Source organism: Brevibacterium sp. R8603A2 (genome assembly GCF_023072605.1).
GTDB classification, from domain to species: Bacteria; Actinomycetota; Actinomycetes; order Actinomycetales; family Brevibacteriaceae; genus Brevibacterium; species Brevibacterium pityocampae.
The window spans coordinates 108,444-165,678 of sequence record NZ_JALLGN010000005.1 but is presented as its reverse complement, the minus strand read 5'-3'; the positions used below and the strand labels follow the sequence as shown (position 1 = coordinate 165,678).

The window sequence follows — 57,235 nt, the reverse complement described above, 5'->3', positions numbered from 1 at the left end:
CGTCGGCGCCTCCCGGGGCCCGGGAGGCAGCTGCGGCTCGTGTCGTGAGAACGCCCGCGGCGGCGATGATATTCCGCCGGCAGTTCCGTCCGCGCGCGGGCGAGCGACTATGCTCGGGTGGCAGGAGTACTGCCCACTACGGAAGGAAACACCGTGTCCCTGGTCCGGTTCATCGCCCGCCCCATGCTCGCCTCCGCGTACATCGGCAACGGCATCGCCCGGGTGCGCAATCCGCACGCCGCCGCGAAGTCCGTCGCCCCCCTCCTCTCCCTGGTGAAGAAGCAGGTCGACCTCCCGGTCGAGGCGGAGACCGTCGCCCGGATCACCGGCGCCGCCCAGGTCGCCGCGGGCTCGCTGCTCGCGATCGGCCGGTTCCCGCGCCTGTCGTCCACTGTGCTCGTCGGCACCTATCTCATCGACGTCGTGGGCCAGCAGCTCAGCAGCGAGAGCGCCTCGAAGGATTCTCTCCTCGCCAAGACTTCGCTGCTCGGCGGGGCGCTCCTCGCCAGCGTGGACACCGCGGGCAAGCCCGGCCTCGCATGGCGCGCCCAGCATGCCGCGGAGGATCTGTGGCGCAATGTCGAGCGCACCTCGGCGAAGGCGCTCGACACGGTGAGCCTGCCGAACAGGTGACGCACAGCCCTGAGCGGACGTGGCTCGCACCGTGCAGCGATGCACCGGTGCGGGCCACTGTCGCCGTCCCCGGATCCAAGTCCCTCACCAACCGCTTCCTCGTCCTCGCCGCGCTCGCCACCGAGCCCTCCCGGATCGCCGCCCCGCTCATCAGCCGCGACACCGAGCTCATGATCGCCGCCCTCACCGCGCTCGGCGCCCGCATCGTCCCCGACGCCGACGGCGCGCTGCGCATCGAGCCGCTCCCGGGTCCCGCGGCCGTGGCCGACACGGACCCGGTCACCGTCGACTGCGGGCTCGCCGGCACCGTCATGCGCTTCGTGCCCCCGCTCGCCGCCGCGACCGGGCGCCGGGTCCGGTTCGACGGCGACCCGCAGGCCTATGTGCGCCCGATGTCGACGATGCTCGACGCGCTGCGCCGCCTGGGGGCCGAGGTCACCACCGACTCCGGGACGGATGCGCTGCCCTTCACGGTCGAGGCCGCCGGTGGAGTCCGCGGCGGGCACCTCGACCTCGACGCCTCCGCGACGAGCCAGTTCGTCTCCGGCCTGCTGCTCGCCGCCGGCGCCTTCGACCTCGGCCTCGAGCTCACCCACACCGGTGAGCGGCTCCCGTCCCGGCCGCACATCGACATGACGCTCGAGACCCTCGCCGACGCCGGCGTGCACGTGAGCGAGCCGGAGCCGCACCGCTGGGTCGTCGAACCCGGCCGTCCGCACGGCCTGCAGGTCGCGGTCGAACCGGATCTGTCGAACGCCGCGACCTTCCTCGGCGCCGCCCTCGTCACCCGGGGCACCGTGACGATCCCCCACTGGCCGGCGCACACCACCCAGGCCGGGGACGCGATGCGCGGCATCGCCGAGGAGTTCGGCGCCACCTCCACGCTGAGCCGCACCGGGCTCGAGGTCACCGGCCCGGCGCGGCTGCGCGGCGTCGACCTCGACCTCGGCGACGTCGGCGAGCTCACCCCCGTCGTCGCCGCGATCGCGGCCTGCGCCGAGGGCACCTCGACGCTGCGGAACATCGGCCACCTCCGCGGCCACGAGACCGATCGGCTCAGCGCTCTGGCGACCGAGCTGACGAAGACCGGGGCCCGCGTCACCGAGGGCCCCGACTCGCTCATCATCCACTCCCCGGCCGCGCGGGGTGCCCGCTGGGCCACCTACCACGACCACCGGATGGTCATGGCCGCCGCGGTCCTCGGGCTGCGGGTCGAGGGGATCGAGGTCGAGGACGTCGCGACGGTGGGCAAGACGATGCCGGAGTTCACCGCGCTGTGGACCGCCATGCTCGGGTGACCGATGCCGCGCCGCTACCGGGACTTCACCGAGGACGACTACCGACCGCGCCCCAACCGGCGCGGTTCGCGGCCGCGCACCAAGGAGCGGCCCGACCACAGCGACGCGCCGGTGGGCATGGTCGTCGCGGTCGACCGCGGGCGCTACCGCGCCGTCGCGGAGCACGATGAGGCCGGGGCCCCCGCCGAGGGGCCGATCATCACGTGCGTGCGCGCCTCGCGGCTGCGCCGGCAGGCGATCGTGCCCGGCGACCGGGTGCGGATGGCCGGGGACACCTCGGGCGAGGACGGCTCCCTCGCCCGCATCGTCGAGGTCCTGCCCCGGCGCACGGTGCTGCGCCGCAGCGCCGACGACACCGACCCGACCGAGCGCGTCATCGTCGCCAACGCCGACCAGCTCGTGGTCGTCACCGCCACGGCGGACCCGGAACCCTCGTGGGGGCTCATCGATCGGACGCTCACGGCGGCCTTCGACGCCGGGATCACCCCGCTGCTCGCCGTGACCAAGCTCGACCTCGCGCCCCTCGACGCGATCCGGGAGCGCTTCGAGGCCACCGGTGTGGAGATCGTCCCGTGCGGCTTCGACGACGGCGGCCGACCGCGCATCACCGCGCTCGCCGGCGTGCTCGCCGACCGGCTCAGCGTGCTCGTCGGGCACTCCGGGGTGGGCAAGTCGACGCTGATGAACGCGCTCGTGCCCGACGCCGGTCGGGCGACCGGTGCCGTCAACGAGGTCACGGGCCGCGGCCGGCACACCTCGTCCTCGGCCGTCTGCCTGCCCCTGCGCGGCGGCGGCTGGCTCATCGACACCCCGGGAGTGCGCAGCTTCGGCCTCGCCCACGTCGATGCGCACAACGTGCTCGCCGCGTTCGGCGAGCTCGTCCCCGCCACCGCCGACTGCCCCAAGGGGTGCGCGCACCTCGCCGATTCCGCCGGCTGTGCACTCGACGCCTGGGTCGCCGAGGGACGGGCCGGGGAATCCGGACCGGCACGGCTCGCCTCGCTGCGGCGGCTGCTCGGCAACCTTGCCGGCTGACCTTCCCACTCCTCGAACCCCGCACTCCCCCGGCGGGCGAGCTCGCTATTGTGGCCCCATGGACGATCTTCAGCTCGCACTCCTGCTCGCGGACCGGGCGGACGCGCTCACCCTCCCCCGCTTCCGCGCCCACGACCTCACGGTGACCACGAAGCCGGACCTCACCCCCGTGACCGACGTCGATCGCGCGGTCGAGGCGATGATCGCCGAGATCCTCGCCGAGCACCGGCCCGCCGACGCGATGCTCGGCGAGGAGTACGGCGGTCGCGGCGAGGCCGCCCGGCGCTGGATCGTCGACCCGATCGACGGGACGAAGAACTTCGTCCGCGGCGTGCCCGTCTACGCCACCCTCATCAGCCTCTACGACGGTGAGACGCCGCTCGTCGGCGTCGTCAGCGCCCCGGCGCTCGGCCGGCGCTGGTACGCCGCGGCCGGGGCCGGCGCGCACCTCGTCGTCGACGGCGGTGCCCCGGAGCGGATCTCCGTGTCCGCCGTGGATGCGCTCGCCGATGCCTCGCTGTCCTTCGCCTCGCTCACCGGCTGGCGGGAGCGCGGCACCCGGGAGCGGTTCCTGCAGCTGTGCGACACGGTGTGGCGGACCCGCGGCTACGGAGACTTCTGGTCCTACATGCTCGTCGCCGAGGGCGCGGTCGACATCGCCTGCGAGCCGGAGCTCGAGCTCTACGACATGGCCGCGCTCGTCCCCGTGGTGCTCGAGGCCGGCGGCAGGTTCACCGACCTCGGCGGGTCGGACGGTCCCTTCGGCGGGAACGCGGTCGTGACGAACGGCCGGCTCCACGACGCGGTGCTGGAGTACATGTGATGCCGGAGCTCATGCGCGCACCCCTGTGGCACCGGATGGTCGACGCCGCCGGCCTCGTCCGGCCCGACGGCACGGTGGGAGAGACGATCTTCGGGCAGATGACGCAGCTCGCCGCCGCCCACGGGGCAGTCAATCTGGGCCAGGGCGCGCCCGGCACCGACGCCCCGGAGCCGCTCGTCGCCGCTGCTGCTGACGCCATGCGCGCGGGGATGAATCAGTACGCGCCCGGCCAGGGATTCCCCGCGCTCATCGGCGCGGTCGCCGAGCAGCGTCGCCGCGAGTACGGCCAGCAGGTGAGCACCGACGAGGTGCTCGTCACCGTCGGCGCGACGGAGGCGCTCACCGCTGCGATCCTCGCGCTCGTGCCGCCCGGAGGCGAGGTCATCGTGTTCGAGCCGTTCTACGATGCGTACCCGGCGGCGATCACCGCTGCCGGGGCGACGATGGTCACGGTGCCGGTGCTGCCGGTCGACGGCGGCTTCGCCCCGGACGGACGCGCGGACGGGCCGGTCGACGGCGGCTTCGCCCCGGACTGGGAGGCCTTCGAGGCGGCGGTGTCGGAGTCGACGGCGGCGATCATCGTCAACACCCCGCACAACCCGACGGGTGCGCTGTTCGACCTCGAACAGCTCCGGCGGATCTTCGCCGGCGCCCAGCGTGCGGATGCCTGGGTCATCACCGACGAGGTGTACGAGTACCTCGTGTTCGACGGAGCCGAGCATCATGCGCTCGCCGCGCACGTCGACGAGCCCGAGCGGGTGGTATCGGTGTCCTCGGCGGGAAAGTCCTTCAACATCACCGGCTGGAAGGTCGGCTGGGTCGTGGCCGCTCCGGAGGTCCGCGCGGCCATCCAGGGCGTCAAGCAGTTCCTCACCTTCACCGCCGGCTCCCCCCTGCAGGTCGCCGTCGCCGAGGCGCTGCGCACCGGTTCGCCGTTCCCCTCCGAGAACCGCGACTCGCTCGCCGCGCGCCGCGGCGTGCTGCTCGCCGCACTGCGCCAGGTGCCGGGCATCGATGTCCGGACGCCGCGGGCGGGATACTTCGTGCTCGTCGACTTCACCCCGCTCACCGACGAGGATGCGTTCGCCCTCAACGAGCGGATCACCCGGGAGTACGGCTTCACCGGGATCCCGGTCGCCGCCCTGTGCCGGGCCGGCTCGCCGACGGCGGAGCACTACCGCGCGACGATCCGCTACTCGTTCTGCAAGAGCCCCGCCGAGGTCGAGGCCGCCACCGCGGGCATCGCCCGCCTCGCCCGGGCGATCGAGGACGGGACCTTCACCGCGCGCCCGGCGAAGTAGTCCCCGGGCTCCGCCGTCTACGGCCGGCGGCCCGACTCCGAGCACACAGCGAGGCGCCCGCACCGGTTTCCGGTGCGGGCGCCTCGTCGGTGCTCCCGGGTCCGGCGGGCGCGCGGTGCGCCCGCCGGAGCGGCGGATCAGGCCTGCTTGGCGGCCTCGATCTCGATGGTGATGACGATCTTGTCGCTGACGAGGAGCTCGCCGCCGCCCATCGCGGCGTGGAACTTCATGCCGTAGTCCTTGCGGTTGACGGTGGTGGTGGCGGAGAAGCCGGCCAACGAGGAGTCGCCGTCGACGGCGACGCCGTTGAACTCGGCCTTGAAGGTCACGGGCAGGGTCACACCGCGCATGGTGAGGTCGCCGACGAGGTCGAACTCGGCGCCGTCGAAGTTCTCGATCGCGGTCGACACGAAGGTCGCCTGCGGGTGCTCCTCGGCGAGGAAGAAGTCGCCGGACTGGAGGTGGCCGTCGCGCTGCTCGTTGCCGGTGGTGATCGAGGAGACGTTCGCCGAGGCCTCGACCCGGCTGTTCTCGAACTCGTCGGCGACGGTGATAGTGCCGGTGAAGTCGGTGAACTCGCCGCGCACCTTCGACACGCCGGCGTGACGGGCGACGAACCCGAAGTCGGAGTGGAGGGCGTCGAAGTTCCAGGTGCCGGGGGTGAGGTTGGTGGGCAGAGCAGTCATGGTGATCCCCTTTTTGGTTAAGTTTTTAACTACAAGTGCAAATCTAGTTGACACTTCAACTAGATGCAACCACGATCCCCGGGCAGGATGTATGAGCCTCGTCACGTCGAAGCACTGTGCAGTCATAGGTCGGCACGATCAGGTGCCTCAGGAGATGCCGGATGCGTGAGCCCGGACCGGCGGGCGATCGACTCCCGATGAGTCCCGAACAGGCAGATCGGGCGGAGAGCAGCGCGAGAGACACGAGAAGCGCGAGAGATGCCACCGGCCCGGCGCAAGGGCGGCGTGAATGCAGAATCCCCCGGTTCCGTCTCCGGAACCGGGGGATTCTCCCACTTGGTGGCGGGGGGAGGATTTGAACCTCCGACCTCCGGGTTATGAGCCCGGCGAGCTACCGAACTGCTCCACCCCGCGATGCGTTCTCAACTATACGTGAACGCCAGGTGACCACCAAATCGCCGGGAGGTGATCTGCCTCACCGCGTGGAGCGGCCCGGAACCAGCTCGCGCGATCAGCCCTCACCCTCGGCGGGCGCCTCGGTCGGGGCCTCCCCCTCGGCGGGCGCCTCGGCGTCGGCCGGGCCCTGCTCGGCCTCGAGCGCGCGCTCGAGCGCCTGGCGGAGACGCTCCTGCGCTTCGCCGTAGGCGGCGAAGTCGCCGTCCTGGAGAGCCCGGTCGGCATCCTCCATGGCCTGCTTCGCCTCGTCGAGGGCCTCCTGCACCGACTCGTCGGGGGCGGATGCTCCGGCCCCCTCCTCACCGGCACCGGTGCCCGCCTCGTCCTCGGTGGCCTGACCGGCCTTGTCGGCATCGCCGGCCTGCACACCGGAGTCGCCGCCGAACACCTGGTCGAGCGCCTCGTCAAGCGTCGGCGCGAAGCCGATCTCCTCGCCGAAGGCCACGAGCACACGCTGGAGCACCGGGTACGAGGTCTCACCCGCGGAGCGGACGTAGACCGGCTGCACATAGAGCAGACCGCCGGCCACCGGCAGCGTGAGCAGGTTGCCGTTCTGCACCTCGGACTCGCCCTGCCGCAGCAGGTTGAGGCTCGTCTGGATCTCCGGCTCGGTGTTGAAGTTGTTCTGCGCCTGGCCGGGGCCGGGGAACGTCGTGTTGCGCGGCAGCTGGAGGAGCCTGAGCTTGCCGTACTCCTCGCTCGGCGCGCCCTCCTCCGAGCCCGCATCCGCGGACGCGGCGAGGAAGCCGGTGAGGTTGTTGCGCGTCTGCCCGTTCGACTGCCGCGGGATGAACGACGAGGTCAGCGAGAACGACGGCGCCTCCTGGGTGGGCATCCGCAGCGTGAGGTAGTACGGCGGCTGCACGAGGTTGCGCTCGGCGTTGACCGTCGGGTCGAGCGGCTGGGTCCAGAAGTCCTGCCCGGTGTAGAACGAGTTCGAGTCCTCCACGTGGTACTGGGTGAGCAGGGAGCGCTGGACCTTGAAGAGATCTTCGGGGTAGCGCACGTGGCTCATGAGATCCGCGCTCATGTTCTCCACCGGCTGCACGAGGTCGGGGAAGATCTTCATCCACGTCTGCAGGACGGGGTCCTTCTCGTCCCAGGCGTAGAGGTCGACGGACCCGTCGAAGGCGTCGACGGTGACCTTGACGGAGTTGCGGATGTAGTTGACCTGCTGCGGTGGCAGCGCCTGGGTGGCGCCGGAGCGCTCGGTGTTCGAGTCCTGCGTCGCCTCCTGGAGGACCTGCGGCGTGGAGTACGGGTACTCCGGCGAGGTCGTGTAGGCGTCGACGATCCACTTGATCTTCCCGTCGATGACAGCCGGGTAGGGATCGCCGTCGACCTCGAGGAACGGCGCGACGCGCTGCACCCGCTCGCGCGGGTTCCGCTCGTAGAGGATCTGCGATTCGGGGTTGAGCGCATCGGACAGGACGATCTGCTCGTCCTGGAACTTGATCGCGTAGAGCAGGCGGTGGAAGAACGAGCCGACCGCCGGGCCGCCCTCGCCGGAGAAGGTGTTGTAGACCTGGGCCGAGCCGTCCTCGCCGTCGGCCGGGTAGTCGATCTCGCGCGGGTCCGAGTCCTCCGGCGCACCGACGATCGAATAGCGCGAGGAGCGCTCGCCGAAGTAGATGCGCGGCTCGTACTCGCCGAGCTCACCGGTGGGCGGGATGTTCGCCTCGAGGAACGCCGGCTGTCCGTCGTTGCCCTGCTGGTTGCCGTAGGCGGCGACGACGCCGAAGCCGTGGGTGTAGACGACGGCCTGGTTGAGCCACGAGGAATCCGCCTGGGAACCGGGATTGAGCTCGCGCAGCGCGATCACGGTGTCCTGCATCTGCCCGTCGATCTCGTACCGATCGACGTCGAGCTGCTCGGGGAAGCCGTAGAAGGGACGCTGCTGCTGGAGCTGGCGGAAGGTGTCGGAGACGAGGTTCGGGTCGAGCAGGCGCACCGAGGCGGCGGTCTCCGCGTCGGCCCGCAGCGCACCGGATTCCCCTTCGACCGTGGGGCTGTAGGGGATGACCTCGACGTCGTCGATGCCGTAGGCGCTGCGAGTGGCATCGATGTTGCGCTGGATGTATTCGTTCTCGAGGCTCTGCTCCGAGGGCTGCACCTGGAACTGCTGAACACCGGCGGGCAGACCGATGATCGAGATCCCGCCGAGCACGACGAGCATGATCACCGCGACCACGGACAGCTTCCACACGTTCGCGAAGGCGTTCGCGGCGAACAGCACCGCGACGGCCACGGTCGCGAGCGACACGATGAGCATCGCCGGGAGCGTGATGTTGTCCCCGGTGTAGGTGGCACCGGTGACGATCCCCGAGGTGTTGGTGAGGTTCTCGTAGCGCAGGACGAACAGCCGGCCGGCCTGCACGAGGAGGAGCAGCGCGGCGGTGATCGCGAGCTGCACGCGCGCGGTCCTGGTCAGGTGGAGACCGCGCTCCTCGCCGGGACGGATGCCGCCGAACAGGTAGTGGGAGACGACCGAGGCGATGAAGGCGAGCAGCGTCACCATGCCGAGGAAGTCGAGCGCCACCCGGATCACCGGGAGGACGAAGACGTAGAAGGACACGTCGTGGCCGAACTGCGGATCGGGAGTGCCGAAGGGAGTGGCGTTGAGGACCATGAGGGCCTGGGTCCAGGCCGCCGAGAGCGCGACGCCGCCGAGCAGGCCGAGCACGGCCGGCAGCGCGATCGTCATCATCCGGCGCAGCGGCTCGACGGCCTCGCGGTACCGGTCGAGGTTCTCCTGGCGCGGGGTGACGGGCGCGTAGACCGGACGGTTCCGGTGGGCGATCCGCAGGCAGTACCACACCGGCACCGCCATGACGAGGAAGCCGATGACGAAGAGGACGACCTTGGTGATCCACTCGGTGGCGTAGACGGAGAGCACGCCGAGCTGGTCGAACCACAGCACCTCGGTGTAGACCTGCGCGAAGATCACGAAGAGCACGAGCAGCACCGCGACCGCGATGAGGGTGAGCATGAGCGGTGAGGGCTTCTTCGGCTTCATGCCGGTCGAGCGGCCTCCTGGTGGGGCAGCGAAGGTCACGCGTGTCCTTTCCTAGCAGCGTCGGACATCAGTTGGCCGCGGCGTCCTGGCAGGACGGCAGGTTCCCGGTACGGTCCGCGGCGATGTCCTGCACCGCGGAATGAGCTTCTGAGAGGGTGCCGACGGCGACGACGGTGAGTGCGTCGGCACCCCGGGCGCCGAGCACCTCGGCGCAGTTGTCGGTCGGGGACAGGAAGAACTCGGCGCCCGACTCCGCGGCGGCGGACACCTTCTGGCGGGCGCCTCCGATCGGGGCCACGGTGCCGTCGGGGCTGATCGCCCCGGTGCCGGCGATCGCCCGGTCCCCGGTGAGGTTGCCCGGGGTGAGCTCGTCGATGATCGCGAGGGCGAAGATCGTCCCCGCCGACGGTCCGCCGATCCCCTCGACGTTGAAGGTGACGTCGAACGGGAAGTCGAAGGCCTGCGTCATCGTCACGCCGATCATCTTCTGGCCGTGCGCCTCCACGGGGGCGACCTCGACGTCGAGCGGCTCCCCGGCGCGCTCCAGGCCGAGGACGACCGTGCCCTCGGAGGCCCGCACGGCGTCGGCCACGGTCTGCGCGGCGGCCTCGTCGCCGCCGATCTCCGCGCCGTCGACGGCGGTGATGATGTCCCCCGGCTGCACCTGGCCGTCGGCCGCCGAACCGGGGACGACCTCGGCGACGGTGATGACGGAGCGGTAGTCGATGCCGAGCTCGCCGAGCGCGGCGGCCGTGGCGGTGTCCTGGGAGGAGGCCATCTCGGCGGCGTTCTGCCCGGTGACGTCCTCCCGGGTGGTGGTCAGCGGATAGTACGCCTCGGTCGGCACCACGGTGTCCTCGGCGCTGACGACGGAGCGGAGCACCTGGGAGGCGTTGAGGCTGCGGCCGGGCCCGCCGGCGACGGCGACGGTGAGGAGGTCGAGCGTGCCCTCGGCCTCGTAGGTCTCGGTGCCGGTGATCGTGATGAGCTCGTCGCCCTCGACGGGTTCGAGGGTGTTGACGACAGGCCCGGGCATCTGGATGAGATAGGGCACCGGGACGAGGGCCGCGACGAGCACGAGGAGATACGTGACGATCCCCGAGACGATGGTGCCGTCGGACCGCTTCCGGCGCGACCGTGCGGGCGCTTCGGGGCCGGTGACGGCAGGCTCGCTCACGCAGGGGTTCCTTTCGGTCTCGGCTCTAGTGAAGTGTAGGCCACGGCGATCGCGGTGACCCAATCGTGACCGGGTGCCGGCGCCCCTCGCCGCCCGGGCGGCGATTCAGCCACGGGCGGACACCGGCGATTCGCGCCCCCGGTTCGGAAGGTTTGACCAGCTTCGCTCGTTAGGCTTCTCAGCAGGCCCGTGGATCGCACGGGATCGCTCACCGCGCACAGCACAGCACCAGCGCCCCGCCCGTGCATGGCACGCGGCACGAGCGCACCGCGAGCAGCACCGACCAGCACATCAGTGGAGCCGAGGCTCCGCGGACGACCGAGGGAATGGCATGACCGACAAGAACCGCGAAGGCGACCAGCCCGACGACAACAACGACCCGCTCGGCAACATCTTCGGGATGCTCTTCGGTCCCGGCGGCCAGATGGGCGGTGCCTTCGGGCAGTCAGGTTCGGGTGGGCAGTCCGGTTCGGCCGGACAGGCGGGCCCCGGCGGCCTCCCGTTCGATCCGGCGATGCTCGGCGGCATCATGCAGCAGCTCCAGGGCATGCTCTCCGGCGGTTCGCAGACCGGGGGCATGCGCGCGGCCGAGCAGCACATCCCGCAGCCCGACCCGGAGGTCACCGACGAGGTCACCCGTGCCTCCCACGACGCGTTCCGCCTCGCGGAGCTCTGGCTCGAGGACGTCACGACCTCCGCCGTCGGCGTTCCGGAGGCGATCGCGCTGACCCGCCGCGAGTGGGTCGAGCAGACCTTCGAGGGCTGGCAGCGGTTGGTGCGGCCGATCCAGTCGAACATGTCCTCCGCGCTCACCGCGAGCATCGCCGAGCAGGCGCCCGAGGAGCTCAAGCCGATGCTCGCCGGCGCCGGGCAGATGTTCACCTCGATGAGCGAGTCGATGTTCGGCATGCAGCTGGGCGAGGCGCTCGGCGCGCTGTCGGGCTCCGTGCTCAGCGGCACCGAGTACGGTCTGCCGCTCATCAAGGGCAGCCGGCCCGCTCTCGTCGAGGCGAACATCACCGGTGCGGCCTCCGAGATCGGCGTCGAGGCCACCGAGCTGCGCATCCACCTCGCCGTGCGCGAGCTCGCACTCCTCTGGCTGTTCAAGCGCTCCCCCTGGCTCGCCGGCCACGTGGAGACCGCGCTGAGCAAGTACGCCTCCGGGATCGAGCTCGACCTCGATCGGATCCAGGGCATGGCCGGCTCGATCGATCCCAGCCGCATGCAGGAGATGAGCGAGGAGATCCGCCGCGGCCTGTTCGACCCGAAACCCACCGAGGCGCAGCAGCAGGCGCTCACCAGCCTGCAGAACCTCCTGTCGGTGATCGCCGGCTGGGCCGATGTCGTGGCCTACCGGGCGTGCGCACAGCTCGGCTCGCGCGACACCATCCGCGAGGCGCTCCGCGAGCGCCAGGCCACCGAGGGCGCTGCGGACCGGACCTTCGCCCAGCTCGTCGGCATGGACCTGCGCCCGGCCCGGCTCCGCGATGCCGCGGCGCTGTTCTCCTACCTCGAGCAGACCGAGGGGCCCGAGGCGCGCGACGCGGTATTCAACCACCCCGACCTGCTGCCGACGACGCAGGACCTCGACGACCCGCTGGGCTACCGCGAGCGTCGCAGCCAGGAATGGTCGACGGACTCCTCGATGGACGAGGCGCTCGCCCGACTGCTCGCCGACGAGGGTGCCGGTTCGTCAGGTGACGACGACACCGGTTCGCCGACCACCGGCCCCGCCGACGCAGCTGCCGCCCCGAGCACGGATGCATCCACCCCGGACGATGTCGATGCTTCCGCGGCCGGGGACGGCCCCGCCGACGGCGGCGACCCCGGCGACGGGGACGACGATCGTCCCACCGGCTCCACCCCTCCGCCCCCGTGACGCCCACCGGCGGCAGCGCCCCGGGGACCCGTACGCAGCTCGCGGCACGCGAGCTGCGCTCGTGGCCCGCGCCTGTCGACCGGATCGATGAGCAGGCTGCGGCCCGGGCCTTCCTCGCCTCGGCCGGGGCCGCCGCCCTCGACCGCGACGGCGGCCCCGAGCACTTCACCGCGAGCTGCGTCGTGTTCGACCTCGATGCCCGGCGCGTGCTCCTCCACCACCATCGCAAGGCCGATGCCTGGGGGCAGTTCGGCGGACACATCGAGGCCGCGGACCCCTCCCTGCGGGCCGCGGCCCTGCGGGAGTGCCTCGAGGAGTCCGGCCTGGCGCACGTCGACTGGTTCTCCCCCACCCCGATCGACCTCCATGTGCACGGCCTGCCCGCGGCCTTCGGCGCGTGCCGGGTGCACCGCGATGTCGTCTACGGCGCGTCGGTGGACGCAGCGGCGCCGGTGAGCGCCTCCGAGGAGTCGCTCGCCGTGGCATGGTTCGACCTCGAGGAGCTGCCGGAGAACATCCTGCCCGACCTGCCCGGCCGCCTGCCGGGACTGTTCGAGGCGGCACACTCCGCCCGCACCGTCGATGCGGGACGCTCCTGATCCGCTCCCTCGTGCACTGACCGATCCTGCTCACGGGTCCAGGTGCCGGTGCCGCGACTCGATCCCGGCGACCCACCTCGGTCCGGGCCCTGCGCCGTCGACCCGGCGGCGCTCCTCGGCCGCGGCGGCGCACCACGAACCCGGCAGCGCGACTCAGTCCCGGTGACGCGCAGAGGCCTCCGCCGCAGTCTCCCCGTAGGAGAAGCCGGTGAGGAAGACCTCGGCCCGGTCGGTGTCCGGGTAGCGGCGGGTGAGTGCGGTGAACGCCGCCGAGTGGTCCGGCACACGCAGGTGCGCGAGCTCGTGGACGAGCACCGATTCGAGGACCCAGCGCGGCACCTCGCGCAGCCGGTCGGAGACCCGGATCTCCCGGGTCGCCGAGGTCGCCGAGGCGAAGCGATGGCGCTGGTTCGTCACCCAGCGCACCGAGGCGGGCGCGATCCCGTCGTCGAAGCAGCGGTCGTTGAGCTCGGCTGCGAGGCGTTCGAGCTCGGCGTCGCCGCGGGGCGCGGTGCGGGCGCGCTTCTCCAGTCGCGCGATGAGCGAACCGATGTCACCGGCATGGCGGTCGACGTCGTACCGGGCGGGCACCGCGACGACGTACGAGCCGTGATCGCGGCTCACCGAGATCGTCTTGCGCCGGCGCGCCGACCGCCGGACCGTGATCGTGCCGTCCGCGAGTGCGGCGATGACCTCTCGTGCCTCCATACCACCACCCTAGAGTGCGCCGCTGACACGGGCCCGCCACGTGCACCGGGGCACCCCGGTCGGGTGCGGGGCCCCGGGCGCCGAACTTCCGGCGGAAATTTTCGCCCCCGCCCCTGTCCCCGCTCACCCAGCCCGCGACACGCCGCGCCCACCGGGGCGGATCGGGCACCCTCGGAATCTCGCGCGTTCCCGCATCCACACCGTCATCCACAGGCGCGGGCACACTCGTCAACAGCTGGCGCCGGCTTGTGCACAGGCGCAGGAGCACCCGGTGTTGACGGCACCGCGGGGGCCGCATAGTTTGAGGTGTCAGACCCCCGGAAAACCCGGGTTTCATGGGCAAGGGGAAGGCTCGTGAGATCCCGAGCGCGGCTGGGGGTCGACCACCCGGGCAGGGCCGGTCAGCTCCTGCGGATCATCGGATGCGCAGCGGCTCCGACCCTGCCCGGCCCCGGCCCGGGGCTCTCCCGCAGAGGTTATCCACAGGCGCGTCCGGGGGACTGTTCGCGCGCACCGCCAGTCGGTAGCCTCCGGGTCAGGAGGTGCATCAGCGGTGTATCAGCTCTTTCACTCGGTGCCGGTGGTCTGGCGCAGCGACCGGTGCGTACAGTTCGGGATCGACGAACCGATCCTCATCGACGGCCTCACCCCACAGGACACGGAGCTCATCTCCGTCCTCCGGATGGGGATCGGGATCGACGACTTCTTCGACCGGGCGGAGCATCTGGGAGTGTCCTCGGCCCGCGCCTCCTCCCTGCTCGCTCTCCTCGACGAGGCCGGGGTCCTCGTGCCGCTCGGCCCGGACGCGGGGCCGCGTCGCCCCACCGTCCACGTCGATCCCCTCGCCGCGAACCTCGGCGTCTCCCCCACGCAGATCGCCGCCACGCTCGCCGCCACCCCGGTGCTCGCGGCCGGCCCCTACGCCGAGGAGCTCCTCCCGGTGCTCGCGGCCGCCGGCTTCGACGCCCATCGGATCGGCCGGGCGGAGGAGTCCACCGGGTACCGCTCCCCGCTCGTCGTCCTCACCGGGGTCTGGGTGGAGGACGCGGTGTCGGCGGGATACCTCGTGGAGAACGGGATCGACCACCAGCAGGTCGTCGTCGGGCAGGCGCAGGCGACGATCTCCCACGTCATCGTGCCCGGCTCCACACCGTGCACCCGCTGCCGGGTCAATCTCCGCACCGAGGAGGACGCCGACTGGCTCCTCGCCTGGCGGACGCTGTGGAAGCAGTCTCCCCGGCCGGCGCGCACCGATCCGGTGCTCAGCTCCCTGGCGGTCGCCCACACCGCGCTCGTGCTGCGCAACCATCTGCTCGGCTGCACCCCGGTCCCCGTCGACGCCGTCGTCACCCTGCCGAGCGGCGCGGTGACGGAGATCGGCGTCGACTTCCACGGCGAGTGCGACTGCCGGATCCCGATCGCCGGACGGTTCCACGTCCCCGCCTGATCCCGCGCTCCCCCGGGCCTCACACCGAACCGGTGTGCGCCTCGACGAGCGCGATGATGTCCGCGCCGAACTGCTCGTACTTCACCGGGCCGATCCCCGGGATCCGGTCCATCTGCGCCGCCGTGCGCGGCCGCACCTCGGCAATCGCGTTGACGGTCGCGGTGGTGAGGATCATGTAGGCGGGCATCCGGAGCCGTTCCGACTGCTCCCGGCGCCAGTCGAGCAGCGCCACGAGCAGGTTCGCATCGACCTCGCCGGGGCAGTCGCCGCAGCGCTGCAGCTTCTGCTCCACCGCGGTCACGAGCGTCCTCCCGCAGCGCGTGCACCGCACCGGGGCCGTCCGCGCCCGCGGGTTCCGGGTTCCCGCACGCTGTCCGGCGGGCCGGGTGGAGGCCCCGTGCGCACCCTGCATCTCCCCGATGAAGCGCGAGGGCGAGCGCCGGGACCGGCGGCCCTCCTGACGTGCGAGCGACCAGCTCAGCGACAGCTCGGTGCGGGCCCGGGTGAGCGCGACGTAGAACAGCCGCCGCTCCTCGGCCACCGCCGCCGGCGTCGTCGCATAGCTGATCGGCACGAGCCCCTCGGACAGCCCGACGAGGTGCACGCTCTCCCACTCGAGACCCTTGGCCGCGTGCACCGAGGCGAGCGTGACGCCGTTGACGGGAGGCGCGAACTGGTGCTCCTGACGGTCGGCGAGGTCGCTGAGGAAATCCTGCAGGGGCACGGGCAGCTCCGACTTCTCCTGCATCGATGCGGCGAGCTCGACGAGGGCATTGAGCGACTCCCAGCGCTCCCGGCTCGCCCCGGCCCCGCTCGGGGGGCGCGGAGCCCAGCCGATCGCATCGAGCACCTCGCCGACGAGCTCGGGCAGCGGCCGCGGAGCCAGCCGGGCGGCCGAGGCGCGCAGCAGCGCGATCCCCTCCTTGACCTCGCGGCGGGCGAAGAACCGCTCTCCCCCGCGCAGCACGTATCCGACTCCCCGGGCTCCGAGCGCGTCCTCGAACGCGCGGCTCTGCCCGTTCGTGCGGAACAGCACCGCGATGTCCGAGGCCCGCCGGCCCCGGGAGATCTCCTCGGCGATCCGGGCGGCGACCGCCTCGGCCTCCGCCTGGTCGTCGGCGTACTCGGTGAACACCGGAGCCGGGCCGCTGCGCCCGGTGCTGCGGAGCACGAGCGGGGTGCGCCCGGTGTGGGACAGGACCGCGTTGGCCGCCTGCACGATCTGCTCGGTCGACCGGTAGTTGCGCACGAGCGAGATGCTCTGCGCTCCGGGCAGGCGCGAGGGCAGCCGCAGCAGGAAGGAGTCGGTGGCGCCGGCGAAGGTGTAGATCGTCTGCGCGGGGTCGCCGACGACGCACAGGGACTCGCGTCGCCCGAGCCAGCGCATGAGGAGGTCGTACTGGAGCGGGGAGACGTCCTGGAACTCGTCGACGACGAAGTGGCGGTACTGCTCGTGGACCTGCGCGGCGATGTCCTCCCGGGTGGCGAGGAGGCCGGTGAGCGTGAGCAGGATGTCCTCGAAGTCGAGGAGGCGCCGACGGGACTTGATCTCGCTGTAGGCGCGCATGATCTGCTCCATGCCGGCCGGGGTGATGCCCGGGGGCAGCTCGCGGTGCGCGGCCTGCGCCAGATAGTCGTCGACCGCGAGCATCGACACCGCGGCGTACTCGATCTCGGCGGCGACGTCGCGCACCACCTCCCGCTCGACCTCGAATCCCGCTTCGGCCATCGCGCGGGAGAGGATCCCCGCCTTCTGGCCCAGGAGCTCGGGGAAGGGTCCCTCGGCGAACACGTCCCAGAAGTACCGCAGCTGGCGCAGCGCGGCGGAGTGGAAGGTGCGGGCCTGCACCCCGGGCACTCCGAGTGCACGCAGCCGCGCCCGCATCTCGCCGGCGGCCTTCGAGGTGAAGGTCAGCGCGAGGACGTGGCGGACGGAGAAGGCGCCGGTGGCCGCTCCGTACGCGATCCGATGCGTCATCGCGCGGGTCTTGCCCGTTCCGGCCCCGGCGAGGACGACGAGCGGGCCGCTCACGTGCTCGGCGACCCGCCGCTGCTCCGGGTCGAGGTGCTCGAGCAGTGCGGCGGCGGCCGCCGGCTGCGCTGCGGTCATGCTCCCCCAGCGAGCCAGGCGGAGAGGATCTGCCCGGCGATCGAGACGTCGCCGGGCACCCACACGGTGCCGGCCGCGGTCTCCGCGGTGAGCTCCTCGCGGGTGAACCAGCGCACGCGGGTGATCTCGTCGCCGTCGGCACGGGTGTCGCGCGAGACGGCCTCCGCGGTGAAGCCGAGCATGAGTGAGGAGGGGAACGGCCACGGCTGCGAGCCGACATAGACCGGGCGCACGCAGTCCACCCCGGCCTCTTCCCAGACCTCGCGGATGACCGCCGCTTCGAGCGTCTCCCCGGGCTCGACGAACCCGGCGAGGAGGGAATAGCGGTCGGCCGGCCATTGGGCGTTGTTGCCCAGCAGGAGGCGCTCGGTGCCGTCCTCGTCGGTGTGCACGACGGCCATGATGACGGCGGGATCGGTGCGTGGGAAGTGCTCGCTGCCGGTCTCCGGGTCACGGCGCACCCAGCCTCCCACGGCCGGCCGGGTGGGGGACCCGTTGCGGGGCGAATGGGTGTGCGTGCGGTGCCAGTTGCCGACTGCGACGAGGCTGCAGGCGAGCCCGATGTCGAGGTCGTCGAGCTCGGTGGCGACATGGCGGAGGTCGAGCCAGGTGGGCTCCGTGACGTGGATGCCGGTGGTCGGTCCGTCGAGGAGGTCCTCGGCATCGCGTTCGCGCTCCGCGGCGAGCCGGGCGTCGACGGCCGAGCGGCCGGCGTCGTCGAGGTCGACGCCGATCCTGTCGGCGCCATCGGGGTCGATCCCGAGGTAGATCTGGGTGCCACCCTCCGGGACCTGGTCCGCGGTGACGGTGACGAGGTGCCCGGAGGCGATGAGCAGGTAGCCGCGATGGGCGAGGACGCCGCGCGTCCCGGGCCGGGCCCAGACCGCGGAGAGGTCGCCGTCCGTGCCGCGCGACAGGTGGTTGCGGCGCACGCTGCTGCGTGCCAGGCTGGCGGGCTCGAGGAGCGGCAGGGGTCTCATGGTGTCCACGATAGCGAACCGGACGGACACGGCCCGTCCTTCGGGTTTCCGGGTGCGGATCCGTGCGCCTCATCGCCAGGGCCGCCCTGCGGCGGTAGTTTGGAGGGGTGGAGACTCTCGACCTCAAGATCGCTGCCGCCACCGCCGGGATCCTCGACGGGTTCGAACCGCAGTCGTGGCTCGCGCTCGACGACCCGCGCGGCCACCGCGTGCTCGTGTCCGACGGCGAGCGCTCCGTCGTCGCCGTCCTCGTGCCGAGCGCAGGCGCGGAGGGAGCCGATGCGGAGGAGTACGCCGCCGCACTGCTCCGCGGGCTGCTGCCGGGCACCTCGGTGACCTTCCCGCAGATCCTGGGGCGGCTCGCGGTGCCCGCTGAGCAGTTCGACTCCCGCGGGGAGGAGATCCGGGTGTGCGCACCCCTGCCGGGCACGCCGGCCTCCACCGTCGCCTTCGCCGACTCCCCCGCCCTCGTGACGGCGCTCGCGGAGTTCCTCGCCGAGCTCCACAATGCCGACCCCGGGGACATCGCGGACTCCGGCCTCGCCGTGCTCGACAGCGCCGAGGAGCGGCAGCGGCTGCTCGATGCGCTCGACGCCGGAGCCGCCACCGGCCAGGTGCCCTCCGTCCTGCTCTCGCGCTGGGAGACCGCCCTGGAGAATGTCGCGACCTGGCGCTTCTTCCCGTGTGCCGTCCACGGCGGCCTGTCGGAGGACGCACTGCGCACCGAGGGTGGCCGGATCGCCGCGGTCACCGACCTGGGGCGGCTGCACATCGGCGACCCGGCCACCGACCTCGCAGCCGTCACCGCACTCCTCCACCCGGACGCGGTCGAGGAGTTCTTCGCCGTCTACCGCGGTCACCGCGCAGGCCCTGACCCGGGCCTGCGCACACGGGTGGAGCTCCGCTCAGAGCTCACCGCCCTCGACTGGCTCCTCGAGGCCCGCTGGGGCGGCGACGACGGCGAGATCGCCGATGCCGTCGCGCTCCTCGCCTCGCTCGCCGAGCTCACCGAAGCACCGGCCGAGGGGCATACCGGTCCCTACGGCGGCCCGGAGCCCGGGGACGCGCCGAGCGCTGTGCACGCGGAGCCCGCTGGTGTTCAGCCCGCGGCTGAGGAGTCCGCCGGCGAAACCACGGAACCGGACGCCGCTGCCGAGCCGGAGACGTACGCCGAGCCCGCGGCACAGTCCGAACCGAAGTCCGAGCCCCGGTCCGGCACCGACACGGACGCCGGGTCCGATCCGACAGCCGGCACCTCACCCCCGGCCTCGCGACGGACCGAGGTGCGCGCCGACGACGGCTTCCGTCCCGCCGCCCCGGTGACGCACGACATCGACGAGGAGTCGGCCTCGGCGGTCCCGACGCAGCGGATCACCGGCCCCGAGGACCGCTGACCCCATCACCCTCCCGGCCCTGCTGGCCTTCCTCGCTCTGCTGCGCGAGGTCGTCGGCGCCGGATTCGAGGGCGGCGACGAGCTCCGCGGCCCCGAGCAGGCGTGGAGCGCGCACCACCCGGTCGCTGCCGAGGAAGTAGAAGGCCGCGTCGATCGGGAGTCCGGCGTACTCCGGCATCCGGGACAGCGCGAGGGCGTAGACGGACAGCTGGACCGCCATGGTCCCGAGCTGCTCCTCCCCGGGCGCCCGCGCCGTCTTCCAGTCGACCACCCGCAGACCCTCAGGGGTGCGGAACACCGCATCGATCTTGCCGGGCACGTGGATGGCGGGGCCGTCGGCCCGCTCGAGCACGAGCTCGAAGGGGAGCTCGATCTCCGCGGGCTCGAGGCGGGCGAACTCCGAGGCCACGAATACCTCGGTGAGCTCGGCCAGCCGCCGCCGGGCCGCGCCGGACAGCGCGGCGACCGCCGGGTCGACGTCGACATCGCCGAGCGCGGCCTGCCCGTAGTAGTTCTCCACCCAGGTGTGGAAGGCCGTGCCCAGGCCGGTGGCCTCGTTCGGGGCGTAGGGCATCGGGCGGCGCGTGCTCGCGGCGAACCCGGCGGGATCGTCGAGGAACGCGACGATCCCCGTCGTCGACAGGCGCGCGGGGACGGCGAAGTCTGCGCCGCCTGCGGTCCGGGCCTCGTCGAGCGCGATCACCCGAGCGGCGAGCGCCCTGACCTCCGGGTCCGCAGCGGATTCCGCGAGGGACTGCAGGTCGGGGTGCTCCGCCCGGCGCGCGTCCAGCAGGTCGAGGTGGGCGCGCTGCTTCTCGAGGCGCGCGGTGTCGACGACCGGCCACGGGATGCCGGTGGTCGCGGCGGTCGCGCGCTCGCCGGGATCCTCGGCCTCCGGCAGCTCGCTCTCGTCGTGGCCGAGCACCTCCATCGCCTCGTGGAGGAACGGGGAGAACTCATTGGGTTTCGTGCGGGTCGTGTGCAGAGCACCGCCGAGCCACAGGCGGGCCTTGGCCCGGGTCACTGCGACGTAGGCGAGCCTGCGCTCCTCGATGAGGTGGTGCTCCTCGAGCCGCGGTCGGACGTTCGTCGCGAGCCACTCCTTGAATTCCGCGGGTGAGGAGCCACCGTGGGCCAGCAGATCGAGTGGCGGCAGCTTCGCCTGGTCGCCGCGCAGGGGGTAGGGCAGTGCCCCGGGGGCGAGCCACCCCTTCGTCTCCCGGAGCCCGGTCGGCAGGTCGCCCACCACGCAGTCGGGGATCGCGACCGCGTCGAACTCGAGGCCTTTGGAGGAGTGGATCGTCATCACCGTGACCGCCGTCGGGTCCGGCTCGCTCTCCGGGTTCGCGAGCGCGTCCTTCGACTCGAGCACCGTGACCCAGTCGAGGAAGGTGCGCACGGTGCCCTCCGGGTGCTGGGCGGAGTAGTCGAGGGCGAGGGAGACGAAGGCGTCGAGCGAGGCGCGGTGCACCTGAGCCGCGGCGGCGGGCAGCGCGTCGACCTCGGTGTCGATGTCGAGCTCGCGGATGACCTCGCGGACGAGCCCGGGGATCGTCGTCGTCGACCGCCGCAGGGTGCGCAGGGCTGCGGCGAGCCGGGTGATCCTGCGCAGTGCCGCCGGAGACAGCCCGGTGGCCCGGGCATCAGCCTGCGCGCCGGTGGTGAGGAGGTCGTCGATGCCCTCGACGAGGGTGATGTCCTCGATCTCCGGCGCCGGTTCCGCGTCGCCGGCACCTCCCGGGCCCGGAGCTCCGACGGCCTCGGGCCCGGCGGGCGACAGCCGCTCCCGGAGGCGGCGGCTGCGGTGTCGGGTGAAGCGGTCGAGGGCGGCGATGTCGGATACACCGAGCCCGCAGACCGTACCGCTGAGGAGCCGCATGAGGTGGTCGCCGGCACCGGGGTCGACGAGCGCCTGGAGGGCGCTGTGCGCGTCTGCGACGAAGGGGTCGTCGAGCATACCGGTGGATCCGGCGATGTGGACGTCGAGCCCGGCGGCGGTGAGCGCGTGGGCGACGGGGGGGAACTGGCTGCGCTTGCGGCACAGCACCGCCCGCGTCCGGGTAGGCGTCTCCTTCCCGATCTCCACCATCCACCGCGCGAGCCCGGCCCATTGGTCGGTGCCGTACTTCGGATCAGGATCACCGCGGGTGGCGGAGATGTCGACGCGACCGGGTCCGGCTTCGGGGCGGGCGGTGAGCGCGTCGTCCGGATCCGCGTCCGGCAGCGCGGCGGCGAGCCGGTTCGCCACGGCGAGGACCGCGACGTCATTGCGCCAGCTCGTGCTCAGCGTGAGCGAACGGGCGGGTGTGCCGTCCGGGGAGCGGAAGTGGAGCGGGAACTCCCCGATGTTGCGCGCGCTCGCCCCGCGCCAGCCGTAGATCGACTGCCGGGGGTCGCCCACCGCCATCACGGGCAGGCCGGCGAACACGGTGCGGAGCAGCTCGAACTGGGAGTCCGAGGTGTCCTGGTACTCGTCGAGCATGACGACGCTCCAGCGCGCGCGCTCGATGCCGCGCACGGCCGGCACCTCGGTCATGATCCGGTGGGCGAAGGCCACCTGGTCGGAGAACTCCATGGCCGAGCCGGCGCGCTTGAGATCGAGATAGCGGCGGGCGAGGACCGCGACCCGGCGCTTGTGGGCGAGCGGGAGGACGGTGTCCGGGCCGAGGCCGCCCCCGGCGAGCAGATCGATGAGCTCGAGGCGCGCGGGATCCGCTGTGCGCGCCCGGCTGCGCGGACCGGCGGGGACCTCGCCGAGCCCGGCGCGGGCGGCGAGCGCAGTCGCCTCGTCGATGAGCTGTGCCTTGTCCTCCTTGGGGATCCTCTTCCGGCGGATGGCGTCGAGATGCGCGGTGAAGGCCTCCCCGGTGAGGAACGCATCGAGGCAGTCGTCGAGGTGGTCGATCACTGCTTCCGGGGTCTGCAGGTGCTCGTTGATCTGGGAGGAGAGGCCCAGGATCTGGTCGATGACCGTCGAGCGGGCGACGTTCGGGGGGATCTCCCGGTCCGTCGCGGCGTCGACGACGGTGCCGGCGAGCTCCATCGCGTCGGCGATGTCGAGCAGTCGGGACTCCGGTTCGACGCCGATCCGCACCCCGTGGTCGGACACGATCCCGGCGGCGAAGGAGTTGTACGTCGTCACGGTGGGGACGTCGAGCCCGGGCAGGTCCGTGGTGCCGCGCCGGTCGCCTTCCGCGTCCCGGAAACGGTGGAGCAGCCGGCGGACCCTCTCGTTGAGCTCCCCCACGGCCTTCCGTGTGAAGGTGAGGCCGAGGATCGACTCCGCGTCGACGATCCCGTTGGCCACGAGGTAGACGACGCGCTGGGCGATGACGGTGGTCTTGCCCGAGCCCGCTCCGGCGATGACGACGGCGGTGTCGAGCGGGCCCTCGATGATCCGCTGCTGCTCCTCGGTGGGCGGTTCGACGCCGATGATCTCGGCGAGTCGGAGGGCGGTGTAGCGCGGTGCGGTGGGGCTCATGCGTCCTCGGCTCCTGCAACTGGTGCGCCGGCGAAGGCCGGGCACGATGATCTCACCGGACAGCTGCGGCAGATGTCCGGACTCGGGGTGGCGACGAAGCGCGCCGAGCGCATGCCCTCGGCGATGCCTCCGACGAGGGTTTCCGCCCAGGCGGGGTCCGCGGCGTCGTCGAGCGCCGGCTGCTCCCGGGTGGTCGGCTTGGTATTGCGCAGGTAGACGAGCTCCGCCCCGGCGGGCTCGCCGTCGACGCGGGTGCCGTCGGCGCGCTCGGCGCCCCCGGCCCGCAGTGCGAACTGGTAGACCCCGAGCTGCGGGTGCGTGGTGCCGTCGGCGCGGGACACGATGGTCTTCCCGGTTTTGAAGTCGACCGGGCGCACACCGTCCGGGGCACCCGCACGCCCGGGGATGATCTCGAGCCGGTCGATCCGGCCGGTGATCCGCCAGGGCGCACCCGGGGCGCCCTGCGGGGCCGCTGCGTCGACGCCCACCTCCACGGCGACCTCGAGACCCGGGCGCTGCTCGAACGACTCGCGCAGGTACCGGTCGAGGTTCTCCACCATGCGCCGCCCAGTCGCGTACTCGCGGTCGCGCTCCCATGCGGCGTCGAACGCGATCTCGGCGAACCCCTCGTCGAAGTCCGCGATCATGTCCGCGAAGCCGCCACGGGGGTGGGTTTCGGCGATCGCATGGATGAGGGTGCCGAGGCTCTGCGCCCGCGAGCTCGCGGTTCGGCCGCCGTGCCGGGTGAGGAACCAGCGCAGGGCGCAGGAGGTGAAGTCCTCCGCGGTGGAGGGGGAGATCCTGGGTTCGTCGTCCGGCCCGAGCAGCGGGGTCGACGTCGTCACCTCCTGCCAGGCCGTCCAGTTCTCCGGGGCGGCCTCCGCCACGCCGTGCGCGGCGAGCGCGTGGAGGAGGTCCGCCCACTCCTCGGTGTCCGCGCCGGAATCCGCCGCTGCCACGAAGCGGCTGCGGGCGCGGGCGGCGGCCTGGCGCGCGCTCACCGGGAGGAGGTCCGATACGGCACTGCCGTCCCCGCCCACGTCCGCACCGGCATCCGGGCCGTCATCGAGAGGAGCGGCGGGAGCGGTGAGCTCCTCCACCGCGGGGTGGGCCGCCACGGTATCGAAGAACGCGCTCGGCGAGGTGTCGCCGTCCTCGAGAGCCATGACGACGAGTTCGTCGGCGGCGCGGGTGATCGCGCTGAGGAACAGCCGGCCCTCGTCGACGATCGTCGCACGGCGCCGGCGGGCGTACTCCGCGCCCGGGTCCGGGTCGGGCTCTCCTCCGGTGAGGCCGAGCAGGAGGGCCTCGGTGGCGAACATCGAGCCGCGCACACGGGGGTCGGGCCACTGCCCCTCGTCGACGTCGACGACGACGACCCGGGAGAAGCTCCGGTGGGCCAGTGCCGCCGGTGAGTCGACTGCCACAGCAGCCTGCGTGCGGCGGGCGGCGAGCGAATCCTGCGCGAACTCCTGGTCGGCGACGAGGGCGGCGAAGGACCGCGCCCGCAGCGACTCCCGGTCCGCGAGGTCGTCCCCCAGCTTCTCCGCCAGGGAGATCAGGCGCAGGACCGCGTCGAGGCGGTCGTTGATCGGGTCGCCGGGGCTGCTGAGCGCCCGCGCCCGCCACGCCCGGGCAACCCCGGTGGCCTGCCAGAGCCGCCACACCGCGGTGTGCGCGTCTGCGTCGGCGGAGTCTGCGGCGGTGTCGAGGACCGTCGCGAGGGTCCGCAGCGGGTCGGGCAGCTGCGCCGGCGGCAGCTCCTGCAGGGCGCGCACGAGCACGGAGCGGTGCGGTGCAGAACGTTCCCCGCCGTCGTCCGGAGCGCCACCCGCACGCCGTGACAGGAGGACGGCGGCCTCCCGCTCGAGTCCGCGCAGCGCGACCGGATCGACGCCGAGATACGGACCGGTGAGGAGTTCGCGCACGAGCCCGTCGAGGGCGTCCGGGTCCCCGAGATCGACGGTGAGGGCCCGGAGCAGCGGGGCGGTGGCCGGGTCGGTGCGCAGCGGGAGCTCGACGGCACCGACCGGGATCCCGAGGTGCCCGAGCTCCTGCCGGAGTGCGGCCGCGGTGCCAGAGGTGCGTCCGATGACGGCGATGTCGGACCAATCCGTCCCGACGTCGTGGAACCACGTGCGCAGCAGTGCGGCCACGGTGCGTGACTGCTCCGCCGCGGAGCGGGAGAGCGCCACCCGCACGCGGGAGCCCCCGTCCGGTGCGTCAGCCGCCGCGCGCGGGACGTGGCCGCGCGCGAGGTCCGTGGAGATCCGCCGCGCGAAGTCCTGGGACACCGCGGCGATCGCCCCGGCGCCGCGCACGTGCCCGGCCGCGGCCTCGAGGACGATCGGCCGATGGCCCGCGGGTCCGGCGATCGCCGGGGCGCCGTGGGCGGTCACCGCGGCGACGACGGAACCCGAACCGCCCCGGAAGCCCTGGGTGCCGGTGTCCGGGGAGGCGGCGACGGCGATCCGAGTGCCGAGGTCGCGCAGCCCGCTGAGGACCGCGACGGCGGCGTCGGGGAGGTCCTGCGCCGCGTCGACGAGCACATAGCGCGGGACGATCTCACCGGAGAAGCTCCACCGCCGACCGGCGACGGTGCCGGCGTCGCGCTCCTCCCGCAGCACCGCCGCGGCCTCGGCGAGGACGGCGGCGGTGTCGACACCGCCGAACACCGGCACCGCGAGCTGGTCCTCGTAGTCCTGCAGGACCTGGGCGACGGCGGTCCACTCGGGGCGACGGGCCGCCTGTGCCGCGGCGAGCACGTCCGCGGGCGCGAAGCCGCGCTCCATCACCCGGTTGAGCACTTCGCGGAGCTCGTCGCGGAAGCCCGCGGCGCGGCGCACCTCGGCGGTCATGTGGGCGGGCCACGCCGGCGGTGCCGCCCGGCCCTCCTCGTATCCCTCGAGGAGCGTGGCGAGCAGCGCATCCTGGTCCGGCCCGGACACGAACTTCGTGCCGGCGCCGTCACGCACCGCGGCGTGGGCGGACACGATCCCGAAAGCGAGCGAGTGGATGCTCCGGGCGGCCGGGGCCGTGCGCACCCGCTCCGGGTCGAGTGCGATCCGGTCGCGCAGATCCGTGGCGTGGTCCCGAGTGGGGGTCAGCACGAGCGTGTCGTCCGGCCCCGTCCCCGGCAGCGCCGCGAGCCGGGCGTGGACGGCGAGGAGCAGCGCGGTCTTTCCGGTCCCGGGAGCGCCGACGACGCTGACCGCCTGCCCGGCGGCCAGCGCGGCGGCGAGCGCCGCGGGGTCCGCGCCGCTCCCGGCAGCCGCTCCCGGCGCGCTCGGCAATGCTTCCGGCCTTGCGTCGGCCGGTGCGCCGGCCTGCGCTTCCGAGGGTGTGCCCGACGGTGATGTTCCCCTGCTCGTTCCCATGCCGCCCATTCCATCACGCGGCACGGACACGGGTGTGATCTCCACGACTTGTACTCTCTGGTCTGGACATTTGCCTTTGGGTCAGCGATTCTGGCGATAAACTGAGAGGATGACGACATCTCAGAGAATGCCCCAGGCCCAGCGTCGGGACCAGCTGGTCGCGGTGGCCACCGAGGTCTTCTCCCGCTCGGGATACCGCACGGCTTCGATGGATGCCGTCGCGATCGCCGCCGGGGTCTCGAAGCCGGTCCTCTACCAGCACTTCGACTCGAAGCAGTCCCTCTACCTCGCCGTGATCGATGCCGCCAACGCGGTCTTCGATTCCGTGCTCACCGGGGCGCTGCACTCGAGCGATGACAACGAGGAGCGAGTGGCCGCGGCGATCTCGGCCTACTTCTCCTTCGTCACCGATCATCGGTCGGAGTTCCTCATCATCGCCCGCGCCGATTCCTACGAGCCCGGCGCGGTCAAACGTGCGAGCAGCTCGACCGATCGGGCCGCGATGTGGATCGCCGAGCTTATCGAGCGCAAGTCCGGCGCCACGACCGCCGAGGCGAAGCTCCTCGCCGTCGCGATCACGAGCATGGCCGAGGCCGCCGCGCTCCAGCTCGCGGAGACCGCCGAGTTCGAGGCCGACGCCGCCGCCCATCTGATCTCCGGAGTGCTGTGGAACGGCGTGGGCTCGCTGCCCGACTCCGAGGAGGCCGAGGCCGGAGGGGGCTCCGCCGCTCCCGTTCCCGCGGACTAGAGTGGTCCCGGACCCACCCCCGAGCGCGGAGCCGACCGGCTGCGCCGGAATCGATGAAGGAGACCCATGGAGATCAGGATCGGCGTGCAGAACGCCCCCCGCGAACTCGTGCTTGAGAGCACCGCGACGGCCGACGAGGTCAACGAACAGGTGAAGGCGGCTCTGCAGGACGGTGGCATGCTCAGCCTCGCGGACGCCAAGGGTCGGCAGGTCTTCGTGCCCGCCGCCGCCCTCGCCTACGTGGAGACCGGCGAGGAACAGCAGCGCCGCGTCGGGTTCGGGGTGGGCTGAGACGTCGCCCCGGGCGTGAGCTCCGGTCAGGCGACGAGGTCGAGCGCGGCCATCCTGCGCGAGTGATTCGTCATCACCCGCTGCGCGATCGCCGAGACGGCCTCGTCGTCGACCGCAAGGTCGAAGGCCGTGATGAGGTGCCGGCCGCGCACGAGCGCCTCCCCGACGAGCCGCCGCCCCCACAGCGCCAACCGGGAGGACAGCTCCGGCTGCTCGGCGATGGCGCGGGCCAGCCGGCTGCGGAGGTGATCGGCCTGCCGTGTATCATCGAGTACGGCAGTGGCCACCCGTTCGCTCGTCTCATCGAGATTGACCAGGGCCGCGCGATAGAAATCTCTGTTGATCCCGTCGAAGACGTACCCCTTCATGAGGCTTTCGTACCAATCACGCGGCCGGGTGCGTTCCCGCAGCGCGGTGAACGACGGTTCGACGCCCTCCATGAGTTCCGCGATGTCCCCGCCGAGCGCCTCGACGCGAGCGGCGAGCGCCTCGTAGTGGCTCAGGGCGACGCCCGCGACGGCGATGAGATCGACCCGGTCCCGGATGCTCGGGGCCGCCTGCGCATCGGCGGCGGCGCGTTCGACGGACGTGAGCTCCCCGAAGGCGAGGATCGCCAGGGTGGTCGACCGGACGTCGGCGGGCAGGGCGGCAGCAGACATGCGGACAGCCTACCGCGACGCACCATGACAGAACGTGCTCCTGCGGGAGCACCGTGAGGAGCACAGCAATGACAGAGATCGCAGCCGAGACCATCGACGTCGAGGACGTCGAGACTCCCCCGGAGCAGACCTTCGCCGACCTCGGGGTCGCCGAACCGATCGTGGCCGCACTGGCCGAGTCCGGCATCACCACCCCCTTCCCCATCCAGGCGCTCACCCTGCCCGTCGCGCTCACCGGCGCGGACATCATCGGGCAGGCGAAGACCGGCACCGGCAAGACCCTGGGCTTCGGCATCCCGCTGCTCCAACGCGCCGTCGGCCCCGACGAGGGTGCCACCCAGATCGAGGGCCGCGCCCCGCAGGCCCTCGTCGTCGTCCCCACCCGTGAGCTCGCGCAGCAGGTCGCCGAGGACCTGCGCACCGCCTCGACGAAGCGGAACCTGTCGATCATCACGATCTACGGCGGCAAGGACTTCGACCCCCAGCTCGCCGCGCTCCGCGCCGGCGTCGACGTCGTCGTGGGCACCCCGGGCCGTCTGCTCGACCTCTACGGCCGCCGCGCGCTGCGCCTCGACCGGGTCAACACCGCGGTGTTCGACGAGGCCGACGAGATGCTCGACCTGGGATTCCTGCCCGACGTCGAGCGGATCGTCGATGCGCTGCCCGCGCACCGCCAGACGATGCTGTTCTCCGCCACCATGCCCGGTCCGGTGATCTCGCTCGCCCGCCGCTACATGAACCGGCCCACCCACATCCGGGCGCAGGATCCCGACGACCACACGAAGACGGCGAAGAACACCAAGCAGTACGTCTACCGGGCGCACGCGATGGACAAGAGCGAGATGGTCGCCCGCCTGCTCCAGGCCGAGGGCCGGGAGCGCACGATCATCTTCGCGCGCACCAAGCGCACGGCCGACCGGCTGGCCGAGGAGCTCGTCGACCGCGGCTTTAACGCTCGGCCGCTCCACGGCGACCTCAACCAGCAGATGCGCGAGCGCGCCCTCAAGGCGTTCCGCGAGCACAAGGTCGACGTGCTCGTCGCCACCGATGTCGCCGCCCGCGGCATCGACATCGACGACGTCACCCACGTCATCAACTACCAGTGCCCCGACGACGAGAAGACCTACGTCCACCGGATCGGCCGCACCGGTCGCGCCGGCAACACCGGCATCGCGGTGACCTTCGTCGACTGGGACGACATGCCGCGCTGGCGCCTCATCAGCAAGGCGCTCGACCTCGGACTCGACGAGCCGGTGGAGACCTACTCGACCTCCCCGCACTTCTACGAGGACCTCAGGATCCCGGCGGGCACCAAGGGCCGACTGCGTCGCCGCAAGCCCGCCGCCGGCCAGGAGGTCGACGGGGAGACCGGGGCCGAGGTGCCCCGCCGCAGCGGCTCCCGGCCCCGTTCCTCCGAGGGCCGCGGCGATCGCTCGCGCGACGGCGGTCGAGCCGGCGCCGAGCGCTCCGGCGACTCCGCCGGCAGCGGGGACCGTCCGCGCCGCAACCGCCGGCGCACCCGCCGCGGCAAGCCGCAGGGCCGTGCCTCGCGCGCCGAGGGCGGCCGCGAGGGCTGAGCGCCCGCGCCGCTCCCCTGCGGGCGCAGCATCGTCAGCACAGCACCGCGCACCGGGCCGGTGATCCCCACGGATCACCGGCCCTCCGGCATTCAGGCGTCGATGAGCGGCACGCCCGAGGTCACCGCGACGAGCCGCTCGAGCATCTCCGGGTCCGTCGTGTGCTCGGCGAGCCGGTTGGGTTTGCCGGTGCCGTGATAGTCGCTCGAGCCGGTGACGAGCAGGCCGTGCGCCTCGGCGGTCGCCCGCAGCGCCACGCGCGCGCTCGGCGGATTGTCGCGGTGGTCGACCTCGAGCCCGTCGAGACCCGCCTCGACCATCGCGCGCACCCCGGCGTCGGGCACCGTGCGGCCGCGCAGCGACGCCCGCGGGTGGGCGAACACGGCCGCGCCCCCGGCTTCGTGGACCATCCGGATCGCCTCGATCGGGGAGATCGTCGGCAGCGACACGTAGTACTTCGAATGGGAGGACAGCAGCCCGGCGAAGGCCGCCGAGCGGTCCTCGACGATGCCGGCGGTGACGAGCGCATCGGCGATGTGGGGGCGGCCGATCGTCGCCTCGGCACCGGCCTGCTCGAGCACGGATTCCCAGGACAGCGGGAAGTCCTCGGCGAGCCGCTCGACCATCGTGCGGGTCCGGTCGAGGCGCGCCCGGCGGGCGTCGGCGACGGCCGCGGTGAGCTCGGCGGCGGCCGGGTCGTGGAGGTAGCTCAGCAGGTGGACGCTGATCCCGTCGTACCGGCAGGAGACCTCCATCCCGCGCACGAGTGCGATCCCGGCGGCCTGCGCGGCGCGCACCGCCTCGTCCCAGCCGGCGGTGGTGTCGTGGTCGGTGAGGCCGAGCACGGCGACCCCGAGCTCCGCGGCCTCCTCGACGAGCGCGGTCGGGCTCTGAGTGCCGTCGGAGAAGCGCGAATGGGTGTGGAGGTCGATCGCCATGACTCCGATTGTAGGGCTGTCCGCACGGCCCGTCGCTCCGCCCTCCCGCCTCTGACCGGCGATTTCACCCCTGGACCCGAACGTCTCCCCCACCCCTAGACTGGAGACATGACGACCGAGGAATCCGCACCCGCCCCCGCCCCGTCCGACCCGCCGCTCGAGGAGCGCGTCAACACCCGCTCCCGCCGCCCGCAGTCGGCGGCCTTCCGCGACTTCATCGCCTCCGGCTGGGACCGCACGAGCGCCGGCGACCCGACGCCCCTGCCCGCATCCGCCTGGACGCCGGCGCGGCGTGCGGCGGTCTCGGCCCGTTTCCCGGGCGAGCGCCTGGTGATCCCGGCCGGCAATCTCAAGGTGCGCTCGAACGACACCGACTACGTCTTCCGCGCCCATTCCGCCTTCATCCACCTCACCGGCCTCGAGACCGACTCCGAGCCCGATTCGGTGCTCGTGTTCGAGCCCACCGACGACGGCCACGAGCAGACCTTCTACTTCCGGCCCCGGGCCGGCGCGGACACCGAGGAGTTCTTCTCCGACGCCCGCTACGGCGAGTACTGGGTGGGTCCGCGCGAGGACCTGCCGACGATGGAGGCGAAGCTCGGCATCGCCTGCCGTGACATCCGCGAGGCGCCCGAGGCGATCGCCAAGGACCTCGGCTCCGTGTCGGTGCGCCTGCTGCGCGGGGCGGACACCGTGGTCGAGGCGCAGATCGAGACCGCCCGCACCCAGGTCGCCGCGGACCTCGAGGTCTCCCGCGCCGGCGACGACGAGCTCGCCCAGCACCTCTCCGAGATGCGTCTCATCAAGGACGAGTACGAGATCGGCGAGCTCCGCCGTGCCGTCGACATCACCCGCGCCGGCTTCGACTCCGTGGTCGCGAGCCTGCCGCGCGCGCTCGCCCACACCCGCGGCGAGCGGGTCATCGAGACGGCCTTCGCGCTCGCCGCGCGCGCCGACGGCAACGGGGTCGGGTACGACACCATCGCCGCGGCAGGCGATCACGCCTGCACCCTCCACTGGATCAAGAACACCGGCGCGGTGGCCCCCGGAGACCTCGTGCTCGTCGATGCCGGGGCGGAGGCCGATTCGCTCTACACCGCCGACGTCACCCGCACCCTGCCGGTGTCGGGCACCTTCACCCCGGTGCAGGCCCGGATCTACGACGCGGTCCTCGAGGCCGCCGATGCCGCGTTCGCCGTCGCCGCCGAGCACGTCCACCGGACGGTGCGCTTCGGCGAGGTCCACGACGCCGCGATGCGGGTCATCGCCCACCGGCTCGCGGACTTCGGCCTGCTGCCGGTGAGCCCGGAGGTGGCGCTCGCCCCGACCGGGCAGCAGCACCGCCGGTGGATGGTCCACGGCACCAGCCACCACCTCGGTCTCGACGTCCACGACTGCGCGCAGGCGCGCGCGGAGATGTACCTCGGGGCCGAGCTGCGCGAGGGCATGGTGTTCACCATCGAACCGGGCCTGTACTTCAAGGTCGCGGACATGCTCGTGCCCGAGGAGTTCCGCGGGATCGGCGTGCGGATCGAGGACGACGTCCTCGTTACCGCGGACGGCGTGGAGAACCTGTCCGCCGGGTTCCCCCGCACCCGCACCGAGGTCGAGGCCTGGGTGCAGGGCGCGCAGTGAGCTCCCCCGATCTCCCCCTGGGCACGCTGCGCCGCGGGCGCGGCGTCCTCGAGGTCGCCGGGGTCGCGCTCGGCCACACCGCGCACACCGGGGAGGGCCGGCTCACCGGGACCACCGTGATCGTGCCCCCGCCCGGCACCCTCGCCGGGGTCGACGTGCGCGGCGGCGGACCGGCGAGCCACGAGACCGACATCCTCTCCCCCGGCACGCTCGGCTACGGCGCCGACGCCGTCGTCCTCACCGGCGGCAGCGCGTTCGGGCTCGTCGCCGCCCACGGGGTGCAGCGCGGGCTTCGTGCCGACGGCCGCGGCTTCCCCGCCCCCGGGCTGCCCGGCGTCACCGTGCCGATCGTGCCGGCCGCCGGGATCTTCGACCTCGGGCGCGGCGGCGATCCGGCCGCTCCGCCGGTCGAGGAGGACGGCCTGGCCGCCTACCGCGACGCCCGTGCCGAGCAGCCGCACCTGCGCGGCTCCGTGGGCGCCGGCGTCGGTGCCTGGACCGGGCGCGGACTGCTGCGCGGCGGCCTCGGGCAGGCGTCGATCACGACCCCCGCCGGGCACACGGTCGCCGCGCTCGTCGTCGCGAACCCGATGGGAGGCGTCCTCGACCCCGCAGGCCGCCTCCACTGCGCCTCGGTGCTCGCCCGCTACGGCATCGGCGTGCCGCAGGCGCACGGCCTGCGCGCACGGTTCACGGAGTTCCACGGCGGGACCGGGGATCCCGGTGGCGGCGATGGGGGCGGGGATCCCGGTGGCAGCACCGGGAACGGCGGCGCGGAGAGCGCCGGCGCCCGCAATACGACGATCGCGTGCATCGTCACCGATGCCCGCCTCGACGCCGCGCAGACGACACGCCTGGCGCAGTCGGCCCACGCCGGCCTGGCGCGGGCGATCCACCCCTCGCACACCTTGTTCGACGGCGACGCGGTGTTCGCGCTCGCCACGGGTGAGCGCGCGCTCGACGATCCGGAGGCCGCCGCGCTCGTCGAGCTCAACATCGCCGCCGCTGACGTCCTGTCGGCCGCGATCGTCGACGCGGTGCTCAGCGCCGAGCCGGACACCGTGCCCGGCCGCGTCACCGCCGCCGGCGTGCCCGCTGCCCCGGCGCTCGTCGAGGTCGACCCGACGACCGCGGAGGCCTGGCGCGCACTCCCCTGAGGTCGCCCCCGCGTCGGACTGTGTCCCCTCGTCGAACTGTGCCCCCTCATCGAACTGTGCCCCCTCATCGAACTGCGCGGTATCCGAAGGCAGGCGCGCAATTGCGCGCTCGGAATCGGATACCGCGCAGTTCGCTCACCGGTTCAGCGGCGGGAGAGGATCTCGCGGGCCTCGTTCACCCGGGCCGGCGGGCACACGATCTCGTAGGTGCCGGCGATGACCTGCGGCCGGAGCATGACGGAAGCCTTCTTGCGCCCGAGCGCCTTGACGAGGATGCCCCAGAGCATGCCGAAGCCCACGCCGATGACGATGCCGGGCAGCAGGGCCCCGGAGGTCAGCGATTCGTTCCCACCGAACAGTGCGAGGAGGAGGCCGATGAACAGCCCCATCCAGGCGCCGGTCAGCGCTCCTCGGCCGGCGGCCGCGGCCCACGTGAGCATGCCCGTCACCTGTTCCACGATCCGGACATCGGTGCCGACGATCGACAGGGAGGCCACCGGGAAGCCGTGCTGGGCGAGGAACTGGACCGTTCCGTTCGCCTCGTCATGGGTGCGGTAGGAACCGAGGACCTCGCCCACGGGGAGCTGCATCGATGGTTTCGCCATGGGGTCCAGTATGGCCGAAGCGACTGGCGTAGTCTTGTGGGGTGAGTGGTTCAGCTGATCGCGTCTTCGTCGCCCGCCTGGCCTCCACCGCGGTCTTCGACCCTCTCGGCGATCAGGTGGGGCGCGTGCGCGATGTCGTCATCGTCTACCGCGCCACCATGCGCCAGCAGCCCAAGGCGATCGGCCTCGTCGTCGAGGTGCCCGGTCGCCGCCGCGTGTTCGTGCCGATGGGCCGGGTCACCGGGATCGCCGCCGGCGCCGTCATCACCACCGGCCTGGTGAACATGCGCCGCTTCGAGCAGCGCCGCTCGGAGACCCTCGTGCTCGGCGAGCTCCTCGACCGGCGCCTGCGGCTGCGCTCCGACGGGACGGCCGTGCAGGTCGAGGACGTCGCGATCGAGCAGCAGCGCAACCGCGAGTGGGAGGTCACCCGCCTGTTCGTGCGCCGCGTCACCGACCGCCAGGGCACCTTCGGCTTCCGCCGCCGCGGCGAGACCCTCCAGGTCGACTGGTCCGAGGTCGACCACCCGATCGACTCCGCCGTCGACCAGGAGGCCACCCAGCTCATCGCCGCGTACCAGGGCACCAAGCCCGCCGACCTCGCCGACGTGCTCCTCGAGCTCACCCCCAAGCGTCGGCTCGAGGTGGCCCGCGAGCTCGACGACGAGCGCCTCGCCGACGTCCTCGAGGAGCTGCCGGAGGAGACGAGCGTCGAGATCGTGTCGATGCTCGGGATGGACCGTGCCGCCGACGTCCTCGAGGCGATGGACCCCGACGACGCCGCCGACCTCCTCGGCGAGCTCACCGACGAGCAGGCCGAGGTGCTGCTCGCCGCGATGGAGCCCGAGGAGGCCAAGGACGTCCGCCACCTGCTGTCCTACGACGAGGACACCGCCGGCGGCCTGATGACCACCGAGCCGGTGATCCTCGCCCCGGAGACCACCGTCGCCGAGGCGCTTGCCCATGTCCGCCGAGAGGACCTCGATCCGGCGCTCGCCGCCGCCGTGTTCGTGTGCCGGCAGCCGCTCGAGCCGCCCACCGGCAAGTACCTGGGCCTCGTCCACATCCAGGCGCTGCTGCGCGAACCGCCGCACGTGGCCGTCGGCACGATCCTCGACGACGAGGTCGAACCGCTCGGGGCCGACGCCCCGCTCGGCGACATCACCCGGATCCTCGCGGCCTACAATCTCGTGTCGATCCCGATCGCGGACGAGAACGACCACCTCGTGGGCGTCGTCACCGTCGACGACGTGCTCGACCAGCTCCTCCCCGAGGACTGGCGGCAGGCGCCCGACGAGGTCCGCACCGAGGAGATCACCGACGACCTGGCGAAGGAGGGGAAGCAATGAGCAAGGGCGACTACGACGCACTCGACGTCCCGCGCATCAAGAAGCGGCAGCTGCCGTCGATCGGGATGTCCCCGGAGTCGTTCGGCAAGGCATCGGAGGCATTCGCCCGGTTCATGGGCACACCCCAGTTCCTCATCGGGATGACGGTGTTCTGCTTCGTCTGGCTGGCGTGGAACACGCTCATGCCCGAACCCCTCCAGTTCGACCCGCGGGCGCTGAACTTCACCCTGCTCACCCTCATCCTGTCGCTCCAGGCCTCCTACGCCGCGCCGCTCATCCTGCTCGCGGAGAACCGCAGCGCCGACCGCGACCGGGTGGAGTTCGAGAACGACCGGCAGCGCGCCGAGCGCAACCTCGCCGATACCGAGTACCTCACCCGCGAGGTGGCAAGCCTGCGCATCGCGATGCGCGAGATGGCGACCCGCGACTTCATCCGCTCCGAGCTGCGCAACCTGCTCGAGGAGATGGAGGAGGCGCGGGAGGCCGACCGCCGGGCCGAGCACCGCGAGGACCTCGAGACCGTGAAGAAAGTGGCCGTGAAGAAGGCCGTGAAGAAGGCGCAGGCGACTGCCGAGGCCACCGCGCTCAAGGCGGCCCGCGACGCCGTGCAGACACCCCCCGAGAACAGAGAGGACGCGTAGCACACCGATGCCCGCACCCACCCTGGACCAGCTCCGCAGTGCACTCGAGACCGTGCTCGACCCGGAGATCAAGCGCAACATCGTCGAGCTCGACATGGTCGACGACGTCGTCGTCGACGACTCCGGCCACGTCACCGTCACCGTGCTCCTCACCGTGGCCGGCTGTCCGCTCAAGGACACCATCACCCGCGACACCGAGGCCGCGGTCGGGAAGGTCCCCGGCGTCACCGGGACGACGGTCAAGCTCGGCGTGATGACCCCGGAGCAGCGGCAGGCGATGCGCGAGAAGCTCCAGGGCGCCGGCGCGTCCCGTGAGATCCCGTTCAACGCGCCCGGCTCGCTCACCCGGATCTACGCGATCGCGTCCGGCAAGGGCGGGGTCGGCAAGTCCTCGGTGACGGCGAACCTCGCCGCCGCGATGGCCGCCGACGGTCTGCGCGTCGGAGTCGTCGACGCCGACATCTACGGCTTCTCGATCCCCGGCATGCTCGGGGTCACCGGCAGCCCCACGCGCGTCGACGACATGATCATCCCGCAGGTCGCGCACGACGTGAAGATCATGAGCATCGGCATGTTCGTCCCTCCCAGCCAGCCCGTCGTGTGGCGGGGCCCGATGCTCCACCGCGCGCTCCAGCAGTTCCTCACCGACGTGTTCTGGGGCGATCTCGACGTGCTGCTCCTCGATCTGCCCCCGGGCACCGGCGACATCGCGATCTCGGCGGCCCAGCTGCTGCCCGGCTCCGAGCTGCTCGTCGTCACCACCCCGCAGCAGGCGGCCGCGCAGGTCGCCGAGCGCGCCGGTTCGGTCGCCGTGCAGACCCGCCAGCGGGTGGCCGGCGTGATCGAGAACATGTCGTGGCTCGAGCTCCCCGACGGCACCCGGATGGACGTGTTCGGGTCCGGCGGCGGGGACCAGGTCGCGGAGAACCTCACCCGCACGGTCGGGACGAAGGTGCCGCTGCTCGGTCGGATCCCGCTCGACACCGAGGTGCGCTCGGGCGCGGACGCCGGGCGCCCCGCCGTGCTCGCCGCCCCCGATGCTCCGGCCTCGGTGGCCCTGCGCTCGATCGCCTCGCAGCTGACCTCGCGCACGCGGGGGCTCGCAGGCCGCTCCCTGGGGCTGTCCCCCGTCTGATCGGGAAGCCGTGGGCCCGAGCCCGCCCCGGGCCTCTCCGGCTCGGGGCGGTTCAGGCGCTCCGGATGGACCGGGCGAACCGAGTGGATCGAGCGCGCTGCGTCAGGCGCTCCGGATCAGGTGGCCTCGGGGTCGAAGGGCGCGGCGACGGCGACGTCGCGCAGCGCGGCCTGGGCCTGGAACCGCTCGAGCGGGCCCGCCTGGGTGCTCACCGGGGAGCCCGCACCGGCGACCTGGGCCCCGGCCACGGCCGCCGCGCCTGCCGAGACCTGACGGGCGCGGGAGTCGGCCTCCTCCTCCATGAGCGCTTCGCGCACGATCCGGCGCGGGTCGTACTGGCGCGGATCGAGCTTGCGCCAGTCGACGTCGGAGAAGTCGTCGCCGAGGTCGCGCTGGACGTCGGCCTTGGCCTCGTCGGCCTTCCGCTTGAGCGAGCGCACGAGGTCGCGCAGCTGCTGGGCGTACTCGGGCAGGCGCTTGGGCCCCACGACGAGGAGCACCACGACGACGAGAATGATCATCTCAGTGCCGTTGATGCCGAACATGGGCGCCAGTCTATCAGCGGGCCCGTGGCACAATCCCCCTATGGACGAACGCCGGACGGAGCTGGTGCTGCGCGCCGTCGAGTGCGTGCCCGCCGGCCGGATCGCCCCCTATGGGATGCTCGGTCGGGTGACCGGCACCTCGGCGCGCTTCGTCGGCCGGGTGCTCGCCACCCACGGATCCTTCGTGCCGTGGTGGAGGGTGACGAACGTGCGCGGCGTCCTGCCCGCGCCGATCCGCACCGAGGCCGCACGCCGCTGGGACACCGAGGGCATCCCCCACGCCGACGGCCGCGCCCGGATCGAGGACTGCGCCGCCGACGAGGCGCTGCTGCGGGAGTCCTGGGAGGCCGCGAGTCGCGACCTCCGCACCTCGGAGGAACCGGGATAGACTGGCGAGCGCCGTCCGAGGAGAGGAGGAGACCATGTCACGCGACCGGGCGATCGACGCCCACTACGCTGATCGGTTCAACCCCTCCGATCCGGTGATGGATGCCGCCCGCACGATCTCCGCGGAGTACTCGACCGTCCCGGTGTCGACGACCACCGCCGGGACCCTCACCCTGCTCGCCCGGATGGCACGGCCGGCAACCGCGATCGAGGTCGGCACCGGCACCGGCGTCTCCACCCTCGCCCTGCTCCGCGGCATGCCGAGTTCCGGCATCCTCACGAGCATCGACATCGACGCCGACAAGCAGGCCGTGGCGCGCGACCTCATCGGCGTCGCCCGGATCCGGGCCCACCGGGTGCGGATGATCCACGGGCGCGGCGAGGATGCGCTCGCCCGGCTCGCCGCCGGCGGCTACGACCTCGTGTTCGTCGACTCCGAGCCCCTGACCTATGACCGGCTCGTGCCGCTCGCGATCGAGCGGCTGGCCCCCGGCGGCCTGCTCGTCGTCAACCACGCGCTGCTCGGCGGGGCGGTGGCGAAACCGGCCAACCGCGCCCCGCGCACCCAGGTGGTGCGCACGATGCTCGACCGGATCGTCGAGCGCACCGACGTCGCCCGCCTCATCCTGCCCGTCGACGACGGGCTCCTCGTCCTCACCCGCGTCTGAGCAGGGCCCGGGAACGCCGGAGGAGGGGGTCCGCTCGGGGCTCCCCTCCTCCGTGCACCGGTCTCAGCTCACTGTGCGAGCGCCTCGCCGAGGGTGTTCTGAAGGTTCGTGGCCTCGTCCTTGCTCACTTCGATGACCAGACGTCCGCCGCCTTCGACAGGGAGACGGACGACGTATCCGCGACCCTCCTTGGTCACTTCGAGGGGTCCGTCACCGGTGCGCGGTTTCTGAGCTGCCATGAAGAGTTCTTCCTTCCATTCCCGACTGTGTCACTGTCGATTATCCACCATTTCGCCCCGGCTGAGGAGGATCGGGCGCGAATCGGCGCCTGCCGGGTCACGGCGGCAGGTCGGCCGGCGGGGTGAAGTGCCAGAGGAAGCCGACCCACACGACCTGGAACAGCACGAGGCAGCCGAGCAGCACCGCCCGGTACATCCCTGCCCGGCACCAGGCGAGAGTGAGCGCGATCGGGAACAGCGGGAGGAGGAGGCGCAGGGTCGAGGTCTGCGGATTGAAGAACAGCAGGATGTAGATGCAGTAGGCGAGGCAGAAGTGCTGCAGCGTCCGGCCCATCTGCCGGCCGGCCGGGGAGTAGATGAGGACGAGCATGAGCGCGATCGCGGCGAACAGGAGGAGCGGCCCGAAGGGCCCCACGAGATCGTTCCCCCGGGCGAACCACTGGACGATGATGCGCGTGTGCCCGCCGCTCCAGGCGGCCTCGGTGTCGGTGTAGGCGGTGAGCTCCCCGGTGCGGAGCCAGGCGTGCACCGGGTGGACGAGCGCGGCGGCGCAGGACAGCACGCCGAGCGTCCAGGAGCGCACGACCTCACCGGCCGGGTAGGGGATCGTCCGGCGGCGCAGGAACCGGTCGATGAGGTGGATGAGCATGAAGAACGAGAACGCCACGCCGATCGGCCGCGACAGGTCCATGAGGACGACGACGGGGACCGCCATGAGATAGCGCCGGTCGATGACGAGCAGGAGGGCGAGAGCCTGGAGCAGGAGCGTGAGCGACTCCGCGTAGCCGGTGCTGAAGATCGCCGAGGCGGGGAAGACGAAGAGGACCGCGAGGCCGAACAGCGCCCGGCCGGGCGTGGTGTGCCGGCGGAACAGGTGGAGCACGACGATCGCCGCGACGGCACCGAACACCGTGGACAGGAGCGGGGAGACGACCTGGTAGTCGAGGCCGGTGAGCTGCGCGAAGTCGCGCACCATCCAGGGATGGAGGGGATAGAACGCCCACGCGTTCTCCATCACCGTGCCGTCGGCGCCGCGCGGCAGGACATCGGGGTAGCCCTCGTCGGCGATGCGCTGGTACCAGCCGCCGTCCCAGAAGTTGAGGAAGTCCCCGAGCGAGGTGTCCAACCCGGTGGTCCACGGGGTGCGGTCCTGGGTGCGGACGACCGCGGCGAAGATCCCGACGCTGATGATCCGGGAGGCGAGATAGACCGCGAGCGCCTGCAGCCATACCGGCAGGGCGAGGATCTCCCGCGCCCAGCGCCCGGCACGGGAGGCGTCGAAGACGGTCGGGGCGAAGCGGGGGGCGCGGTCGTACTCGGGCAGCGCGGAGACGTCCGGTGCGGGCCGGGTCATGCCTCGGGCGCCGGGAGGCGGCTCTCGAGGACCGCGATCCGGTCCTCCTGCAGGCGGATCCGGTGCGCCATCTCGCTGTACACCGCGTCGACCTCGTCCATCCGGTATCCGCGGATCGCCGGTGAGAAGGCGACGGCCTCGAGATCCCCGGCGGTGAAATCGGAGGCGAGGAGACGGCGCGGGCGCTCGTCACCGGCTGCAGGCATGCCCCCGTTGAAGAGGTTGAAGGCGCCTGCGACGGCGACGGCCATGAAGAAGACCGCGGCGCAGACTCCGAGAACGATCCACACTGGCATGCGCCCATGGTCTCATATCGGACTCGGGGGCACCTCAGGTCCGGCGGGCGGGCGGCTGCCGCAGCCGCCCGCAGTGCTCACCAGGCGTCGTGGGCGGAGAAGTCCGGACGGTCGGCGCCGCCGGGGGCCGGGCGCCGGCCGGTCCGGTGCTCGGCGGTGAGGCCCGACACCACCTCTGCCGGCTCCTCGGGCCCGGGTTCGGCGGAGACGGGATCGCTCGTGTCGGCACCGGTGATGAAGGCGACCGCCTCGGTCGGGGAATCGGTGAGCGTGAGGAGGTCGATGTCCGAGCGGCTGATCGTGCCGACGCCCACGAGCGTGTCGCGGATCCAGTCGACGAGACCGCCCCAGAACTCGGTGCCCATGAGCACGATCGGGAACCGGGAGAGCTTGCCGGTCTGCACCATGGTCAGCGCCTCGAACAGCTCGTCGAGCGTGCCGAAGCCGCCGGGCAGCACGATGAAGCCCTGCGAGTACTTGAGGAACATCGTCTTGCGGACGAAGAAGTACCGGAAGTTGATGCCGAGGTCGACGTAGGGGTTGAGCCCGGACTCGAAGGGCAGCTCGATGCCGAGACCCACCGAGGAGCCGGCGGCGTCGACGGCACCCCGGTTGCCGGCCTCCATGATCCCGGGCCCGCCGCCGGTGATGACGGCGTAGCCGGCCCGGGCGAGCTCGGCGGCCACCTCGCGGGCGAGCCCGTATTCTGGGGTGCCCTCGTGGAGGCGGGCGGAGCCGAACACGGACACCGCCGGGCCGATCTCCGCGAGCGAGCCGAAGCCCTCGACGAACTCCGCCTGGATGCGCAGCACCCGCCACGGGTCCTGGTGCACCCAGTCGGCGGTGCCGCCGCCCTCGAGCAGACGCTGATCGGTGGTCGTGGCCGGCACGTGGGCGCGGCGCAGGCGCAGCGGACCCTTGCTGTAGATCGGGGAGTCGGGAGTCATCGGGCGGGGGCCTCCGGTGCGCTGCGGGCGGGTTCGAGGAAGCGCAGCAGGTCGGCGCTCGCCGATTCCACCTCTGCGCACGGGACGTGCTCGTCGGCCTTGTGGGCGAACAGCGGGCTGCCGGGGCCGAAGTTCACCGCGGGGATGCCGAGCGCGGAGAAGCGCGCGACGTCGGTCCAGCCGAGCTTGGCCTGGGGTTCTCCCCCGATCGCGTCGATGAAGGCCCGGGCGGCGGGCTGGTCGAGACCGGGACGTGCGCCCTCGGCGGAGTCGGTGACGCGGATCGGGTGCGGGGCGAAGAACGCGGCGAGGTGCGCCTCGGCGTCCGCGGCGGACTTGTCCGGGGCGAACCGGTAGTTGACGACGACGGTGCAGGCGTCGGGGATGACGTTGCCGGCCACTCCCCCGTGGATCCCGACCGCGGACAGCGATTCGCGGTACTCGAGCCCGTCGACGGTCACGGTGTCCGGGGTGTGCTCGGCGAGCCGGGTGAGGATGTCGGCGGCCCGGTGGATCGCATTGACCCCGGTGAAGGCACGTGCCGAATGGGCCCGCACGCCCTCGGTGGTGACCTCGATGCGGATCGTGCCGTTGCAGCCGCCCTCGATGCCGGCGTTGCTCGGCTCCCCGAGGATCGCGAAGTCCCCGGCGAGCCGTTCGGGATGGTTGCGGGCCACCCGGCCGAGCCCGTTGAGCTCGGCCTCGACCTCCTCGTGGTCGTAGAAGATCCACGTGACGTCGCGCTCGGGGCTGCGCAGGGCGGCGGCCGTGCACAGCTGCATCGCGACTCCGGCCTTCATATCGCAGGCGCCGCGCCCCCAGATCACCTCGGCCCCGTCGAGCGTGCGACGCTCCGCGGGCACGTTGTCCTCGATCGGGACGGTGTCGAGGTGGCCAGCGATGACAATCCGTTCGCCGCGGCCGAGCCGGGTCGCGGCGACGACCGTGTCGCCGTCGCGGTGGATGTCGAGGTCCGGGCCGGGGCCGGCGGAGATGTGCGCGAGGACGCCGGCGACGGCATCGGCCAGGCGCGCCTCGTCCCCGGACACCGAGGGGATGTCGCAGAGCCGGGCGGTGAGCTCGACCGGGTCGGCCAGCGCCTCGATGAGACGGGCGGCATCGGCGTCGGGGGTGGGATGTGCGCCGGGCGCGGTCTCGGCGGCGGGCGCGGGGTCGTGGGGATCACTGCTCATGGAGCCCAGCCTAGTACCGGCTGTGCGAGGGCGAGCAGTAGGCTGGGACACATGACTCAACGATTCGTATCCTCCGCCGGAGTGTCCACCGCGCACGGCGACACCGTGCTCAGCGTCTGGTACCCCACCCCTGCCCTGTTCGACGACTCCGCGCAGGCCGCGCAGCACGCCGCGTCCGGTGTCGCGACCGCCGGGCTCGACGCCCTCGTCGGCGCCGACGAGCTGCGCGGCACTCACACCGAGGTCGTGCAGCGCACCATCGATCTCGACGCCGCGCCGGCGGACGCCGCCGACGGCTACCTGCGCCTCCACGCACTGTCCCACCGGCTCGTCGCGCCCAACGAGATCAACCTCGACGGGCTGTTCGGGAAGCTCGCGAACGTCGTGTGGACCTCGCACGGCCCCTGTGCGGTCGAGGACTTCGAGCTCACCCGCGCCAAGCTCACGGCGCGCGGGTACGTCACCGTCCACGGGGTCGACAAGTTCCCGCGGATGACCGATTTCGTCGTGCCCGCCGGAGTGCGGATCGCCGATGCGGACCGTGTCCGACTCGGCGCGCACCTGGCGCCGGGCACCGTCGTCATGCACGAGGGCTTCGTCAACTTCAACGCCGGCACCCTCGGGCAGGCGATGATCGAGGGCCGGATCTCGCAGGGCGTCGTCATCGGCGACGGCTCGGACATCGGCGGCGGCGCCTCGACCATGGGCACCCTGTCCGGCGGCAACGAGCACCGGATCTCCGTCGGCTCGGGAACGCTGCTCGGCGCGAACTCCGGGATCGGGATCTCGATCGGCGACGACTGCATCGTCGAGGCCGGCCTCTACCTCACCGCCGGCTCGCGGGTGTCGCTCGTCGACGAGGGCGGCCGCGTCGTCAAGGCGCGCGAGCTCGACGGGGCGGACAACGTACTGTTCCGCCGCAATTCGACGACCGGGTCGATCGAGGCGCTCGGACGGACCGCGAAGGGCATCGCGCTCAACCCCGACCTCCACTGACCCAGCACCCGCCGCACACCGCCCCTGACATCGCAGAATCCGAAGGTTCCCTTCTCAGGAACCTTCGGATTCTGGGATGTGGAGCGGGGATCAGCGCTCGGCGATCGGCACGTACTTCCGCTCGGGCTCGCCGGTGTAGATCTGGCGCGGGCGGCCGATCTTCGTCTCCGGGTCCTTGATCATCTCGCGCCACTGGGCGATCCAGCCCGGCAGTCGACCGACGGCGAACAGCACGGTGAACATGTTCGTCGGGAAGCCCATCGCCTTGTAGATCAGGCCGGTGTAGAAGTCGACGTTCGGATACAGGCTGCGCTCGACGAAGTAGTCGTCGGCGAGCGCGATCTCCTCGAGGCTCATCGCGAGGTCGAGCATCTCGTCCGCACCGCTCATCTGGTCGATGATCTCGTGGGCGGTCTTCTTGATGATCGCCGCGCGGGGGTCGTAGTTCTTGTAGACCCGGTGGCCGAAGCCCATGAGCCGGACGCCCTGCTCCTTGTTCTTCACCCGCTCCATGAACTTCTGCGGGCCGTCGTGGGACTCCGAGATCTCCTCGAGCATCTCGAGCACCGCGGAGTTCGCGCCGCCGTGCAGCGGCCCGGCCAGGGCGTTGACACCGGCGGAGATCGACTGGAAGAGGTTCGCCTGCGAGGACCCGACCATCCGCACCGTCGAGGTCGAGCAGTTCTGCTCGTGATCGGCGTGGAGGATGAAGAGCTGGTCCATGGCCTTCGCCATGAGCGGGTCGACCTCGTAGGGCTCGGACGGGAAGCCGAAGTTCACGCGGAGGAAGTTCTCCACGATGTTGAGCGAGTTGTCCGGGTGGACCACCGGCAGGCCGGCGACCTTGCGGTGCGCGAGCGCGGCGATGGTCGGCATCTTGGCGAGCAGGCGGATCGTCGAGAGATCGATCTGCTCGTCGTCGAACACCGAGAGGTTGTCCTGGTAGAACGTCGACATCGCCATGATCGAGGCCGACACCATGGGCATCGGGTGGGCGTCGTAGGGGAACGCCTGGAAGAAGCGGCGGAGGTCCTCGTGGACGATCGTGTGCCGGCGCAGGCGCGCGTCGAAGGAATCGAGCTGCTCCTGCGTGGGGAGCTCGCCGTAGATGAGGAGGTAGGCGACCTCGACGAAGGTCGAGTTCTCCGCGAGGTCCTCGATCGAGTAGCCGCGGTGGCGCAGGATGCCCTCGTCGCCGTCGATGTAGGTCACGGCCGAGGAGGTCGAGGCGGTGTTCGCGAACCCGGGGTCGTAGGTGACCCGGCCGGTGTCCTTGAGCAGCGATCCGATCCGCAGCCCTGCTGTGCCTTCGGTCCCCGTCACCGTGGGGAGGGAGAGATCCGTGCCGTCGACGCGCAGAACTGCATCCTCTGCCATATTCGCTCCTCTGGGGTCACCTCAAGAAGTTCCTGAGTATTCATTCACAGTCACGGTAGAGGTTACCGACTCCCCGGCCTGAGCGAAAATCGCGACCGCCCTGCGAGCGCTCCCGCGTCCGAGGCGCGGACCGGCGCACGCGGTCCGCTCGGTGGGCACCCGGCCGGTTCCCGCACCCGAGGCGCGCTCAGCCGCACCCGGGGCGCTCAGCCCCCCGCGCGCAGGCGATCGGCGGCCTGTGCGATCCGCTCGTCGCTCGCGGTGAGCGCGATCCGCACGAAGCGGCCCGCGGCGTCCCCGTAGAACGCTCCGGGGCCGGCGAGGATACCGCGCTCGGCGAGCGCGGCCAGGGTGTCCCAGCAGTCCTCGTCGCGGGTGCACCAGAGGTAGAGTCCGGCCTCGGAGTGCTCGACCCGCAGGCCGAACTCCGTGACCGCCGGGAGCAACGTGTCGCGGCGCGCCCGGTAGGTCTCCTTCTGGGCGCGGACGTGGGCGGTGTCGCCGAGCCCGGCGATCATCGCCGTCTGCACGGGGCCCGGCACGATCATCCCGGCGTGCTTGCGCGAGTTCGTCAGGTCGCCGACGAGCGCGGGGTCGCCGGCGGTGAAGGCCGCGCGGTAGCCGGCGAGGTTCGACTGCTTGGACATCGAGTACACCGCGAGCAGACCGGTGGGATCGCCGCCGGTGACGGCCGGGTGGAGGATCGACGGCGTCGCGTCCTCACCCTGCCAGTTGAGGAGCGCGTAGCACTCGTCGGAGGCGACGACGACCCCGGCGGCCCGCGCGCGCTCGGCGACCGCGGCGAGCACCTCGACGTCGAGCACCGTGCCGGTGGGATTGCCCGGGGTGTTGAGCCAGAGCAGCCCGATGCCCTCGAGCCCGGCGGCACCGGAGGCGATGTCCGCGGCGTCGAGGCGCACGCAGTCGACGCCGGCGAGAGTCGCCCCCATCTCGTAGGTCGGGTAGGCCGCGGACGGGCAGGCGACCGCGAGCCCGCGCTGCCGCAGGCCGAGGAGGGTCGGCAGCCAGGCGACCAGCTCCTTCGAGCCGACCGTCGGCATGACCTGGGTCCGCGGGTCGAGCGCGATCCCGTGCCACTGCTCGTACCAGCCGGCGATCGCGGCGCGCAGCTCGGGCGTGCCGGCGGTCGTCGGGTAGCCGTGGGAGTCCGATCCCGCGGCGAGAGCCTCGCGGATCACCGCGGGCGTCGGGTCGACCGGCGTGCCGATCGACAGATCGCAGATGCCGCCCGGGTGCTCGGCGGCGCGCGCCCGGTAGGGGGCGAGGGTGTCCCAGGGGTAATCGGGCAGGTCGAGTCCGTAGTTCACGCTGGCGCTCCTGGGTTCAGGCTCCGGCTCCGCTCGGTGGTGTGGCCGGCGCGGGTCACTGCTGCGGGGGCAGGGCGGAGATGATCGGGTGGTCCTTGCCGGTGTTGCCGAGCTTCGCGGCACCGCCCGGGGAGCCGATGTCGTCGAAGAACTCGACGTTGGCCTTGTAGTACTCCGCCCACTGCTCCGGCACGTCGTCCTCGTAGTAGATCGCCTCGACCGGGCAGACCGGTTCGCAGGCACCGCAGTCCACGCACTCGTCGGGGTGGATGTAGAGCGAGCGCTCGCCCTCGTAGATGCAGTCGACGGGGCACTCATCGATGCAGGCCTTGTCCTTGAGATCCACGCAGGGCTGGGCGATGACGTACGTCACGGGATTGTCTCCTCATCGAACGGGCATGGTGTGCGCCCTCCCAGGGTACTCCCTTATAGGCTGGACACCGGCCCGGTCCCCCAGTCGAAGAGGTCACACATGCTCACTCCCCGCGCCGGTATGCGCGTGGTCCTGCGGTACGCCGCCGACGGGCAGCCGACCGATGCGCTCGGCACCGTGACGGCCGCGGACGAGGCGAGCGTGACCGTGGACACCCGGCGCGGCGAGGTGACCGTGGCGCGCGCCGACATCCTCCTCGTGCACGAGGTGCCGCCGGCCCCGCAGCGCCCGGGCCGGCTCCATGAGATCGTGTCCCCGCTCGACCTGCGCCGGATCTCCGCGCAGGTGTGGCTGCCCGCCGATATCGCGTGGCTCCACACGGACAATCTGCACCACGAGGCCGAGGGCGCCGGCGCCGAGGTGCCGCTCACCCAGACCGGGGTGCTGCTGCGGGCCGCCGGCGGGGTCTCCAAGCGCGGCAACTCCGCGCTCCCGCTCGGCCGGACGGGGATCCCCGCGGCCGAGGCCCTCGAGCTCATCATCCGCTGGTACGAGCAGCGCGGACTGCCCCCGCAGCTCCAGATCTACTCCGCCCACGGCACCTCCGAGCTCGCCGAGCCGTGCGCGGAGCTCGGCCCGCTGCTCCGGGCCGCCGGTTTCGCGCCCTCGGGGGCGACGCTGGCGCTCACCGCCGCGACCCGGGAGGTCGCAGGCCCGGTCGGGCGCGCCGCCGATGCGGCGCTGCCCGGCCTCGAGATCGTGGAGAGCGAGGAGGCGCACGCGGTGCACTGGACCGCATGGGGCCACCCGGTCGACTCCCCGACCCATGAGGATTTCGCCCGGCTCGTCACCTCCCCGGAGCAGCACCGGTTCTACTCCGCGCTCGCGCTCCACCCCGACGGCTCCCGCACGCTCGTCGGCACGGTGCGCCTGGCGATCACCCAGAAGTGGGCGGTGGTGTCGAACCTCGTCGTCGACCCCGGTGTCCGCCGGCGCGGCGCCGGCCGGGCGCTCGTCGTCGCGGCGGCGGCCGCCGCCGCCGAGCGGGGCGTGCGCTCGCTGCTCGCGGAGGTCGAGGCGGACAACGCCGCCTCGCTCGGGCTGTTCGGTGCGCTCGGCGCCGTCGAGCATCATCGCTACTGGTACGCGCTGCGCTCCTGAGCGATCCGGCTACTCGCAGACGACCCGGTTGACCGGCCGGTAGACGGTGGTGAACTCGTCGCGCTTGACGACCGAGCCGCTGTCGTGGTCCTTGATCGTGCGCGAGATCGTGATCGACCAGCCCTCGCGCGCCGACTGCGGACGGCAGCTCGGACCGGACTCGGTGATCGTCGACGGCGAGATGAAGGCGAAGCGACCCGATGAGGAGGACTCGACGTCGACGGTCTTGACGCCGAACACGCGGGCGTGGACCTCTCCCCCGGCGAGGTACATGTCGAGCACCACCGGGGTCTCCGAATCGTTGGTGAACTTGAGGTCGATCGACTGCCAGTCGAGGGTGGTCTCCCGGCCCTCCGGGTAGCGGGAGATGTAGCGGGAGTGCGCCTGGTGCTCGTCGAGCTGGAACCCGGCGAAGTACGCGGCGTTGAACAGCGTGGTCGACACCTGGGACACGCCGCCGCCGTAGTCCTCCTTCATCTGCCCGCCGGAGATCACACCGGCCGGGCGGTAGCCGTTGGCCGCCGTGCGCTGGCCGATCGCCTCGTTGAGGCTGAACTGCTCACCGGGCTGCACGACGGTGCCGGACACCTTCTCCGCGGCGACCCGGAGGTTGGTGTCGCGGTTCGGCTCGGAGCTGTACGAGGTGGAGAACGCGGAGATCTCCTCGCTGACCTCGGCCTCCTCGGCCTCCTCCGTGGTGAACTCCGGCTCGGACTCCTTGAGCGCCACCTCGCCGCTGCGCTCCTCGGACGTCAGTGCGGGCAGCACCGCGTCGGCGAGCTCCTGCTCCTCCACCGAGATGCCGCTCTCGCCGGGGACGACCTCGGGCTTCCCGTCGACGATCCGGAAGCTCGCATCCTTCGCCTCGGCACCGACGTCGGGGTTGTCCTCGAGCACCGCGGTCTTGAGCTTCTCCACGTCGAGGACCGGGCGCAGCGCGCCCACGTGGGCCTCGAACGACAGGGTGCTCGCAATGATCTCCGGGGTCACGACGAGCTCGGAGGGCTCGCCCACGGGCTGTCCCTCCTCGTCCTGCTCGGCGGCACGCAGGGTGACGTCGCCGCTGATCGCGGGCTCGGCCACCTCGGTGCGCGCGGTCTGCGCCTCCTCGGTGGTGATGTCCGGCGCGGTCTCCTCGGCGGGCACGGCGAGTGCGTCCTCGCTGCGGAGCCACTGCTCGGCGACGGCGGTGCGGATCATGTCCTCCGTCACCACCGTGCCGGCCTCGCCCTCGCTCAGCGCGATCTCCCCGTCGTCGAACGCGAGCTCCGCGTCCACGGGGTCGACGGTGAAGTCCTCGGCGACGGTGCGCGCGACAGGGGTGAAGGCGTCCTCGTCCACGACGAGCGCGGGATCGTAGACGCGGTCGCCGAACAGCTTCTCCACGACCACCCGCGGGTCGAGGGTGAAGTCGGTGATGCCGGCGATCGTGGCGGCCGCGTCGAAGCTCAGACCCGCGTCGGCCGGGACGACGGTCGCCTCCATGTCCCCGGCCTGCAGCCGGAACTCCTCCGCGGCCCGCGGACCGAGTTCGCGCTCGAGGGTGGCGACGGCCTCCTCCTCGCTCTGTCCGCTGATGTCGACCCCGCCCACGGAGGCCTCGGAGGGCATCTGCCGCGCGGCGAAGAAGGCCGCGACGACGTACACGACGGCGAGCAGCACGACGACGCCCAGGAGGACGAGAGCGGTGGTGCGGGCGCGGTTCGGCGCTGCGGAGCGGGCGGCCATGGAGGTCTCACTGTCGAGGTGTGCGGGCGGACGGTCCAGCACAATCTACTACAGCAGGGTCACCTGTCCGATCTCTGTTCAGTTTCGGTCAGCTGACGACTGCTGTTCGGGAGCGGACCGCCGGCGGCGCAGCGCGGGCAGGGTGAACGCGAGGATCGCGGCGATGATCATCGGCGCGAAGATCCAGGTGATGCTTCGCAGCGAGCCGGTGACGAGGAGATCGCTGCCGGGCAGCAGTGCGGGCTGCCCGAACAGGAACCCGATGCCGGAGACCACCGCGGCGGTGAGCACGACGAGCCCGGTCGACCGGTAGAGCGTGGCGATGTGCCACAGCCCGGCGGTGACGAGGACCAGGGCGAGCACGAGCCCCCAGGGGACGACGACGTCCTGCCCGGCGAGGTCGACCGCGGTCGCGTTGAGGTGCTGAGCGGTCCCGAGCGCGCCGATGAGCACGCCGACGATGATCGCATGGATCGCAGCGCCCACACCGACCTTCCGGCGGGTTCCCGCGGCGTCCGCCGAGTCGGAGCCCGCGGTCGTCCCGGCGGCCGCACCGGCACCCGCAGCGCCTGCCGCGGCATCGGAACCTGCGGCGCCCGGCCCGCGCTCGTCGCGCTCGCCCACCGCTGCCGCCGGGGCGAGCGGGACGCGCACGGTGTCGAGCACGGATTCGTAGGGGCCGTGCGGATCCGGAACGGGTCCGGGGAACGCGGCGGACGTGTAGTACTCGACGTCGCCGATATGCTGCCCGACCCCGTTCGACAGGGCGAAGAACTCCCCGGCGACGGTGACCTGGGTGGCGTGGGCGGCCATCGCCATGGCCTTGGCCCCGGCGAAGGCGGACACGTCCTCGATGACGCTGATGGGCGCCTCGGCGGCGATCGTCGGGATCGATTCGGCCGGCGCGAAACCCGTGAGGTCGAAGCCGGGGCGCTGCGGGTCGAAGGCCTGGGCGGCGACCTCGGCGGGGGTGTCGGCGAAGAGGAGCACCGGCGGGGTGTGGGCGGCGGGGACCGCGGCCGCCGCGGCACCCGGCTCCCCCGGTGCGGGCACGATCCCGCGCAGCGCCGCGACGGTGGCGCGGTGGACGTGCCGGTGATCGGGGTGGCCGTAGCCGCCGCCGTCGGAGTACGTGATGACGAGGTGGGGGTCGACGTCGCGGACGACCTCGCGGATGTAGGCGGCGACCTCGCCCACCGGGGTGCGGCAGAGCGCCGCGGCCGGCATCTCGGCGGGCTCCCGGGCGTGGCCGTCAGGACCCCACTCCATGCCGGAGTCCTCGAAGCGGCGGGCGGGCAGACCGCCGCGCGCGCCCCCGGCCTCCCCGTCGCCGAGGAACCGGTGGTCGCTCACGCCGAGCGCGGCGACGGCGGCGGCGAGCTCGGTCTCGCGGTGGGCGGCGAGCCCCGGGCGGTCCCCGAACAGCGCGGCGTGCTCCTCCCCGATGACCTCGCCCCCCTCGCCGCGGGTGGCGGTGAGGAGGGTGACGGCCGCGCCGGCGGCGGCCAGCTGCGCCATCGTCCCGCCGGTCAGGATCGACTCGTCGTCCGGGTGGGCGTGGACGAACAGGACGCGCGCCTCGGCCGCGGACAGCGAGCGGGTGGCGGCAGCGGCGGGGCGAACGGTCATGCGTTCTGGCGACGGCGGGCGTTGAAGAGCTTCTGCCGCTCCTTCTGGTCGAGCACGACCTTGCGGATCCGCACGGTGCCCGGGGTGACCTCGACGCACTCGTCGTTGCCGGCGAACTCGAGGCTCTCCTCGAGCGTGAGCTTGCGCGGCGGGGTGAGGTTCTCGAACGAGTCGGCGGTCGCCGAGCGCATGTTCGTGAGCTTCTTCTCCTTGGTGATGTTGACGTCCATGTCATCGCTGCGCGAGTTCTCGCCGACGACCTGGCCCTCGTACACCTCGGAGGTGGGCTCGACGAAGAACGTGCCGCGCTCCTGGAGGTTGATCATCGCGAACGGGGTGACCGCACCGGGGCGGTCGGCGACGAGCGAGCCGTTGGTCCGCAGCTCGATCGCCCCGGCCCACGGGGTGAGGCCGGCGGAGATCGAGTTCGAGATGCCGGTGCCGCGGGTCTCGGTGAGGAAGCGGGTGCGGAAGCCGATGAGACCGCGGGCCGGCACCTTGAACTCCATCCGGACCCAGCCGCTGCCGTGGTTCGACATCGTCTCCATCGTGCCCTTGCGGGCGGCCATGAGCTGGGTGATGGCGCCGAGGTGCTCCTCCGGGACGTCGATCGTCACGTGCTCGAGCGGCTCGTGGACGACCCCGTCGATCTCCTGGGTGACGACCTGCGGCTTGCCGACGGTGAGCTCGAAGCCCTCGCGGCGCATCTGCTCGACGAGGATCGCGAGTGCGAGCTCGCCGCGGCCCTGGACCTCCCAGGCGTCGGGGCGCTCGGTGGGCAGGACGCGCAGGGACACGTTGCCGACGAGCTCGGCGTCGAGGCGGTCCTTGACCATCCGGGCGGTGACCTTCGTGCCCTTCTCGCGCCCGGCGAGCGGCGAGGTGTTGATGCCGATCGTCATCGAGATCGCGGGATCGTCGATGGTGATCGCGGGCATCGGGCGCGGGTCCTCGGGGTCGGTGATCGTGTCGCCGATCATGATCTCCGGGATGCCGGCGATCGCGACGATGTCTCCGGCGGAGGCGGATTCGGCCGGCACCCGGTCGAGGCCCTGGGTCTCGAGGAGCTCGGTGATCTTCGCGGTCTTCTCCGTCCCGTCGCCCTGGATCCACGCGACCTGCTGACCCTTGCGCAGGGTGCCGCCGTAGATCCGCAGGAGCGCCAGACGGCCGAGGAACGGCGAGGCGTCGAGGTTGGTGACGTGGGCCTGGAGGACCCCGTCGTCGTTGTAGGCCGGTGCCGGGATGTGCTCGAGGATGGTCGCGAACAGCGGCTCGAGGTCCGGGGTGTCGGGCAGCTCGCCGTCGGCGGGCTGGTGCGTCGAGGCGCGCCCGGCCTTGCCGGAGGTGTAGACGACGGGCACCTCGAGGACGGCGTCGAGGTCGATGTCGGGGACCTCGTCGACGAGATCGCCGGCGAGGCCGAGGAGCAGGTCCTGCGCCTCCTCGAGCACCTCGTCGATGCGGGCGTCGGGCCGGTCGGTCTTGTTGATCGCGAGGATCACCGGCTTCTTCGCGGCGAGCGTCTTGCGCAGCACGAACCGGGTCTGCGGCAGCGGGCCCTCCGAGGCGTCGACGAGGAGCACCACGCCGTCGACCATCGACAGGCCGCGCTCGACCTCGCCGCCGAAGTCGGCGTGGCCGGGGGTGTCGATGACGTTGATGATGATGGTCTCGCCGTCGGCCGAGGGGCCGCTGTAGCTGATCGAGGTGTTCTTCGCGAGGATCGTGATGCCCTTCTCGCGCTCGAGGTCGCCGGAGTCCATGACCCGCTCCAGCACCTCGCCGTGGTCGCCGAAGGCGCCGGCCTGGCGGAGCATGCCGTCGACCAGGGTGGTCTTGCCGTGGTCGACGTGCGCGACGATCGCGACGTTGCGGCGGTCGGCGCGGCGTGAGGTGAGTTCAGTCATCGATTCCCTTTGGAGATGCAGTCAGGTGTCCAACAGTCCAGTATAGGGTCGCCGGGCCCGGCCGGACGACGCGTGCGGTGCGGGACCCGCCGCGGCGCTCCGGCCGGGACGGCCTCACTCCGCGGTCGCCTCGAGCATCGCGTCGCGGGTCTCGCGGCGGCGGCGCTGCTCCTCGGGATCGGGCACCGGCACCGCGGCGAGCAGCCGGCGCGTGTAGGGGTGGAGCGGGGCGGAGATCACCGCCGACGACGGCCCGACCTCGACGATGTGGCCGTGGCGCATGACCGCGATCCGCGCCGCCACGCTCTCCACCACCGCGAGGTCGTGGGAGATGAACAGGCAGGCGAAGCCGTACTCGGCCTGGAGGTCGGAGAACAGCCGCAGCACCTTCGCCTGCACCGACACGTCGAGCGCGGAGGTGGGCTCGTCGGCGATGAGGAGCTTGGGCTTGAGCGCGAGCGCGCGGGCGATGCCGATCCGCTGGCGCTGGCCGCCGGACAGCTCGTGCGGGTAGCGGTTGCGCATGGAGCGCGGCAGCTCGACGGAGTCGAGGAGCGCCTCCACCCGGTCGCTCAGCGGCCTGCCCTTGAGGTTCTCGTGGAGGAGCAGCGGCTCCCCGATGCTCTCCCCCACCGGCAGGCGCGGGTTGAGCGAGGAGCCGGGGTCCTGGAACACGATCCCGACGTCGCGGCGGTGCTTGCGCAGCTGGGAGTTCTTCAGCCCCGTGATGTCGGTGCCGACGACCTCGATCGAGCCCTCGACCACCGGCAGCAGGCCGAGCGCGGCGCGCCCGATCGTCGTCTTGCCGGAACCGGACTCCCCCACGAGGCCGATGACCTCGCCGGGTCCGATCCCGAGGTCGATCCGGTGGGCGGCGCGGAACGCCTTCTGCCGACCGCTCGCCGGGTACTCGATGGACGCCCCGCGCAGGCGCAGCGCCGGCACCCCCGTGTCTGAGCTCTCCCCACCCGGGTGGACGAGCATGTCGGTGGAGTCGAGGGACACCTCGAGCGGGGCGGTCTCGGCTTCCCGGTCCGCCGCGACCACCGTGTGGTCGGGGTCCTCCGACATCGCCGCGAGGTCGATCCCGCCGAGCGCCCCGCCGCGCACGTTCGCCCCGAGGTGGGGCACGGAGTCGAGGAGCTGGCGAGTGTAGGGGTGCTGGGGGGCGCCGAAGATCTCCGCCGAGGTGCCGGCCTCGACGACGCGCCCGTTGCGCATGACGATGATCCGGTCGGCCATGTCGGCGACGACGCCCATGTCGTGGGTGATGAGGATGATCCCGGAGTCGATCCGCTCGCGCAGGTCGCGCATGAGCTTGAGGATCTCCGCCTGCACCGTGACATCGAGCGCGGTGGTCGGCTCGTCGGCGATAAGCAGCGTGGGATCGCAGGCGAGCGCCTGGGCGATCATGATGCGCTGCCGCTGGCCGCCGGAGAGCTGGTGCGGGAAGGAGGAGAAGCGCTTCTCCGGGTCCGGGATCTCGACGAGCCGCATGAGCTCGAGCGCCCGCTCCTTGGCCGCGCTCGGCCCCATGTCGAAGTGCGTGCGCAGCGTCTCGACGATCTGGTAGCCCACGGTGTAGACCGGGTTGAGGGCGGTCATCGGCTCCTGGAAGATGATCGAGATGTCGTCGCCGCGGACCTCGCGCATCTGCGACTGCGGCATCCCGATGAGCTCGCGGCCGCGGAGCTTCGCGGACCCGGAGGCCCGCCCGTTGGCCGGGAGCAGCCCGATGAGCGACATCGACGACTGCGACTTGCCCGAACCGGACTCGCCGACGATCGCGAGGACCTCGCCGGGGTGGACGTCGTAGCTGATGTTCTCCGCGGCGGTGAACCATTCGCCGCCCACCCAGAAGCGGACCCCGAGGTCGCGCACCGAGAGCACGGGCGCGCCGGCCGCTACTGCGTCTGTGGTGTCCAACATGTCATTCCTCCGTCGGGCGCGGGCCCGGTTCGGCAGTGTTCGGATGGGTCGCGGCGTCGCCGCGGATGCCGCCGGCGGCGGGCGCCTCGGCCTCCCGCTTCGCCGCCCGGTCCATCTGGCGCTGACTGGGAATCTTCTTCTGACGGGGGTCGTTCGCATCGCGCAGGCCGTCGCCGATGAAGTTGATGCACAGCGCGATGACGATGATGAACAGGCCCGGCCACCAGAACAGCCAGGGGCGGGTGGAGAACGCGGTCTGGTACTCGTTGATGAGCGCGCCGAGCGACACCTCGGGCGAGCGGATGCCGAACCCGAGGAAGCTCAGCGCCGTCTCGAGCACGATCGCCTGGCTCATGAGCAGCGTGGTGTTGACGATGACGACGCCGAGCGCGTTGGGGAGCATGTGTTTGAACATGATCCGGAAGTCCGAGGCGCCGGCGACGCGCGCGGAGTCGACGAACTCGCGCTCGCGCAGGGCGAGGAACTCGCCGCGCACCAGGCGGGCGAGGCCGGTCCACAGGATCGCGCCGAGCGCCACGCCGAGCATGACGGCGTTCGAGTTCGACACGAGCTTGCCGAGGATCGCGCCGACGACGATCGTCGGCAGGATGATGAAGCCGTCGGTGATCCGCATGAGGGCGGCGTCGAGCCAGCCGCGGTAGAACCCGGCGAGCGCGCCGACGACGGTGCCGATGACCATGGAGATCGCGCCGATGATGAGCATGACCATGATCGAGATCTGGGTGCCCTTCATCACCCGCGCGAAGTTGTCGCGGCCGATGTCGTCCTGCCCGAACGGGTGCGGTCCAAGGTCGAACGGATCGGCGAGCGACCACGTGGGTGCGCCGGAGGGGTTGATCACCGGGTTCGACGACTGATGGCCGTGGATCCACCAGCCCGGGATCGGACCGACCCCCTGCGAGGTGAAGGCGAGCAGCGCGACGAGCCCGAGCACGGTGAACCCGACGATCGCACCGGTGTGGCGGATGAACTTGCGCCACACGATGGCCGACTGGGACAGGCCCTCGGTCTCCTTGAGCTCGATCGAGCTGTTCTCCCCGTCGCCGTGGGCCTCGGGGGTGTCGTGGGTTTTCAGTGGTGTGCTCATGCTTGCACCCGGATTCGCGGATCGAGGACGGCGTACAGGAAGTCGGCGACGAGGTTGGCGACCATCGCGAGGATGCCGGTGATGAGGATGTAGGCCATGACGGGTTCGAGCTCGTTGCGGTTCATCGCATCGATGAACATCTTGCCCATCCCGTTCCAGCCGAAGATCGTCTCGGTGATGACGGCGCCGCCGATGAGGGTGATGATGTCGACCGGGATGATCGAGGCGAGCGGCAGCAGCGCGTTGCGCAGCGCGTGCCGCATGATCACCGTGCGCTCACCGAGCCCCTTGGCCCGGGCGGTGCGGATGTAGTCCTGATTCATCACCTCGAGCATCGACCCGCGGGTGTAGCGGGTGTAGGTGGCGAAGGAGATGAGGATGAGTGCGATCGACGGCAGCAGCAGGTGGGTGAAGGTGTCGAGGTTGAGGAACCAGAAGCTCCCCTCGATGTTCGGCGTCGAGGCGCCGATCGTGGCGACCGGCCGGCCGTTGATCGCCGGGTGCCGGTTGTAGGCGCCCCACTCCTGGAAGACCCGGTCGAAGAACACGACGACGGAGATGATCACGGCGATGATCGCGCCGGTGCGCGCCGAGGCCCACTTGTCCGGGCCGCCGAACGCCAGCCCCACCCCGAGGCCGACGAGCACGGTGACGACGGCGAGGCCGAGGACGAGGAACCAGTTCATCGGCACGTAGTAGAAGAGCCACTGGAGCGGGATGTAGAGCGCGATGCCGAGCACCGCGACGGTGAGCCCGGAGAAGAGCGAGCGGCGGTTCTTCAGGCCGGTCGACAGGAACACGACGACGATCGCCGCGGCGAGGCCGGTGACGGCGACGCCGACGATGCCGACGCTCGGGCTCTGGAACCAGCCGGTGGCGAGGATGTAGTAGATCGTCGCGAAGGTCGCGGCGGCGGCGACGAGGAAAGTGAT

At 72.0% G+C, this 57,235-nt stretch carries 47 protein-coding genes and 1 tRNA gene (1 of these 48 running past the window's edge); 21 read left to right on the top strand and 27 right to left on the bottom strand.

Annotated elements, in window-relative coordinates:
- Positions 1–153: 153 nt before the first annotated feature.
- Genes MTQ12_RS06735 through MTQ12_RS06715 form a run of 5 tightly spaced genes read left to right on the top strand, consistent with a single transcriptional unit; the run spans position 154 to position 5,090 of the window.
- Entirely contained in the window at positions 154–633 is a 480-nt protein-coding gene (locus MTQ12_RS06735) for a DoxX family membrane protein (RefSeq protein ID WP_137319394.1), read from the top strand.
- A complete protein-coding gene (gene aroA / locus MTQ12_RS06730) occupies positions 630–1,931 on the top strand; it encodes a 3-phosphoshikimate 1-carboxyvinyltransferase (RefSeq protein ID WP_247425335.1) in 1,302 nt (433 codons plus the stop codon). Before MTQ12_RS06735 ends, aroA begins: the two co-directional genes overlap by 4 nt.
- A 3-nt stretch (positions 1,932–1,934) precedes the next feature.
- Positions 1,935–2,966, top strand: a complete 1,032-nt coding sequence (gene rsgA, locus MTQ12_RS06725) for a ribosome small subunit-dependent GTPase A (RefSeq protein ID WP_247425333.1) — start codon at positions 1,935–1,937, stop codon at positions 2,964–2,966.
- A gap of 58 nt (positions 2,967–3,024) precedes the next feature.
- On the top strand, positions 3,025–3,789 hold the full coding sequence (hisN, locus tag MTQ12_RS06720; RefSeq protein ID WP_137319391.1) for a histidinol-phosphatase: 765 nt from the start codon (positions 3,025–3,027) through the stop codon (positions 3,787–3,789).
- Positions 3,789–5,090 (top strand): aminotransferase class I/II-fold pyridoxal phosphate-dependent enzyme, encoded by a 1,302-nt coding sequence (locus MTQ12_RS06715; protein ID WP_247425331.1) that lies wholly within the window; start codon positions 3,789–3,791, stop codon positions 5,088–5,090. Before hisN ends, MTQ12_RS06715 begins: the two co-directional genes overlap by 1 nt.
- A gap of 137 nt (positions 5,091–5,227) precedes the next feature.
- Here the strand turns inward: MTQ12_RS06715 and MTQ12_RS06710 are convergent, their stop codons facing one another.
- The 4 genes from MTQ12_RS06710 to MTQ12_RS15170 all read right to left on the bottom strand — a co-directional run bounded on the left by MTQ12_RS06710 (position 5,228) and on the right by MTQ12_RS15170 (position 10,425).
- Positions 5,228–5,776: a YceI family protein gene (locus tag MTQ12_RS06710; protein ID WP_247425329.1), complete on the bottom strand. Its 549-nt coding sequence runs from the start codon at positions 5,774–5,776 to the stop codon at positions 5,228–5,230.
- 337 nt (positions 5,777–6,113) lie between these two features.
- A tRNA-Met gene (locus tag MTQ12_RS06705) sits at positions 6,114–6,190 on the bottom strand.
- 97 nt (positions 6,191–6,287) lie between these two features.
- Positions 6,288–9,248: a UPF0182 family protein gene (locus tag MTQ12_RS06700; protein WP_247425439.1), complete on the bottom strand. Its 2,961-nt coding sequence runs from the start codon at positions 9,246–9,248 to the stop codon at positions 6,288–6,290.
- Between the two features lie 67 nt (positions 9,249–9,315).
- Entirely contained in the window at positions 9,316–10,425 is a 1,110-nt protein-coding gene (locus MTQ12_RS15170; protein WP_247425327.1) for a S16 family serine protease, read from the bottom strand.
- 331 nt (positions 10,426–10,756) lie between these two features.
- On the opposite strand from MTQ12_RS15170, the gene MTQ12_RS06690 reads away from it, so the two are divergent.
- A complete protein-coding gene (locus MTQ12_RS06690; protein ID WP_247425325.1) occupies positions 10,757–12,304 on the top strand; it encodes a zinc-dependent metalloprotease in 1,548 nt (515 codons plus the stop codon).
- Entirely contained in the window at positions 12,301–12,903 is a 603-nt protein-coding gene (locus MTQ12_RS06685) for an NUDIX domain-containing protein (RefSeq protein WP_247425323.1), read from the top strand. Before MTQ12_RS06690 ends, MTQ12_RS06685 begins: the two co-directional genes overlap by 4 nt.
- Positions 12,904–13,056: 153 nt before the next feature.
- Here MTQ12_RS06685 and MTQ12_RS06680 read toward each other — a convergent pair whose 3' ends face one another.
- Positions 13,057–13,611, bottom strand: coding sequence for a M48 family metallopeptidase (locus tag MTQ12_RS06680; protein ID WP_247425321.1), 555 nt, complete (start codon positions 13,609–13,611; stop codon positions 13,057–13,059).
- A gap of 553 nt (positions 13,612–14,164) precedes the next feature.
- On the opposite strand from MTQ12_RS06680, the gene MTQ12_RS06675 reads away from it, so the two are divergent.
- Positions 14,165–15,058: a hypothetical protein gene (locus MTQ12_RS06675; protein ID WP_247425319.1), complete on the top strand. Its 894-nt coding sequence runs from the start codon at positions 14,165–14,167 to the stop codon at positions 15,056–15,058.
- A gap of 19 nt (positions 15,059–15,077) precedes the next feature.
- Here MTQ12_RS06675 and MTQ12_RS06670 read toward each other — a convergent pair whose 3' ends face one another.
- Together MTQ12_RS06670 and nudC are read right to left on the bottom strand one after the other, a co-directional pair.
- Positions 15,078–17,168 (bottom strand): ATP-dependent DNA helicase UvrD2, encoded by a 2,091-nt coding sequence (locus MTQ12_RS06670; protein WP_247425316.1) that lies wholly within the window; start codon positions 17,166–17,168, stop codon positions 15,078–15,080.
- Positions 17,165–18,148: an NAD(+) diphosphatase gene (gene nudC, locus MTQ12_RS06665; protein ID WP_247425314.1), complete on the bottom strand. Its 984-nt coding sequence runs from the start codon at positions 18,146–18,148 to the stop codon at positions 17,165–17,167. Before nudC ends, MTQ12_RS06670 begins: the two co-directional genes overlap by 4 nt.
- 107 nt (positions 18,149–18,255) lie before the next feature.
- On the opposite strand from nudC, the gene MTQ12_RS06660 reads away from it, so the two are divergent.
- Positions 18,256–19,542 (top strand): phosphotransferase, encoded by a 1,287-nt coding sequence (locus MTQ12_RS06660; RefSeq protein WP_247425311.1) that lies wholly within the window; start codon positions 18,256–18,258, stop codon positions 19,540–19,542.
- On the opposite strand, the gene MTQ12_RS06655 is transcribed toward MTQ12_RS06660, so the two are convergent.
- The gene (locus tag MTQ12_RS06655; RefSeq protein ID WP_247425309.1) at positions 19,520–23,023 is read right to left on the bottom strand and encodes an ATP-dependent DNA helicase; all 3,504 of its coding nucleotides are present in this window, start codon (positions 23,021–23,023) and stop codon (positions 19,520–19,522) included. The two genes, MTQ12_RS06660 and MTQ12_RS06655, sit on opposite strands and share 23 nt — an antisense overlap.
- The gene (locus MTQ12_RS06650) at positions 23,020–26,316 is read right to left on the bottom strand and encodes a UrvD/REP family ATP-dependent DNA helicase (protein WP_247425307.1); all 3,297 of its coding nucleotides are present in this window, start codon (positions 26,314–26,316) and stop codon (positions 23,020–23,022) included. Before MTQ12_RS06650 ends, MTQ12_RS06655 begins: the two co-directional genes overlap by 4 nt.
- A 193-nt stretch (positions 26,317–26,509) precedes the next feature.
- Between MTQ12_RS06650 and MTQ12_RS06645 the strand changes: the two genes are divergently transcribed.
- Together MTQ12_RS06645 and MTQ12_RS06640 are read left to right on the top strand one after the other, a co-directional pair.
- Positions 26,510–27,148, top strand: a complete 639-nt coding sequence (locus MTQ12_RS06645; RefSeq protein WP_247425304.1) for a TetR/AcrR family transcriptional regulator — start codon at positions 26,510–26,512, stop codon at positions 27,146–27,148.
- A 66-nt stretch (positions 27,149–27,214) separates the two neighbouring features.
- Complete coding sequence (locus MTQ12_RS06640; protein WP_137319378.1) at positions 27,215–27,439, top strand: DUF3107 domain-containing protein; 225 nt, start codon at positions 27,215–27,217, stop codon at positions 27,437–27,439.
- Positions 27,440–27,465: 26 nt separating this feature from the next.
- Here MTQ12_RS06640 and MTQ12_RS06635 read toward each other — a convergent pair whose 3' ends face one another.
- Positions 27,466–28,098: a ferritin-like fold-containing protein gene (locus MTQ12_RS06635; RefSeq protein ID WP_247425302.1), complete on the bottom strand. Its 633-nt coding sequence runs from the start codon at positions 28,096–28,098 to the stop codon at positions 27,466–27,468.
- A 68-nt stretch (positions 28,099–28,166) separates the two neighbouring features.
- Between MTQ12_RS06635 and MTQ12_RS06630 the strand changes: the two genes are divergently transcribed.
- A complete protein-coding gene (locus tag MTQ12_RS06630; RefSeq protein ID WP_247425300.1) occupies positions 28,167–29,675 on the top strand; it encodes a DEAD/DEAH box helicase in 1,509 nt (502 codons plus the stop codon).
- A 92-nt stretch (positions 29,676–29,767) separates the two neighbouring features.
- Here the strand turns inward: MTQ12_RS06630 and MTQ12_RS06625 are convergent, their stop codons facing one another.
- Positions 29,768–30,613, bottom strand: coding sequence for a PHP domain-containing protein (locus tag MTQ12_RS06625; RefSeq protein ID WP_247425298.1), 846 nt, complete (start codon positions 30,611–30,613; stop codon positions 29,768–29,770).
- Positions 30,614–30,721: 108 nt separating this feature from the next.
- Here MTQ12_RS06625 and MTQ12_RS06620 point away from each other — a divergent pair, with 108 nt between their 5' ends.
- Both MTQ12_RS06620 and MTQ12_RS06615 read left to right on the top strand, forming a co-directional pair.
- The gene (locus tag MTQ12_RS06620; protein WP_247425296.1) at positions 30,722–32,248 is read left to right on the top strand and encodes an aminopeptidase P family protein; all 1,527 of its coding nucleotides are present in this window, start codon (positions 30,722–30,724) and stop codon (positions 32,246–32,248) included.
- Positions 32,245–33,405, top strand: coding sequence for a P1 family peptidase (locus tag MTQ12_RS06615; protein ID WP_247425294.1), 1,161 nt, complete (start codon positions 32,245–32,247; stop codon positions 33,403–33,405). The genes MTQ12_RS06620 and MTQ12_RS06615 overlap by 4 nt, the downstream gene beginning before the upstream one ends.
- Before the next feature lie 143 nt (positions 33,406–33,548).
- On the opposite strand, the gene MTQ12_RS06610 is transcribed toward MTQ12_RS06615, so the two are convergent.
- Positions 33,549–34,010, bottom strand: coding sequence for a general stress protein (locus MTQ12_RS06610; RefSeq protein ID WP_247425291.1), 462 nt, complete (start codon positions 34,008–34,010; stop codon positions 33,549–33,551).
- A gap of 41 nt (positions 34,011–34,051) precedes the next feature.
- On the opposite strand from MTQ12_RS06610, the gene MTQ12_RS06605 reads away from it, so the two are divergent.
- From MTQ12_RS06605 to MTQ12_RS06595, 3 genes are read left to right on the top strand one after another with little or no spacing between them, the layout of a single operon-like run.
- Positions 34,052–35,359 (top strand): CBS domain-containing protein, encoded by a 1,308-nt coding sequence (locus MTQ12_RS06605; protein ID WP_247425289.1) that lies wholly within the window; start codon positions 34,052–34,054, stop codon positions 35,357–35,359.
- Positions 35,356–36,000 carry a DUF1003 domain-containing protein gene (locus MTQ12_RS06600; RefSeq protein WP_247425287.1) on the top strand — a complete coding sequence of 215 codons (645 nt, stop codon included), beginning with the start codon at positions 35,356–35,358 and terminating at the stop codon, positions 35,998–36,000. The genes MTQ12_RS06605 and MTQ12_RS06600 overlap by 4 nt, the downstream gene beginning before the upstream one ends.
- A 7-nt stretch (positions 36,001–36,007) precedes the next feature.
- The gene (locus MTQ12_RS06595) at positions 36,008–37,135 is read left to right on the top strand and encodes a P-loop NTPase (RefSeq protein ID WP_247425285.1); all 1,128 of its coding nucleotides are present in this window, start codon (positions 36,008–36,010) and stop codon (positions 37,133–37,135) included.
- Between the two features lie 116 nt (positions 37,136–37,251).
- On the opposite strand, the gene MTQ12_RS06590 is transcribed toward MTQ12_RS06595, so the two are convergent.
- Positions 37,252–37,680, bottom strand: coding sequence for a twin-arginine translocase TatA/TatE family subunit (locus tag MTQ12_RS06590; RefSeq protein WP_137319368.1), 429 nt, complete (start codon positions 37,678–37,680; stop codon positions 37,252–37,254).
- A gap of 40 nt (positions 37,681–37,720) precedes the next feature.
- Between MTQ12_RS06590 and MTQ12_RS06585 the strand changes: the two genes are divergently transcribed.
- On the top strand, positions 37,721–38,068 hold the full coding sequence (locus MTQ12_RS06585; RefSeq protein ID WP_137319367.1) for an MGMT family protein: 348 nt from the start codon (positions 37,721–37,723) through the stop codon (positions 38,066–38,068).
- A 34-nt stretch (positions 38,069–38,102) separates the two neighbouring features.
- Positions 38,103–38,735 (top strand): class I SAM-dependent methyltransferase, encoded by a 633-nt coding sequence (locus MTQ12_RS06580; protein WP_137319366.1) that lies wholly within the window; start codon positions 38,103–38,105, stop codon positions 38,733–38,735.
- A 68-nt stretch (positions 38,736–38,803) separates the two neighbouring features.
- On the opposite strand, the gene MTQ12_RS06575 is transcribed toward MTQ12_RS06580, so the two are convergent.
- The 5 genes from MTQ12_RS06575 to dapE all read right to left on the bottom strand — a co-directional run bounded on the left by MTQ12_RS06575 (position 38,804) and on the right by dapE (position 42,764).
- On the bottom strand, positions 38,804–38,974 hold the full coding sequence (locus MTQ12_RS06575; protein WP_137319365.1) for a DUF3117 domain-containing protein: 171 nt from the start codon (positions 38,972–38,974) through the stop codon (positions 38,804–38,806).
- Positions 38,975–39,071: 97 nt separating this feature from the next.
- Positions 39,072–40,328: a hypothetical protein gene (locus tag MTQ12_RS06570; protein WP_247425283.1), complete on the bottom strand. Its 1,257-nt coding sequence runs from the start codon at positions 40,326–40,328 to the stop codon at positions 39,072–39,074.
- The gene (locus MTQ12_RS06565) at positions 40,325–40,624 is read right to left on the bottom strand and encodes a DivIVA domain-containing protein (RefSeq protein WP_137319364.1); all 300 of its coding nucleotides are present in this window, start codon (positions 40,622–40,624) and stop codon (positions 40,325–40,327) included. The genes MTQ12_RS06570 and MTQ12_RS06565 overlap by 4 nt, the downstream gene beginning before the upstream one ends.
- Before the next feature lie 77 nt (positions 40,625–40,701).
- A complete protein-coding gene (locus tag MTQ12_RS06560; RefSeq protein WP_247425281.1) occupies positions 40,702–41,571 on the bottom strand; it encodes a TIGR00730 family Rossman fold protein in 870 nt (289 codons plus the stop codon).
- A complete protein-coding gene (gene dapE, locus MTQ12_RS06555) occupies positions 41,568–42,764 on the bottom strand; it encodes a succinyl-diaminopimelate desuccinylase (RefSeq protein WP_247425279.1) in 1,197 nt (398 codons plus the stop codon). The genes MTQ12_RS06560 and dapE overlap by 4 nt, the downstream gene beginning before the upstream one ends.
- Before the next feature lie 51 nt (positions 42,765–42,815).
- Between dapE and dapD the strand changes: the two genes are divergently transcribed.
- Positions 42,816–43,760: a 2,3,4,5-tetrahydropyridine-2,6-dicarboxylate N-succinyltransferase gene (gene dapD, locus MTQ12_RS06550; RefSeq protein WP_247425276.1), complete on the top strand. Its 945-nt coding sequence runs from the start codon at positions 42,816–42,818 to the stop codon at positions 43,758–43,760.
- A gap of 90 nt (positions 43,761–43,850) precedes the next feature.
- On the opposite strand, the gene MTQ12_RS06545 is transcribed toward dapD, so the two are convergent.
- The 3 genes from MTQ12_RS06545 to fdxA form a co-directional block, all read right to left on the bottom strand.
- Positions 43,851–45,137, bottom strand: a complete 1,287-nt coding sequence (locus tag MTQ12_RS06545; protein ID WP_137319360.1) for a citrate synthase — start codon at positions 45,135–45,137, stop codon at positions 43,851–43,853.
- A 206-nt stretch (positions 45,138–45,343) separates the two neighbouring features.
- The gene (gene dapC, locus MTQ12_RS06540; protein ID WP_175406933.1) at positions 45,344–46,465 is read right to left on the bottom strand and encodes a succinyldiaminopimelate transaminase; all 1,122 of its coding nucleotides are present in this window, start codon (positions 46,463–46,465) and stop codon (positions 45,344–45,346) included.
- A gap of 55 nt (positions 46,466–46,520) precedes the next feature.
- Positions 46,521–46,838 (bottom strand): ferredoxin, encoded by a 318-nt coding sequence (gene fdxA, locus MTQ12_RS06535; protein ID WP_175406932.1) that lies wholly within the window; start codon positions 46,836–46,838, stop codon positions 46,521–46,523.
- Between the two features lie 99 nt (positions 46,839–46,937).
- On the opposite strand from fdxA, the gene MTQ12_RS06530 reads away from it, so the two are divergent.
- A complete protein-coding gene (locus tag MTQ12_RS06530; RefSeq protein WP_247425274.1) occupies positions 46,938–47,999 on the top strand; it encodes a GNAT family N-acetyltransferase in 1,062 nt (353 codons plus the stop codon).
- Between the two features lie 9 nt (positions 48,000–48,008).
- On the opposite strand, the gene MTQ12_RS06525 is transcribed toward MTQ12_RS06530, so the two are convergent.
- The 6 genes from MTQ12_RS06525 to MTQ12_RS06500 all read right to left on the bottom strand — a co-directional run.
- Positions 48,009–49,727 carry a VanW family protein gene (locus MTQ12_RS06525; protein WP_247425257.1) on the bottom strand — a complete coding sequence of 573 codons (1,719 nt, stop codon included), beginning with the start codon at positions 49,725–49,727 and terminating at the stop codon, positions 48,009–48,011.
- Positions 49,728–49,805: 78 nt separating this feature from the next.
- Entirely contained in the window at positions 49,806–51,356 is a 1,551-nt protein-coding gene (locus tag MTQ12_RS06520) for a PIG-L family deacetylase (protein ID WP_247425255.1), read from the bottom strand.
- Complete coding sequence (gene typA / locus MTQ12_RS06515) at positions 51,353–53,266, bottom strand: translational GTPase TypA (protein WP_137319355.1); 1,914 nt, start codon at positions 53,264–53,266, stop codon at positions 51,353–51,355. The genes MTQ12_RS06520 and typA overlap by 4 nt, the downstream gene beginning before the upstream one ends.
- A gap of 114 nt (positions 53,267–53,380) precedes the next feature.
- Entirely contained in the window at positions 53,381–55,195 is a 1,815-nt protein-coding gene (locus MTQ12_RS06510) for an ABC transporter ATP-binding protein (protein WP_247425253.1), read from the bottom strand.
- Position 55,196: 1 nt separating this feature from the next.
- Positions 55,197–56,303 carry an ABC transporter permease gene (locus MTQ12_RS06505; RefSeq protein ID WP_247425251.1) on the bottom strand — a complete coding sequence of 369 codons (1,107 nt, stop codon included), beginning with the start codon at positions 56,301–56,303 and terminating at the stop codon, positions 55,197–55,199.
- Positions 56,300–57,235: the 3' portion of an ABC transporter permease gene (locus MTQ12_RS06500; RefSeq protein WP_137319352.1), read on the bottom strand. Its footprint extends 606 nt past the window's final position; 936 of the gene's 1,542 nt are visible here — the last part of the coding sequence; the start codon falls outside the window, past its right edge — the gene reads right to left on this strand; it ends in the stop codon at positions 56,300–56,302. Before MTQ12_RS06500 ends, MTQ12_RS06505 begins: the two co-directional genes overlap by 4 nt.

Bases quoted from the DNA above. Each gene is read 5' to 3' on its own strand.
- rsgA (WP_247425333.1), top strand. From the start codon at position 1,935: ATGCCGCGCCGCTACCGGGACTTCACCGAGGACGACTACCGACCGCGC.
- hisN (WP_137319391.1), top strand. From the start codon at position 3,025: ATGGACGATCTTCAGCTCGCACTCCTGCTCGCGGACCGGGCGGACGCG.
- MTQ12_RS06715 (WP_247425331.1), top strand. From the start codon at position 3,789: ATGCCGGAGCTCATGCGCGCACCCCTGTGGCACCGGATGGTCGACGCC.
- MTQ12_RS06710 (WP_247425329.1), bottom strand. From the start codon at position 5,776: ATGACTGCTCTGCCCACCAACCTCACCCCCGGCACCTGGAACTTCGAC.
- MTQ12_RS06700 (WP_247425439.1), bottom strand. From the start codon at position 9,248: ATGAAGCCGAAGAAGCCCTCACCGCTCATGCTCACCCTCATCGCGGTC.
- MTQ12_RS06690 (WP_247425325.1), top strand. From the start codon at position 10,757: ATGACCGACAAGAACCGCGAAGGCGACCAGCCCGACGACAACAACGAC.
- MTQ12_RS06680 (WP_247425321.1), bottom strand. From the start codon at position 13,611: ATGGAGGCACGAGAGGTCATCGCCGCACTCGCGGACGGCACGATCACG.
- MTQ12_RS06670 (WP_247425316.1), bottom strand. From the start codon at position 17,168: ATGACCGCAGCGCAGCCGGCGGCCGCCGCCGCACTGCTCGAGCACCTC.
- nudC (WP_247425314.1), bottom strand. From the start codon at position 18,148: ATGAGACCCCTGCCGCTCCTCGAGCCCGCCAGCCTGGCACGCAGCAGC.
- MTQ12_RS06655 (WP_247425309.1), bottom strand. From the start codon at position 23,023: ATGAGCCCCACCGCACCGCGCTACACCGCCCTCCGACTCGCCGAGATC.
- MTQ12_RS06645 (WP_247425304.1), top strand. From the start codon at position 26,510: ATGACGACATCTCAGAGAATGCCCCAGGCCCAGCGTCGGGACCAGCTG.
- MTQ12_RS06640 (WP_137319378.1), top strand. From the start codon at position 27,215: ATGGAGATCAGGATCGGCGTGCAGAACGCCCCCCGCGAACTCGTGCTT.
- MTQ12_RS06635 (WP_247425302.1), bottom strand. From the start codon at position 28,098: ATGTCTGCTGCCGCCCTGCCCGCCGACGTCCGGTCGACCACCCTGGCG.
- MTQ12_RS06630 (WP_247425300.1), top strand. From the start codon at position 28,167: ATGACAGAGATCGCAGCCGAGACCATCGACGTCGAGGACGTCGAGACT.
- MTQ12_RS06625 (WP_247425298.1), bottom strand. From the start codon at position 30,613: ATGGCGATCGACCTCCACACCCATTCGCGCTTCTCCGACGGCACTCAG.
- MTQ12_RS06620 (WP_247425296.1), top strand. From the start codon at position 30,722: ATGACGACCGAGGAATCCGCACCCGCCCCCGCCCCGTCCGACCCGCCG.
- MTQ12_RS06610 (WP_247425291.1), bottom strand. From the start codon at position 34,010: ATGGCGAAACCATCGATGCAGCTCCCCGTGGGCGAGGTCCTCGGTTCC.
- MTQ12_RS06600 (WP_247425287.1), top strand. From the start codon at position 35,356: ATGAGCAAGGGCGACTACGACGCACTCGACGTCCCGCGCATCAAGAAG.
- MTQ12_RS06595 (WP_247425285.1), top strand. From the start codon at position 36,008: ATGCCCGCACCCACCCTGGACCAGCTCCGCAGTGCACTCGAGACCGTG.
- MTQ12_RS06590 (WP_137319368.1), bottom strand. From the start codon at position 37,680: ATGTTCGGCATCAACGGCACTGAGATGATCATTCTCGTCGTCGTGGTG.
- MTQ12_RS06585 (WP_137319367.1), top strand. From the start codon at position 37,721: ATGGACGAACGCCGGACGGAGCTGGTGCTGCGCGCCGTCGAGTGCGTG.
- MTQ12_RS06580 (WP_137319366.1), top strand. From the start codon at position 38,103: ATGTCACGCGACCGGGCGATCGACGCCCACTACGCTGATCGGTTCAAC.
- MTQ12_RS06575 (WP_137319365.1), bottom strand. From the start codon at position 38,974: ATGGCAGCTCAGAAACCGCGCACCGGTGACGGACCCCTCGAAGTGACC.
- MTQ12_RS06570 (WP_247425283.1), bottom strand. From the start codon at position 40,328: ATGACCCGGCCCGCACCGGACGTCTCCGCGCTGCCCGAGTACGACCGC.
- MTQ12_RS06565 (WP_137319364.1), bottom strand. From the start codon at position 40,624: ATGCCAGTGTGGATCGTTCTCGGAGTCTGCGCCGCGGTCTTCTTCATG.
- MTQ12_RS06560 (WP_247425281.1), bottom strand. From the start codon at position 41,571: ATGACTCCCGACTCCCCGATCTACAGCAAGGGTCCGCTGCGCCTGCGC.
- dapE (WP_247425279.1), bottom strand. From the start codon at position 42,764: ATGAGCAGTGATCCCCACGACCCCGCGCCCGCCGCCGAGACCGCGCCC.
- dapD (WP_247425276.1), top strand. From the start codon at position 42,816: ATGACTCAACGATTCGTATCCTCCGCCGGAGTGTCCACCGCGCACGGC.
- MTQ12_RS06545 (WP_137319360.1), bottom strand. From the start codon at position 45,137: ATGGCAGAGGATGCAGTTCTGCGCGTCGACGGCACGGATCTCTCCCTC.
- MTQ12_RS06530 (WP_247425274.1), top strand. From the start codon at position 46,938: ATGCTCACTCCCCGCGCCGGTATGCGCGTGGTCCTGCGGTACGCCGCC.
- MTQ12_RS06525 (WP_247425257.1), bottom strand. From the start codon at position 49,727: ATGGCCGCCCGCTCCGCAGCGCCGAACCGCGCCCGCACCACCGCTCTC.
- MTQ12_RS06520 (WP_247425255.1), bottom strand. From the start codon at position 51,356: ATGACCGTTCGCCCCGCCGCTGCCGCCACCCGCTCGCTGTCCGCGGCC.
- typA (WP_137319355.1), bottom strand. From the start codon at position 53,266: ATGACTGAACTCACCTCACGCCGCGCCGACCGCCGCAACGTCGCGATC.
- MTQ12_RS06510 (WP_247425253.1), bottom strand. From the start codon at position 55,195: ATGTTGGACACCACAGACGCAGTAGCGGCCGGCGCGCCCGTGCTCTCG.
- MTQ12_RS06505 (WP_247425251.1), bottom strand. From the start codon at position 56,303: ATGAGCACACCACTGAAAACCCACGACACCCCCGAGGCCCACGGCGAC.